The 47560-nt window shown below is 43.9% G+C and carries 33 protein-coding genes, 1 pseudogene and 1 riboswitch (1 of these 35 running past the window's edge); of the genes and pseudogenes, 7 read left to right on the top strand and 27 right to left on the bottom strand.

Features of this window, described 5'->3' with window-relative positions:
* The 3 genes from ACPW7N_RS15785 to ACPW7N_RS15775 all read right to left on the bottom strand — a co-directional run.
* The coding region (locus ACPW7N_RS15785; protein WP_425652060.1) for a GerAB/ArcD/ProY family transporter at positions 1-340 on the bottom strand (340 nt) is incomplete at its 3' end.
* A gap of 8 nt (positions 341-348) precedes the next feature.
* Positions 349-1548 carry a Ger(x)C family spore germination protein gene (locus tag ACPW7N_RS15780; protein WP_425652059.1) on the bottom strand — a complete coding sequence of 400 codons (1200 nt, stop codon included), beginning with the start codon at positions 1546-1548 and terminating at the stop codon, positions 349-351.
* The gene (locus ACPW7N_RS15775) at positions 1538-3154 is read right to left on the bottom strand and encodes a spore germination protein (protein ID WP_425652058.1); all 1617 of its coding nucleotides are present in this window, start codon (positions 3152-3154) and stop codon (positions 1538-1540) included. Before ACPW7N_RS15775 ends, ACPW7N_RS15780 begins: the two co-directional genes overlap by 11 nt.
* Positions 3155-3290: 136 nt before the next feature.
* Here ACPW7N_RS15775 and ACPW7N_RS15770 point away from each other — a divergent pair, with 136 nt between their 5' ends.
* A complete protein-coding gene (locus ACPW7N_RS15770) occupies positions 3291-3443 on the top strand; it encodes a hypothetical protein (protein WP_425652057.1) in 153 nt (50 codons plus the stop codon).
* Between the two features lie 15 nt (positions 3444-3458).
* On the opposite strand, the gene ACPW7N_RS15765 is transcribed toward ACPW7N_RS15770, so the two are convergent.
* From ACPW7N_RS15765 to ACPW7N_RS15690, 16 genes are all read right to left on the bottom strand, one after another.
* Complete coding sequence (locus ACPW7N_RS15765) at positions 3459-4211, bottom strand: MBL fold metallo-hydrolase (RefSeq protein ID WP_425652056.1); 753 nt, start codon at positions 4209-4211, stop codon at positions 3459-3461.
* Positions 4212-4288: 77 nt separating this feature from the next.
* Positions 4289-5212 carry a helix-turn-helix transcriptional regulator gene (locus ACPW7N_RS15760; RefSeq protein WP_425652055.1) on the bottom strand — a complete coding sequence of 308 codons (924 nt, stop codon included), beginning with the start codon at positions 5210-5212 and terminating at the stop codon, positions 4289-4291.
* Positions 5203-5748 (bottom strand): P-loop nucleotide/nucleoside kinase family protein, encoded by a 546-nt coding sequence (locus ACPW7N_RS15755; RefSeq protein WP_425652054.1) that lies wholly within the window; start codon positions 5746-5748, stop codon positions 5203-5205. The genes ACPW7N_RS15760 and ACPW7N_RS15755 overlap by 10 nt, the downstream gene beginning before the upstream one ends.
* An 85-nt stretch (positions 5749-5833) precedes the next feature.
* Entirely contained in the window at positions 5834-6553 is a 720-nt protein-coding gene (locus ACPW7N_RS15750; protein ID WP_425652053.1) for a YebC/PmpR family DNA-binding transcriptional regulator, read from the bottom strand.
* Positions 6554-6682: 129 nt separating this feature from the next.
* Entirely contained in the window at positions 6683-6877 is a 195-nt protein-coding gene (locus ACPW7N_RS15745; RefSeq protein WP_425652067.1) for a TrmO family methyltransferase domain-containing protein, read from the bottom strand.
* A gap of 116 nt (positions 6878-6993) precedes the next feature.
* The gene (locus ACPW7N_RS15740; protein ID WP_425652052.1) at positions 6994-7491 is read right to left on the bottom strand and encodes a GNAT family N-acetyltransferase; all 498 of its coding nucleotides are present in this window, start codon (positions 7489-7491) and stop codon (positions 6994-6996) included.
* 179 nt (positions 7492-7670) lie between these two features.
* Complete coding sequence (locus tag ACPW7N_RS15735; protein WP_425652051.1) at positions 7671-10922, bottom strand: sensor domain-containing diguanylate cyclase; 3252 nt, start codon at positions 10920-10922, stop codon at positions 7671-7673.
* Between the two features lie 50 nt (positions 10923-10972).
* A riboswitch (cyclic di-GMP riboswitch) is annotated at positions 10973-11055 on the bottom strand.
* Between the two features lie 166 nt (positions 11056-11221).
* The gene (locus ACPW7N_RS15730) at positions 11222-11821 is read right to left on the bottom strand and encodes a short chain dehydrogenase (protein ID WP_425652050.1); all 600 of its coding nucleotides are present in this window, start codon (positions 11819-11821) and stop codon (positions 11222-11224) included.
* 141 nt (positions 11822-11962) lie between these two features.
* A complete protein-coding gene (locus tag ACPW7N_RS15725) occupies positions 11963-13024 on the bottom strand; it encodes a cyanophycinase (protein WP_425652049.1) in 1062 nt (353 codons plus the stop codon).
* A gap of 64 nt (positions 13025-13088) precedes the next feature.
* Positions 13089-14321, bottom strand: a complete 1233-nt coding sequence (locus tag ACPW7N_RS15720; protein WP_425652048.1) for a cyanophycinase — start codon at positions 14319-14321, stop codon at positions 13089-13091.
* Between the two features lie 12 nt (positions 14322-14333).
* Positions 14334-15362 (bottom strand): asparaginase, encoded by a 1029-nt coding sequence (locus ACPW7N_RS15715; protein WP_425652047.1) that lies wholly within the window; start codon positions 15360-15362, stop codon positions 14334-14336.
* A 14-nt stretch (positions 15363-15376) separates the two neighbouring features.
* Entirely contained in the window at positions 15377-16345 is a 969-nt protein-coding gene (locus ACPW7N_RS15710; RefSeq protein ID WP_425652046.1) for an ABC transporter ATP-binding protein, read from the bottom strand.
* Complete coding sequence (locus tag ACPW7N_RS15705) at positions 16342-17328, bottom strand: ABC transporter ATP-binding protein (protein ID WP_425652045.1); 987 nt, start codon at positions 17326-17328, stop codon at positions 16342-16344. Before ACPW7N_RS15705 ends, ACPW7N_RS15710 begins: the two co-directional genes overlap by 4 nt.
* Before the next feature lie 13 nt (positions 17329-17341).
* Positions 17342-18901: an ABC transporter permease gene (locus ACPW7N_RS15700; protein ID WP_425652044.1), complete on the bottom strand. Its 1560-nt coding sequence runs from the start codon at positions 18899-18901 to the stop codon at positions 17342-17344.
* 22 nt (positions 18902-18923) lie between these two features.
* A complete protein-coding gene (gene nikB / locus ACPW7N_RS15695; protein WP_425652043.1) occupies positions 18924-19847 on the bottom strand; it encodes a nickel ABC transporter permease in 924 nt (307 codons plus the stop codon).
* A gap of 77 nt (positions 19848-19924) precedes the next feature.
* Positions 19925-21553 (bottom strand): glutathione ABC transporter substrate-binding protein, encoded by a 1629-nt coding sequence (locus ACPW7N_RS15690; RefSeq protein WP_425652042.1) that lies wholly within the window; start codon positions 21551-21553, stop codon positions 19925-19927.
* 280 nt (positions 21554-21833) lie between these two features.
* On the opposite strand from ACPW7N_RS15690, the gene ACPW7N_RS15685 reads away from it, so the two are divergent.
* Both ACPW7N_RS15685 and ACPW7N_RS15680 read left to right on the top strand, forming a co-directional pair.
* The gene (locus tag ACPW7N_RS15685; RefSeq protein ID WP_425652066.1) at positions 21834-23879 is read left to right on the top strand and encodes a sigma 54-interacting transcriptional regulator; all 2046 of its coding nucleotides are present in this window, start codon (positions 21834-21836) and stop codon (positions 23877-23879) included.
* A gap of 20 nt (positions 23880-23899) precedes the next feature.
* On the top strand, positions 23900-24784 hold the full coding sequence (locus ACPW7N_RS15680; protein WP_425652041.1) for a succinylglutamate desuccinylase/aspartoacylase family protein: 885 nt from the start codon (positions 23900-23902) through the stop codon (positions 24782-24784).
* 167 nt (positions 24785-24951) lie between these two features.
* Here the strand turns inward: ACPW7N_RS15680 and ACPW7N_RS15675 are convergent.
* The 4 genes and pseudogenes from ACPW7N_RS15675 to ACPW7N_RS15660 all read right to left on the bottom strand — a co-directional run.
* Positions 24952-25125 (bottom strand): annotated as a pseudogene (locus tag ACPW7N_RS15675) (transposase); the annotation flags it as partial.
* Positions 25126-25192: 67 nt separating this feature from the next.
* Positions 25193-26275 (bottom strand): GerAB/ArcD/ProY family transporter, encoded by a 1083-nt coding sequence (locus ACPW7N_RS15670; protein ID WP_425652065.1) that lies wholly within the window; start codon positions 26273-26275, stop codon positions 25193-25195.
* 25 nt (positions 26276-26300) lie between these two features.
* Positions 26301-27386, bottom strand: a complete 1086-nt coding sequence (locus tag ACPW7N_RS15665; RefSeq protein WP_425652040.1) for a Ger(x)C family spore germination protein — start codon at positions 27384-27386, stop codon at positions 26301-26303.
* 17 nt (positions 27387-27403) lie between these two features.
* A complete protein-coding gene (locus tag ACPW7N_RS15660; protein ID WP_425652039.1) occupies positions 27404-28936 on the bottom strand; it encodes a spore germination protein in 1533 nt (510 codons plus the stop codon).
* A 401-nt stretch (positions 28937-29337) separates the two neighbouring features.
* Here ACPW7N_RS15660 and ACPW7N_RS15655 point away from each other — a divergent pair, with 401 nt between their 5' ends.
* Positions 29338-29889, top strand: coding sequence for a CBO0543 family protein (locus tag ACPW7N_RS15655; protein WP_425652038.1), 552 nt, complete (start codon positions 29338-29340; stop codon positions 29887-29889).
* A gap of 446 nt (positions 29890-30335) precedes the next feature.
* Here ACPW7N_RS15655 and ACPW7N_RS15650 read toward each other — a convergent pair whose 3' ends face one another.
* From ACPW7N_RS15650 to ACPW7N_RS15640, 3 genes are all read right to left on the bottom strand, one after another.
* Positions 30336-35015: an AAA family ATPase gene (locus ACPW7N_RS15650; protein ID WP_425652037.1), complete on the bottom strand. Its 4680-nt coding sequence runs from the start codon at positions 35013-35015 to the stop codon at positions 30336-30338.
* A 136-nt stretch (positions 35016-35151) separates the two neighbouring features.
* Complete coding sequence (locus ACPW7N_RS15645; protein ID WP_425652036.1) at positions 35152-41028, bottom strand: cadherin-like beta sandwich domain-containing protein; 5877 nt, start codon at positions 41026-41028, stop codon at positions 35152-35154.
* 132 nt (positions 41029-41160) lie between these two features.
* Positions 41161-42534, bottom strand: coding sequence for a glycoside hydrolase family 18 protein (locus tag ACPW7N_RS15640; RefSeq protein WP_425652035.1), 1374 nt, complete (start codon positions 42532-42534; stop codon positions 41161-41163).
* 161 nt (positions 42535-42695) lie between these two features.
* Between ACPW7N_RS15640 and ACPW7N_RS15635 the strand changes: the two genes are divergently transcribed.
* From ACPW7N_RS15635 to ACPW7N_RS15625, 3 genes are read left to right on the top strand one after another with little or no spacing between them, the layout of a single operon-like run.
* On the top strand, positions 42696-43481 hold the full coding sequence (locus ACPW7N_RS15635; protein ID WP_425652034.1) for a DUF6492 family protein: 786 nt from the start codon (positions 42696-42698) through the stop codon (positions 43479-43481).
* 35 nt (positions 43482-43516) lie between these two features.
* Positions 43517-44680 (top strand): glycosyltransferase family 4 protein, encoded by a 1164-nt coding sequence (locus tag ACPW7N_RS15630; RefSeq protein ID WP_425652033.1) that lies wholly within the window; start codon positions 43517-43519, stop codon positions 44678-44680.
* An 11-nt stretch (positions 44681-44691) separates the two neighbouring features.
* Entirely contained in the window at positions 44692-46434 is a 1743-nt protein-coding gene (locus ACPW7N_RS15625; protein WP_425652032.1) for a phospho-sugar mutase, read from the top strand.
* A 60-nt stretch (positions 46435-46494) separates the two neighbouring features.
* Here the strand turns inward: ACPW7N_RS15625 and ACPW7N_RS15620 are convergent, their stop codons facing one another.
* Positions 46495-47560 carry the 3' portion of a sugar phosphate nucleotidyltransferase gene (locus tag ACPW7N_RS15620; protein WP_425652031.1) on the bottom strand. Its footprint extends 308 nt past the window's final position, so the window shows 1066 of its 1374 coding nt (coding positions 309-1374); its start codon lies off the right edge, out of view; the stop codon is at positions 46495-46497.

Below are 47560 nucleotides of genomic sequence, written 5' to 3'. Positions count from 1 at the left end.
CTGGCATGAAATAATCCATCATATGATAGACGAAGGTGATCATGACAGAACCAAATGCACCAAGGAAAAACAGAAAAATCAGCAGGCTGACAATTTTTCCTCCCCATTTACCTAGTAGAATTTCACTCTGATCAAAAATATTTTTGTCAGGTGTTCTTTTGATTAGCCAAACGACCATGAGAATGGCGAGCACGCCCTGGATCGTGGCAAAAACTGTAGATAACCAAAAATCGCCATCCACTTCCCTTGCCATAATGCCTTGTGTGACCCCTACTGCTTTGGGATAAACCATGTTTATGATCAGCGCAATGAACATGCCATTGGATATCTGAATTTTCATCGATTTCCTCATTTCCCAGATCGTAATTGCTGTTCCAGTAAAACGGGGCTATTGATTTCAGCCTTGACTACTATATCGAATTTCGCCTGAACAAGCTCTTCATCCCAACTGTCCTTTAACACTTTCCATTCTTGAGGATAACGATTCTGGAATACCTTGCCGAGTTCCATAAAGTCTGATTTGTATTTTTTTTGAGCCAACCGTACCACTTCCTCAATTTCCTTTTTCAATACGGTCTCTAATTCTCTTTCCATCTCTTTCATCAATTTCTGTTGATCTTCAGTAACTGTACAACCTACTTCAACCATATCTCCATAAGTCGTCAAGTTGGCCGTAAAAGATACGTTCCCCTCTTCAAAGTGAGGAGTCAGGTCAAAGGATTGATCTTTTAATTCAAAGGTTATCGAGCTTTTCGGATCCTCCGGACAAGGCAAGGTCACGATTGATGATTTGACATTTTCAACAAACCATAATAAGCCCCTCGTCTGATTGGGGTTTAACACGCCTATCAGCTTGTCATCATGAAAAACGCCAGTCCCCGATAATTCAACCTGCTTGATCGATCCGAATTCTTCTGGTTTTTTGTTGGATATCCCTCGCTCTTTCAAGACAACCCGTGCCAGAATGGGATGAGTGGTATGGCTGAGATAAGCTGCCTGCAAGGTCATCAAATCGGTTTTGGGGGCTTCTGCCACAATCTCGCTGTAACGAAACAGCTTGTCCATCGATTGTCCAGGAATTACGTCCATACCGGTAATCGTGGAAACCACTTCACCTGCTTTCTCAGGAGTAACTACAACCCAGGTTCTCATCCGCAGCTCATGATTGCGACTGAAAAAGTCAATAATCTCGTGTATCCCTTGTCTGGCGAGATCCTCGTTAATGACGATGATAAAATTATGCGCCCAAAAGATCCTGCGAGAAGTAAATCGGGCCAAATTGCGGATGGCCTCAAAGATACTCTTACCCTCTGCGACAACCGAGTAGATCGGTTCCCCTGTTTGTCCCGTCGGTGCCCCTGTTGACCCCCTTGCATCACCAGGTCTCGCAATTTCAGCCGTGATTTTGAACATGCCCGGCTTCTCTCCTTTATCAAGCCCTACCGCCATGACCATAGCCATATCATTTATCTCCATTTTTCCTAAACAGCCTGCCAGAAGAGAGCAACACAGAAGGAAGGTGATGAGACGAAATAATTTATTTGTCATCCTCTGAATTCTCCTTATGACGTTTCAATTTGGACCGCAAATTCCCCCAGGAAGAAGTATCGGTATTGTTATTGTTATTCTGTTGTGATGGTGGTTTCGGCATTTGATTGTCACCCATTCGCTGTTCATCACCTTCTGCCATTTGCGGTAATTTTGTGAGACTCCACCAGGGCAGTCGCAATAAAATGTCTTTCTGATCACTCGGGCGAAAAGGTGTTGCTGGTGCCAGGTAGGACTCTCCAAAAGAGCGTATGGACAACGCATGTAAAATGATAATGGAAAACACGGATCCAAACCCGACCAGTCCCATGGTTCCTGACGCAAGTAATAAGGGGAAGCGTAGAATTCGAATGGAAAATGATGCAGCGTAGTTTGGGATTGCGAATGAAGCAATCGCCGTAATAGCGACGATAATCAGGATGGTAGGTCCTACAATACCAGCTTGCACGGCTGCTTGCCCGATTACCAGAGAACCGACAATACTGATGGCAGAACCGATTTGTTTGGGCATTCGCAATCCCGCTTCTCTCATTAATTCAAAGACAAGCTCCATAACAACCGCCTCAAATAAGGCTGGAAACGGAACAACCTCGCGACCTGAGGCGATCGTCAGGGCAAGGGTGGTAGGAATCATTTCCTGATGAAAGGTAGCTAGCAGTACATAGATAGAAGGCAACGTCAGGCTGATTGCCAGTGCGAAATAGCGAATCAGCCGAAAAAACGATCCAACCCAGTACCGTGAATAATAATCATCGGTAGCTTGAATGTACTGCCAGAAAGACGTTGGAACAATCAAGACAAATGGCGTATTGTCAACAAATATCGCCACTCTTCCTTCAAGCAAGGCAGCAGCTACTTTATCGGGTCTCTCTGTGCTTTGAATCGTAGGCAATGGTGAGAGCGGAGCGTCTTCGATCAATTCCTCAATATAACCGCTTTCGAGGACGGCATCTATTTTTATCCGCTGCAATCTGTTTGTGACTTCGTCTACCAGACCTTCTTTCACAGTCCCTTTTATATAGGCAATATTGATGTCCGTTCTCGATTTTTTGCCCACCTTCATACTCTCAATGCGCAGGGCAGGATCCTTGATACGTCTGCGTACCAGTGAAGTGTTCACTCTGATATTTTCTGTAAATCCGTCCCTTGGCCCACGGATCACTGTCTCAGAAGGCGGCTCTTCTACCCCTCTTTTTTCCCACTGACGGCTGGAAAAAAGTAAACCCTTCTCGCACCCATCCAGCAAAATCAGCGTATCTCCAGACAGGATTGCTTCAATGGCTTCTTTAAATGAGCGGACTGTCATTGCAGAAGGTTTTGTCAAAATGTGCAAACGGATCGCTTCCAAATCAGCTTCTTCGTGCACATGTTGATCCAATTCTTCGGCATAGAGCACCAACGATTTTAAGGCGGTATCAATCTGCTTGCTGTCTACCAGCCCGTCAACAAACAAGCATATTCCTGGGACATCTGATTTTCCGTGAAACACAAACTCTCGTTTTACCAAATCAGCACTTTCATTCAGTATTTCTCGCAACGTTTCTTTATTCTTTTGTAATTCGGGGTCAAAATCCCGATGCAGGAGTTCGATGATATTGTTTTGCATAGATAACCTCTTTTATCTGCTTTATCCCTTTTATTTCCTATGCCGTTAGAAATTATTCCCATTAAACGACTGGTAGCACACTGAAATGGATATGATGGGTAGAAACGACGTGGATGAGGCAGAAGGGTGGGTTTTCATGGATTTCTATCATTCGTGGTTTTATATCAATGTCCTAAATACAAAATGGTTGATCTGGTCGTTCGTCACCTTTGTTTTTGCAGCCAACCTGCTGTCTCCGGTCATTTTTTGGTTTCTGATTGGTGGGAAAACGAAGAAAATAAAGTATTAACTTGAAGTTTTTTCCCTACCGATATGCATTTTTGAACCACTCCGGATGTAGAAATTCACAATCGCATTGGGCTGTAGCCTCTTCATAGGTGAGTTGTCTAGTACTAGACTCAATGGCTTGCAAATAGACGAGCCTGTTAGTAATCTCTCTTTCTATCGTTTCCTTTCCTTGAAATACTCTTCCATGAGCTGGAATCATCGTCAAATAACTGTATGCCTGTAATTTCTCCAATGACTCCCGGTGGCGTGCAACGGAACTACGGAAATCAACCGATGGAAGCAGCGGTTCTCCGTCATTTGAAAACATGATTTCATCCGCAATGTGCAGGTATTCTTGGTTTATTTGGATCAGCATGGTACATTCCGAATGGCCGGGGAATACCGAGAGAAGCAGATGATGCTTTCCAAAGTTGATTTCTGCTGTTCCTTCAACAAGCGTCTTGGGAATAAATTGACCTTGTTCTTCTGGTGGTGTCCATAAATCAAGTGTTGTCCTGTAACGACTGCTTCCTGTCACTGACACATCAGGCAACACCTTCAATCCAAACATATGGTCATTATGAAAATGCGACAAGACTACTTCCTCGATGACGACTCCCTGGTTTTGGAGATCTTGAAGCACTTGAATTGCGTGCCGTTCATAGCCCGTATCGATCAAAAGGGCTCTCTTTTCGTCGATGAGAGCAATGATATTGTAGCCGAAATGTCTTCCCGGATCTGGTTCGAATGTATAGAGGATCATTCCCTCTGCTAGTTCCTGTTTTTGCACGACTGCATCTCTCCTTACTGATACCCTTCACGGTTGTTATAAGGAGATTCTAAAACAAATAGACTGACACCATTGTGTCAGTCATTGTATTTGCGTACTAATTCTTCTAAATAGTTCTGGGTTGCCTCTCGCAAATAGAGTGGCTCCAGTACTTCACATTCTTTGCCGAAGCTCAAAATGAACTTGATCAGGCCATCATCATAGGGAAACTGATCAACGACAAGGAACGCATCATCCTCAGTTTGAGTAATACAGTCTCTGCTAAAATGTTCAATCAAATGCTCACCGATCTGTTTGGAAAACTTTAAGGTGACCAAAATACTTCCCCTGAGATAGCTTTCCCGATAGATTTGGTTTATTTCTGCTTGCGTAAGTGCCCTCTTGTTGAATTCAGTGCCTATCCGAGGATTGCGAACCCGCACCAGCTTGAATCTTCGATAGTCATTTCGGTTCCTGCAAAAAGCAGACAGATACCAATGACCACTGGAAAAGGAGAGTTGGATCGGTTCCACCGTTCTCTCTTCATACTCCATCTTTCGATTCCAGTACTCAAAAATCATGAGCCTGCTTTCCTCTATACAATGATCCATCAAGGAAAGATACTCCTTTAGTTCATTTTCCATATGAAAATGAGACATATTGATCGTCAGCTTATCGGTGTTTTTTCCTTTTTGCTTATACGTGTTCTCGAACTTCATAATGATGTCATTAAAGACCGTATTTTTTCCAAACAAAAAATTCAGGTTTCCCATGACGGACAAGAAGGTTTGAGCTTCCTTTTTATTAAGAAACAAATTATCGATACTATAGTTTTCCATGATGTAGTAGCCCCCTCCCTTTCCACCAAGGGAGGCAATCGGGATGCCGGCTTCACTTATTTTTTCAATATCACGATAAATCGTTCGGACGGATACTTCAAAATGTTCGGAAAGCTCTTTGCCGGTAACCAGTCGTTTCTTTGAGATGATCAGTAGCATGGACAGCAATCGGTTTACTCGCAATGTTTCCTCCCATTCGTAAGATTTGCTACAATTGTATCAACAACCTCGTCAGCATTCACATGATCTACAGGAATTCGCTCATCAAAGCATGGTTCGGTAAAAGCCTCTACACACCTCTTTGTCTGCTGAAAACACCAATTTCCTTCTGCCTCACCCCGCTTTCGCAGACGTTCATGGATCGTTTGCTCACTCGCAATCAGGCAAAAATGAAATGTTTGTTCATCAATTTCCTGAAATCCTTTGCGTATGTACTCGAAATACGCCTGATTGCAGATCGTCATCGGGACAATCAGATTTTTGTTGTAGTGCCTGACGAGCGATTTCGCAACGTCCACCGTCAGTTCTCGCCAGAGTGTCAGATCCTGAAAGTCCTCGGTCTTTTCTTCTGGTTTTTTCACATCTTCGGTTATGATGGCCCGAAGCATAAACCCGACGATTTCCGGATCGTACAGCATGCTATTTTCCAGACGAGTTAACAGCTTCTGTGCAACCGTCGTCTTCCCAACACCAAACGCCCCATTGATCATTATGATCATGATTTCTCCCTCCCCTATATCGAGATTCTACTATAAAAAAGAAAAGCAGACGCTTGTCTCAAAACAAAGGTCTGCTTCCTAGCGATTATTCGCCTAAATCAACGTTATGATACACCTGCTGCACATCGTCCAAATCTTCCAGGGCATCAATCAGTTTTTCAAATTGTGCTTGAACGTCTTCTGAAAGTGTTACTTCGTTTTGTGCAAGCATGGAAAGTTCAGCAACGCTAAATTCCGTAACACCAGCATTCTTGAATGCCTCTTGCACCGCATGGAACTGATCAGGTTCCGCATAAACGATAACCGAATTATCTTCTTCGAGAATGTCACGCACGTCTACATCTGCTTCCATCAGAATTTCAAGCGCTTCTTCTCCTGTTTTTCCATCTACACCGATTACAGCGGTAGCATCAAACATATAGGCAACTGATCCACTTACGCCCATGTTTCCACCGTTTTTATTGAATGCCGCACGTACTTCTGGTGCTGTGCGGTTCACGTTATTTGTCAAAGCATCGACAATTACCATGGAGCCATTTGGTCCGAAGCCTTCATAACGAAGTTCCACATAGGTCTCATCTGAATTGCCTTTTGCTTTTTCAATGGCGCGGTCAATAATGGCTTTGGGAACATTATAGGTTTTCGCACGCTCTAGAACTACCTTTAATGCACGGTTGGATTCCGGGTTTGGTTCACCTTGCTTCGCTGCTACATAAATTTCTTTTCCAAACTTAGCGTATATACGACTTGTGCCTGCATCTTTTGATGCTTTTTTTTCTTTAATATTGTTCCACTTACGACCCATACTGTTCCACTCTCTTTCAATGCTCAAAATAGGTATAACTGCCTTCCTTCACAAGAAACTATTATACCTCAATTGTTTTATTTTTTATAATCGAAATCGTAAAAATGACAATTAATCGGTTGATTCTGCTCAATTTTCGTCCAAATAATAATTTCGCATCAGCTCATGTGACCATGCAGGCTGCTTGACTTCCCCAATTGGCCCGAATTCTGCTAGATATGGTTTTATATCCAGGACCGGGGAATCTTTAACCGCATCCAGGGCTTGTACAGTTATTTTCAGTCCGTCAACCTTGATGATTTTGCAGCGGGACAGCCCAAGCAGGTTTGGTCGCGCTTTCCCCAGAAGTCATCCTTCACTTCAGAGCGCCCCTCGACAACATAACCAATCGGTTCTAAAGCAATCGTCTGATTTGTCATCATAAGCTCACCTCGATTCGATCATGCTTTATTCTGCAGTTGATAAGCGGAATTAACCAAATCCCAGTTAAGCGGGCGTGCCAACCTGTTTTCCGGCTTATCCAAAGCAGCAAACCCGAATTTATTGTACAGGGTATGGGCATCGGCTGTTCCCAGATTAAACGAGGTTCCCTTCAAATACGGGTGCTCCACAATCACGCCAACCAGCCATTTTCCCAGTTCGAGTCCACGATATTCTGGAAGGACAAAAACATCTCCCAACCAGGAAAAGCGAACGAAATCTGATACGACCCGGGCGAACCCTACCTGTTTCGCTTGCGGATCCTCTGCGGGATTTCCCTGATAAATTCCATAGCATACTGCCGAGTTTTCAATGCATTTCTCAACCAACTCTCTGGCAATTCCTTTTGCCCAGTACGAATGTTCACTTAAAAAGTTGTGGATCAAACTGCGATCCAGGTACTGTTTTTCCATCGAAATAAAAAATCCGTCTTCTCTTGTCCAAATCTCCTGAGCCATGTTTTTTCCCCTTCCTCCATTTGGTTCCACTGTTTTTTTCCCTTTGTTTAATCGCATTGTCTAGTCGACTACCGTAATGCAATTGCGTCCATTTTTCTTGGAATCGTAGAGTGCTTGATCAGCCTCGCTGTAGCTGACCTGGAATGAATCTGTTAGCATGGCCTCAAATATTGACTCGTTCATCTTCTATTTTGATTATCTTGGGATTCATCATGAAAAGTACTTTCGTAGGAACGCACCTGATTTCTACCTCTCTGTTTAGCATGGTAGAGTGCCTTGTCAGCTGCTTCTACTAGATCAGAAGGCTGAGCGTTAATAATTGGTACCATCGTAGCAGTACCTAGACTCAAGGTAACATAGCTGGCTATTTTGGAACCAATGTGCGGGATCTCTAACGCTTCAATGGCCGCCCTGATATTTTCAGCGACCTGCTTTGCTCCTGGTTCATCCGTATCTGGCAGGATCGCCACGAACTCTTCTCCTCCATAACGGCAGACGATATCCGCAGATCGTTCAACTGAATTTTTTATTGTGGAAGCTACGATTTTCAAACATTCATCTCCGCCTTGATGGCCGTAAGTATCGTTATACGCCTTGAAAAAATCAATGTCCATCATAATCAAGGACAAAGGAGATGAGTGTCTCAAGGAGCGATTCCATTCAATAGTGATCTTCTCATCAAAGGTACGCCGATTGGAAACACCTGTCAACCCATCAATAGTAGACAGTTGCTGCAACAATTCATTTGCCTCTTGCAATTTTCGTTCTGCCAGCTTGCGTTCATGAATATTTCGATTGACCGAAATATACTGTATATCCTGTTGATCATCTTTGTTCCACAATTTGATAGACGATTCAATCCAGACATATTCTCCGTCGTTTCGCTTTACCCGATAGGTAAGGACGCTGTAATCATCCCGAACCATCTTGTTGGCATGTTCCCTTACCATTTCATAATCATCGGGATGGATATACTTTTCCAGATCATCCCCGACAACGGTTTCTGCCTTATACTGCAGAATTTCTTCACAAGCAGGAGAGGCATAGAGTATTTTTCCTTTACCATCAATCAAGGTAATCAGATCACTCGAATACTCCGTTAACAAACGGAAACGCTCCTCACTTCTCCGTATCTCATCCTCAGCCTCTTTGCGTTGGGTCACGTCATTGAGTGTGCCCGATGTACCAATCACTTGGCCTAGTTCATCCCGTGTCAGACGGGCAAAAACCTCGATCCACCGGAATCCTCCCTGTCTCGTCAGGAGGCGAATTTCCTGTCGGCAGTAATCCTGTTTCTTTTCAATCAATGGCAGGAATAACTGTTGATTGCGTTCCCTGTCGTCAGGATGCAAATAGGCAAGGAGGGAAGTACCTAAGCTTTCTGCAATGGGAAACCCGGAGATCTCCTCCCAGGCAGGATTTAAAAACGTCCAGTGTCCTTGTTCATCGGTTTGGAAGATTACTTCCTTCACGTGTTCCACAACGGAACGGTACTGCTCCTGAACTTTGTGCAACGCTTCTTCTGCTTTCTTCTTCTCCGAGATGTCTCGAAAGATTGTCTGCATGACAGGCTTGCCTTCATAAATAAATGGAGTTGACATGACCTCTACATCAATAACTGTTCCATCCATACGAATGAACTTCTCTTCGCTCCAATCCAAAGCCTTTGCTTCTTTCTGTAACAGTTCCAACCGCTCTTGTGAGAATTTTCGATAGTTTGGATGAATTCGCTCCATGATCGGCTGTCCGATCAATTCATCATGGAAGGATGCGCCCAAGATCGTTACACATGCAGGATTCACAAAGAGAAAACTTTCCCCATCGTGAACGACAATGGCATTCGGTGAATAATCGACAAGCGTACGATACCTTTCTTCACTGTCTCTTAACTGTTTTTGCATCTCTTTTTGTTCTGTAATATCTACAACGAGCCCGATGATATAATCTTCTGTTTGATCTTCAGAAGGAAACAGGGAGACGGTAAGAATTCCCAAGACAACTTGTCCGTCCGGGCGATAATATAATTTTTCAACTTGATAGGAATCTCTTTTCCCACTAATTAATTCTTCATAAAGCTCATCTTCCGGCTGCACAGGTTCTGAGATAGCGGAGATCGGTAGATGTTTTAGTTGCTCGCGAGTAAATCCAGTTATTTTCTCCAACGCCGGGTTGATTTCAATGACTTCTCCTGACTTCTTGCGCAATCCAATTCCGATTCCGGCCTTTTCAAATATTTTTCGGAATCGCTCTTCACTTTTTTGCAGGGCCTGCTGCATGTTTTTCTTTTCCGTAATATCTCTAGCAATCACCTGGATTGCAGAATGATCGTTATATTTGATGGGTATTGAAGCAATTTCAACGTAACGAATCTGATTATCCAATGTAAGCAGCTTGACTTCTTGCAGTGGCTGAGTTTCCCCGGTATCGTAAATGACTTTGATTCTTTGGAGAATGATCTCTTTATCATCAGGATGGATAATATCCAGGACATCTTTCCCGAGTACTTGATCTTCCGTTTCTGCTCCGATCAGTTGCAGTCCTTTCTCATTCACAAACAGAAACTTTCCATTATGAACCATGATGGCATCAGGTGATACATCTATCAATCCTCGGTATTGTTTCAACAAATGGCGGTAACGTTGTTGACTTTCCATGATCTGATAGCCATTGAGTCTGTGCATAAATGCCATCCAATACGACCCGATCAATAATATTAGCGGAACACTCAAGAAGTACATGTGAAGCAACTGGGCATGAGCAATCCGCACTTTCCACTCATTGTAATCAAAATCGATCCCCAGTACGGATTCTACGTTACCAGAGGAATCATAAATTGGTGCAAATGAACTGATCCATGTACCCCATTTATCTGTATACGGTGTCTCTTGTAACGTTCTCTCCCCTTTGAATGCCAGCTCCAATTCAGCAAGCTGATTGGGATATGTCTCACCAATCGGTACAGCAAGTTCCAATCTCGAGTCAATTTTGCCATTATCGTTGAGGTCAGCTTCCGGACAAACAACCAAGACATTCGTTCCATCGGGCAGCTTGCGAATCGTGTAGACACTTTCAATAAATGGGTACAGCTTCATCCATTCGATCATTTGGTCAGACATTCGCTGATACAGGGCGTCGGAAGGGAGCGTATCCAACTGTATACGAGCATGTCCTTCATCCTGCAGAATCTTGGAGAAAACAGGGGCCAATCCTTCAAGCGGTGTCTTGATTTTTGCCACTTCATCCTCTTCTGCCTGATTGACAAAAAACCAGCCAAAGAGAAGAACGAGAGCAAGCAAGCCCCAGATGAACGATTGGGATCGACCCATAATCTGTTTTTGTTCATAACCTCTTGCCTTCAGGATGCGCTTCAACCATACAGTTAAGCAAACGTATGAAGTAATGACAATCGTAACAAAAACAGCGTAATCCATGATGAACTCATCTCCTTGATTGAAACCTGCTTGAGAAAAAAAAGACCTACAAAACTGTAGGTCGGTTGCGCTACTCGCTCCCAGATATCTAAGCGCCCAAGTAAAGATATCTGTTCTTCGCTTCCTCTATGTAATTAGACCTAGTTATTTAGAACTACACTCTTTTTATACTACTTCGATTTTAAAAATACAATTCATTTTAAGTAATTGTTAAAAATCTGATACTTTTGTTCGTTCACTGCCCCAGTTACAGATCGGCTGCCTGTTTCGTCAATCCAACCGGAAGCAGGAGATGCCATTCAGTATACTTTATAGGTCTGTCCTGTCTGAGCTCCTTCCACGCTTTTTCGGTAAGCCAAGGCTACTCTGCTGGCAGGTACAGGTTCGAAACCGGGAAAATACGGACGATACTTTTCAAATGACTCCACCAAGACATTGGGGCTCACATTGTTAATCCGAATACCCCGTGGCATTTCGATTGCTGCAGCCTGGACAAAAGCTCGAATTGCTCCACAGGCCATGGCTGCTGATGCTCCGCCTTTGATCGGATCATCCATGGTAATTCCGGTCGTCAACGTAAAGCTCCCCCCATCGTTCACATGGTCCATTCCCAGTAAAACAAGATTAACTTGTCCTTTCAGTTTGCTTTGGATTGCGATCTCGTTGTTTTCAGGCGTTAACTCCGAAAGCGGTCCGAAAAAAACTTGACCCGGTGTGCTAATCACGGCATCGACTTTGCCAACGGTTTGATACATCGCTTTAATGCTTTCTGGTGACGTTATATCAACTGCAATATCGGCCCCGCTTCTTCCTGCTGAGATGATTTCATTATTGGATTGGAGTTCGTTTTGAATCGCACTCCCAATCGTCCCGTTTGCACCAAGTAACAGAATTTTCATAGTTTGCCTCCTAGTTGAGATTTTTTGTTTTGATAATACTATACCCCTGTATGCTATGTAAAGAGATTTTACAGTCTATTCCACATATAAAAAAGCCGCCCCGTCATTATTTCAGACAAGGCGACCAGTCATTACCTGCAGCTATTCTGTTCCATATATATTGCCCGTTGACGAAGTTACTACACCATTGTTCACGTTCACACTGTAAGACAATCCACCAGACCCGGTCCAAGTATTTAGATTGAAGCTATCTCCTTCTGTCAGCTTGTAAATCGAAATATTGGTAAAGGTTAGCGGTGTGCCATTTTGGCATACGGATGGAGCCTGGTTGCTTTGAGCCATGTACACTCCCGGGTTAGTAGCCCCAGGCTGCACAACTACCGTTGCTGTTCCGTCCTGTTCCACGAGAAGGGCTGTCATTTCGTTCACCGCCATGCCTTTTGCCTGGTCAGCGGCTTCGAAGCCGTCTTGAATATTTCTGGCGAGGAAGGTAAGGAAGCGCCCCATTCGATCACGCTGTTCGAAGTGACTGTCTGTGATGAGGTGCCCATTGACCGGTGTCTCAATTAAGCCATGGGTCAGGGAAATCAGTGAATTGTATGGATTATTCAAGGCAGTAGGAGAATCAAGGGTCTTGCTCTTGGTGGCAATTGCATCATAGCTATGTTCTCCTTGAATAGCCAGCCCGGCACTCGTGCCACCAAACGGAATGCCTTGGGCAATTCGATTATTGAGGGCGTCTAATGCTGGAGTACCTTTCAGGAAATTTACGTAATCCGCTTGATTGCCACCAGCAAAGAAAATGGCTTCCGCATGATTGATTTTATCGATGACAAAAGAATGGGAACCCGCTATTGCCAAATCATTTACGATCAAAGTATTTACTGAATTCAAAGGTGTTCCGGCTGTTTGTGCAAGGTCATAAATGTAAGGGTTGTAGGCATCTGTCCCCGAAGCACGGAGAATGAGAAAGTCACCTCCGTTTGCCTTTTCACTCATCCAAACAAATGCTTCATCTACATCAGTGCTTCCCCCCATGAACACCTCTCCGAACGAAGTTGCTGTAGAGACGTCTGTTGCGTTGCCGTGGGTGTAATACGAGTAAGGAGCTGGCGCTGCTGTTACCGTTCCCAGGCTAAGAAGATGACCTGCCGAGAGAACCGTGCTGATTACCATTTTGGAGACAGACCATTTTGTTCGCAAGTAAATCACTCCTCCACTCAAATGGTAGACTACTCATACAATGCAAGCATTTCGTCTATTACACCTATTTCAATTCTTTTACCTTGACTTCAATCGGAAGGATATCCATTCTGACATGAAGGGCAGATGAGGCGTATTCAGTTGCATCGTAATATCCCTCTGTATTGGCGGTTTTGCTGAATACCACAGTTACTCCCTTCCCCTTGTTTTCCTTGTCGAGACTAAACGCCATCCCGCGGAATTCCGCTGCCGTATTATCGACTAAATCGTCCAGCAGGGCAAACTTGGCAGCGTCCGAACCAAAGATATTCGTGTTCAGCGCATTCCCTTCGTAATACTCACTCCCTTTTGGGATCAGTGTTTTTGATTTATCGAGGGTGAACTTCTTGGTGGCAAAGTTGTACTTATCACCCTTTTCAATGTAAGATACATCCACGTTTGTATAGGCGCCGCTCTTGGTTGTGCTTACTTTGGATACATCAACCAGGAACATGCCGCTTGCACCGATGACTTGAATTTCGCTGCCTTTTACCACCATCGCTGAATTTTCATCTATGCCAAAGCCGTAGTTTATTTTTTCATGAACAAGCGCAACCACGAGACGACCAATGCGGCCTCGCTTGCTGAAGTGCTGATCGACGATCCCACCTTCAAAGAAACCAAGACCTTTAGTCACCCATAACCCAGGCTTTTCCCCATCGTAGGTCACACCCAATTCGAACGCTTCCAGTGACGTGGCATTCAGGATCATCGGATTCGACATAATCGCTGCTCCTGCCGATGTTCCCCCAATCATGCCACCCGATTTGTAAACCTCCCAAACCGCATCGAGCACCTTCGTATTTGTCCCGTCCTCATTGTAAAATGCCTTGGTAATCCGCGACTGATCTCCGCCTACGAAAAAGAGTCCTGTGCATTCGGAAACAGCTTTTGCCACCTCTGCGTTGTTTACCTTATCTGGGTAGTTCTTTTCGGTAATATCAATGATGCGGACACGATCAGAAGGGATGCCGTACGCTTCAAAATCTTGCTTCATGCTTTCCGAAGAAGTCATGGAGCCACTGGCAGTGGGAAATATCCCGATAATCGCCCTTTCCTTGCCTCCAGCCAATTCGATCATCTGGTTGTAGACTTCTGCATTGTTGGTTTCCAGATTGCCGCCAATAATCACAAGTGTTCCTTTGGCCGCTGACGTACTCTCGTTTGCGTACCCTTCCTGCATAGAAGCAGCCATGATCAAAACAAACGCCAGAAAAACAGTTAACAGCCTTGATACGTTACCTTTCACAAACGACATCGTATTTCCCCCTTACTGTATGATGTTTGTGTTTCCTGCCCTCAATTGGAAGACCGGCTCAATGCTGCCGACCGCCTCTCCTTTTCTGCTTGTGATTACAGGTAAATGAAAGGATTGCAATGCTCTTTCCTGCTGAGGTGTCAGCTCTCCCAACTGCTTTAGCACTTCAACCGCCACAGGTGTAGCGGACCTCCAGTTTCCATCTTCCACCTTGATGGCAATCCCGATCCCTTTCTCTATTAGCCCTAGGCAATAAACCCCTTCTGCGCCGCCCTTGGCGAGAACCCTTCTGTCTCCCACCTTGATTAACTCCGTGCAAAAGTCGTTGGTCCCGCTGATCATTTCGGGATGCTGTACCATGGCATGGGTAAGGCGCTTGATCGTTTGCCTGAGCGAATGGTGCTGCACATTTTCTGGATTAGCAAATTTAGCAAAAACGAGAGCCAATTTGTCTAATGGAATACCAAAATTGGGAACACCGCAGCCATCGATGCCAATCATCATCTGATCCTCCGGGAACTCCGCCAGCTCTGCCAATGCTTCAACAACCTTCCGCTGCACAGGGTGCTCCAGATGATGATACGTGTCAATATCACTTTCCAAATGCACGGCTAGCGCCAGCATGCCTGCATGTTTTCCTGAACAATTATTATGAATGGCGCTTGGCTCCACCTGTTTTCTCACCATTTCCAAATAGTGAGTATGGTTATATGGGGGATGGGCACCGCATTGCAGATTACCCTCTTGCAGTCCAATGCGAAACAGCATGGAGTTGACTACCTGCGTATGCTGTTCTTCTCCGTTGTGAGAGCCGCAACAAATGGCGATTTCCTTATCCGTCATCAGAAAACGCTCAGCGGCTCCCGATTGTAGAACGGGGATTGCCTGAACCGGTTTCAATGCAGAGCGGGTAAAGGTCATCCGCGTGATGTCTCCTAGCCCATACAGGAGATTGCCATGCCTATCCACGACGGCGATGCTCCCAGCGTGTGTGCTTTCGATATGATTGCCGCGTTTGACTACTACCATTGTTTCTTTCATATGTGTCTCCTCTCTTAGCTAAAGAGATGACAAGCGACCAAATGATCGTCTTCCACCTTACTGACAAGAGGTCTCTCTTGCCTGCAGATGTCCATTGCTTTTGGACACCTCGTCACGAACGCACAACCCTTCGGCGGATTGGCTGGTGACGGCACTTCACCATGCAGCATTATCCGCTCCCTTTTTTGCCTCGGATCTGCGGTGGGGATGGCTGACAAAAGGGACTTCGTATACGGATGCTGCGGGTTCGAGTAAATACGATCCGCTGTGCCGATTTCTGCCATTCTGCCTAAATACATGACGCCAACCTTGTCGCATAAATGCCTTACTACTGCCAGATCATGCGAGATAAACAAGTAGGTGAGCTGGAATTCTTCCTGCAAATCCTGTAGCAGATTGAGGATTTGTGATTGAATTGAAACATCAAGTGCAGAGACTGGTTCATCTGCCACGACGAGTTGTGGCTTTAGGATCAATGCCCGGGCGATGCAAATCCGCTGCCGCTGTCCTCCCGAAAACTCATGTGGATACCGTTTGAGTAACGCAGGATTCAATCCGCAAACTTCCATCATTCGTGCAATGGTCATCTTTCGCTCTGCTGCATCCCCCACCTGATGGGCCGAAAGCGGCTCATTCAAAATTTGCTCGATGGTCAGACGTGGATTGAGCGATGCGTAAGGGTCCTGAAATACCATTTGCAGATCCTTGCGCTTTAGAAGCATTTGCCTCTCGGACAATTGAGCCAAGTCTTCCCCTGCAAAGAGAACCCGCCCAGCGCTCGGCTTGATCAGATTCATGACAGCCCTGCCAGTTGTGGACTTGCCGCAACCCGATTCGCCAACCAGCCCAAATGTCTCGCCTCTGGCGATGGCAAAGGATATGTCATCAACCGCTTTGACAAACCCTTGTGTCCTTTGAAAAAAACCTTTCTTGATCGGGAAGTGTACTTGCAGCTTTTGTACGTCTAATAGCACATCTGTCATGTTCGGCCTCCCTGTTCTGCATAGAGCCAACAGCGGCATTTATGCCCCTTTGCTAGTGAAAACAACGCAGGGTCGTCGATTTCACATCGCTCAAAGGCAAAACTGCACCGCTCTCTGAATCGACAGCCGCTCCGGATTGAGCCAGCGGCTGGCACCTGTCCGCCGATCGAAAACAGGCGGTGCTTCTTCTCCTTCATATTGGGGATTGACTCCAGCAAGCCACGGGTATAAGGATGCTTCGGATGGTGAAATAACGTATCGACATCAGCTTCTTCTACGATTTCTCCCGCATACATGACAATCACCCGGTCGCACATTTCAGCTACCACTCCCATATCGTGCGTGATGAACAAGATGGCTGTGTTCATTTTCTGCTTCAGTTCCCGCATCAAATCCAGGATTTGCGCCTGAATCGTCACATCGAGCGCTGTCGTCGGTTCGTCGGCAATCAATAATTGTGGTGCACAGGCGAGCCCAATGGCAATCATCACCCGTTGGCGCATCCCCCCGGACAATTCATGCGGGTAGCTCGCATAGATCTGTTCTGCACGAGGAATTCCCACCAGCTTCAGCATGTCAATTGATTTCGCTTTTGCTGCTTTTCGTGACAAATCGGTATGAAGCAAAATCACCTCATCCAACTGGCGGCCAATAGTGAATACAGGTGTGAGCGAAGTCATCGGCTCCTGAAAAATCATCGAAATCTCATTGCCCCGTATCGCATTCATCTCTTTTTCTTTCAAGGTGAGAAGATCCGTGCCCTTGTAGCGGATTTCTCCAGAGGCGATATGCCCGGGCGGCGTCGGTACCAGCCTCATGATGGACAGGGAAGTAATACTTTTCCCGCAGCCCGACTCCCCGACAAGCCCTACAGTTTCTCCCTTTTTTACGTGAAAGGAGATGCCATTTACTACTGTGTATTCGTCTTCCTCATTGCGAAAATTGACGGTCAGGTTATTTACTTCCAGCATGATTTCTTGCATGAGTGTCCACCTCCTAGTCCTTTAATTTCGGATCCAGCGCATCTCGCAATCCATCGCCAAGCAAGTTAAAGCAAAGCACGGTGATGACAATCGAGAGACCTGGAAAAAAGGTGGGGTGGAACAAATTGCGACTGTTATCCTTCGCAGCACTGAGCATCGCCCCCCATTCAGGAGCCGTTATATCACCGCCCAGTCCAAGGAAGCTGAGCGATGCCCCGATGAGAATGGCTGTACCAATCCGCATGGTCAGATAAACCATCACCACCGACATCGTCCCGGGGAAAATATGCCGCATGACAATGACTGAATCCCGGACACCGATGGACTTGGCCGCCTCCACATAGGTCATTTCCTTCAGTGCCAGTGTGCTGCCTCGTACTATCCGTATAAAGATCGGGATCGTAAAGACGGAAACAGCAAAGATAATATTGGTAATGCCAGGTCCCAGCAGGGCGATCACTGCGATGGCAAGCAAGATTCCCGGGAAGGCAAGCAGTACATCCGTAAACCGGGTAATCAGGCCATCGATCCACCTTCCATAGTAGCCAGCGATTAGGCCAAGAACCGTCCCGATGACAGCGCCGATGGAGACCGAGACGAAACCGATCAGCAACGTTTCTCTCGTCCCCCAGAGAACACGGGAGAAAATATCACGGTTCTGGTGATCAGTACCAAACCAGTGGAGAGATGACGGCGGTTGGTGTTTATACGCATTGATCAGGTTGACCAACAGGCTGCCTGGCTCAAGCCGTACCGGTATATCCTGTGAGAGCGACTGTTCCACCGCAACCGGAATCAGTGTGGATACTCCGTCACTAGACACCTTGATAGCTCCATCCCCTTTTCCGACTGCGGTGATCACGCCGTCTTGACTCACCTCCACTACTGATGGAGTAAGCGATTGAAAGGAAAGAGCCTTGCTTTCCTGCGTGACTTCTGTCGAGTTGGAAAAGCCATCATTCGTTGTTGGTGCTATAACCTCAACCGCCCTGTTTTGTTCCACAAAGGCCAATATGTCTGACATTCCTGTCAATTGAGCACCATCCGTCAGAATGGCTCTCACTTCTGCTTTCAGCGTTGCCCCTATCCGTAAGGGTTCCTTTGGCACGGTTGCCACCAACTGGGATAGATAATTTTGTCCGTTATCCTGACTGGAGACGACTACCTTCAACCGGGAGGCAATCTCTCCGTTTGAAACGAGTATGGAAGTCGTGCCATCCCCATTTGCGTACACAAACACTCCGTTCGCCGTTTTTCTGGCAGCAGCAATTTGCCCATCCTCACTTTCCAGTGAAATTCGGTACCCACCACTGTCCTGCTCCTTGCTTTCATCACTCTTCCAAATGGCAATAGGCACCTGCACATTTGTCAGTTGGCTGACCTCAACACCTTTTTCCTGGTATTGATCGGTGACGGGCCGATGCGGATCATAGGGAACGAGCAATGGGGCGAACAGGCCAGCAAATACGATGCCTATGACGACGAACAAAGACAAAAATGCCACTCTCTGTTTGCGGAACTTTTTGAGAAACGCCCAAAAAGGCGATGGAGATTCGTACATCTTTGTCTGCATTTTTGAGTCTCCTTCTCCTTGGTTATTCGTAGCGGATTTGCGGATTCAATAATCCGTAGCTGACATCGACAAGCAGGTTAACAACCAAAAATTGTACAGAAAAGAGCAGAATCAGTGCCTGGATCACCGGATAATCACGAGTCAGAATAGAATCAATCAGGTAGGAGCCGAGACCGGGCCATGCAAATACCTGCTCTACGACTACTGCCCCACCAAGAAGGAAACCAAATTGCAATCCAGTCATTGTCACGACAGGGATCAAAGCACTTCGCAGTACATGCGTCAAGACGATGACCCATTCACGCTGCCCTTTGGCCCTCGCTGTACGTACATAGTCCTCTCGCAACACTTCCAGGATGCTGGATCTCGTAAATCGGGCGATAATGGCTGCCACCCCAAGCCCCAGTGTCAGCGAAGGCAAAATCAAATGTGAGATGGTCCCACTGCCGCTTGTTGGAAACCAGCCAAGCTGCACTGAAAAAATCTGCATAAGCATCAGGCCAAACCAGAATTCAGGAATGCTCAGTGCCGTGATGGCTGACACCATGCCTACCCGATCCAGAAGCGAGTTTCGTTTGACTGCAGAAAGGATTCCGACCAAGAGCCCGATCACCACGGCCCAGACCATACTGGCAAGCGTCAGCAAAAGTGTGTAAGAAAAGCGACGCAGGATTTCCTCAGACACATTCGACTTCGTGCGATAGGAGATACCAAAATCCCCCTGGGTGATGATCTTGCCAACATATCGGCCGTATTGCTGATAAAGTGGGTCGTTCAGACCCTCCTTTTCCTTGAGCTGCTGGTAGGTCTGTGCATCAATTTCATTTCCGTACAGCACACGGATCGGGTCTCCTGGCGTCAAATGAACAAACAAAAATGAAATAATGGAAACAACGATCAGCATAGGCACCATTGCAGCCGTCCGCCTCAAAATAAATGAAATCAAGCACTTCACCTCTTCAGAAAATCGTTGCGAGCGCTAGTCAAAACAATACGTAACGTACGCCCGCAACGATGATGTCGTTATTTCTTTTCGGCGGTGTTTACAATCACTGTATCGCTCGGCAGCACCATCACGTCAGAGACAGCGCTGGTCTTTGCCACAATAAGATCTGGCACATGAAGGAATACCCAAGGCGCATCGTCATAAATGATTTTTTGCACCTCAGCATACTTTTTCATCGCTTCCTCACTGTTGGCAGTCATGATCGCTTCGTCCAAAAGCTTATCGACCTGTGGATTGCTGTAGAAGCCGGAGTTATTGTTGTCAGGGGCAAAGCTCTTCGTATGAAAGTTCGGACGAATACCGTAATCAACTTCCCCTGTCCCCGGTGACCAGCGACCGATCCATAAGTCCGTTCCTTTTTCGTGGTCGAGCATGTCAAACAAGGTACCACTCTCGTAAGCCTGCACTTTTGCCTTGATTCCCACTTTCCCTAATTGCATGGCGACATTTTCCGCAATGGCAATAAATTCACTGGAGTTACGGGTCCACAGCGTGGCTTCAAAACCGTCTTTCATCCCTGCTTCAGCCAGCATTTTCTTTGCCTGATCCAGGTTGTACTCGTAAACCTTTTGTTGTGAATAGCCGAAGGTATTAGGTGCTATTGCAGAATCAGCCACCGAGCCGTAGCCGTCCAGTACGCCTGCGATCAACTCATCCTTGTTCACAGCGTAGTTCATGGCTTGCCTTACTTTCTTGTCCTGATATTTTTTTAGCTTCAGGTTCATCCCGACGTAATAGACGTTCAGGGAAGGAGCCTTGTAGACGTTGAATTTGGAATCGGCGGCGATCTCCTTGGCATTGAGAGTAGGCAGTTTGGTAATGATGTCCGTTTCTCCCGCTTTCAGCATATTGATCCGTGTGCCAGCTTCCACGACTGGCTTATACACGATGCTGTCTGCCTTGGCTGCCTTCTCCTTGTTCCAGTAGTTCGCAAATGGAGCAACCTTCACATGTTGATTCTCTTTCCACTCCACAAACTGATAAGGACCAGTTCCTACCGGATTGCGATCCAGATTAAAGTTAGGGTCACTTTGCTTCTTTTTCAGAGCCTCCAATGATTTCATCGATGATGCGGGATGAGCTAGATAAGAGGTCATTGCTGAATTTGGTGTATTGGCAACAATGGTTACATGTGTCGGGTCGACCACGATGACTTCCTTGATGAACGAGAAGAAACTTCTCCTGGCCATGCCATTCTTCTCATCCCGGACGAAATCGAGGTTCGCTTTTACCACCTCAGCATTGAAAGGGGAGCCATCGTGGAAGGTTACTCCTTCACGCAAAGTGAACGTAATTTCCGTAGCATTCTCGTTGAGCTTGTAATCCGTTGCGAGAACTGGTACTGGCTGCATCTTGTCGGTAAACGTCAACAGCCCTTCAAACATGGCCCTTTGTACCGTGATGGAGTTTCCATCCGTCACATTCTGCGGGTCAAGCGAGACTGGCTCAGCCTCCACTGCTAACGTAATGGTTTTATCCTCTGCTTTTTTCTCTGTCTGTACAGGCGGTGTAGCCGTGCTATTCGCTGGTGTCGCTGTGTTTCCCGTGTTGGTCTTTGTCTGTTCGGCTGGTGTGGAGCAAGCGGTGAGCATCCCGGCCACGAGCATACAGCAAAGTCCCCATGCAAAACCTCTCTTCTTTTTCAACGAAAATCCCCTCCTTAATGTCCAGAGCAGTAACAAGTTGATTGAACCTGTCTGAAATCTTATTAAGCAAAGAATGTGCCAACATGATGAACGGACAGTGGGGCAGAAATTTATTTTTGAATTTTCAGTATTTTGTGTACAAAAGTACGAGGCTCCTTCTATAATGGGTGAAAATACCAATTGCAATTCCAAACAATAAAACCCATTAAACACCACTTTGGTGGCTTGAACGGAGGGCTGATCTGTGTTCGACAAAGAACTTTTTTTGTTAACCGGAACCATGGAAACTCAAAAAACGCTTGTCCGACAGCTTCAAGACGTGATCGGAGACTTCGTCCGGATTCATGCTTACTCTTATGAAGAAGGAATCCCTCAAGTCTTTCACAACAAGCTGATCATCCTCTCCACTTCTGCCATCGTAGAAGAGACAGCTCCCTACATCGGAAGTGGCTGCAAGGTCGTGGTTGCCAAGCGGACGGTTAATTTTGAGCACATCGATAAGCTGTTGTTTCTACCAGAACAAACAAACGTCCTGTATGTAAACGATGCACCGGAAACGGTCTATGAATCGATCGAAACCCTGCTGCAGTTAGGAATCAATCACATCAACTACATCCCGTTCTACCCCGGCAAAAAGAACATTCCCGAGGTGGATATCGCCGTCACCCCGGGTGAAGTTAAGCTTGTCCCTCCCTTTATCAAGAAAATTGTCAATATTGGCCCACGGTTGATTGATATCATTACTGTCATGACAATTCTCCAGCATATCGGTTTGCTCGGAAAAAAGGGCGATATCGTCTCGGAGAAGTACATACGAAAAATTATCGAGCTCAGCAAGAACCTGTCTAAAACCAGCAAGGAATCAGATCGGCTCAACAAGCACCTCAAGCAGGTATTGGACGGGGTAAATGACGGGATATTAGCGGTTAACAGCAAGGGTGTCATTACTGTGTTTAATGAAAACCTGCAAAGCATGCTCGGCATGTTTCCATCGAAAGCCATCGGCAGACACCTGCAAGAGGTGTTTCACAACTCCGAGTTGGTGTCCTTCGTCTTAAATCACTCACAAGAGGAATCCGGCTGGTTTTCTGTCCTGCATACCGATGTGATCGTCCACCGCTTCCATTTGGAGAATGAGGGTGCCATCGTCGCTACCTTTAAAAATGCGCATGAAACGATTGAGATGGAAAAAACGTTTCGCCGCGAACTGGTAAAGAAGGGGTACATCGCGAAATATACGTTTTCCGATATCCGAGGGTTCAGCCCGGCCATCGAGAAATGCACACAGATCGCAACCAAAATTGCTAAAACCAATCTGACTATTTTGATTGAGGGTGAAAGCGGAACGGGAAAAGAGCTGTACGCCAGCGCCATTCACAACGAATCGATGCGTCGGGACGGGCCTTTCCTTGCTGTCAATTTCAGCGCATTGCCCGATGAGCTGGTCGAAAGCGAATTGTTCGGCTACGAGGAAGGAGCGTTTACTGGAGCGAAAAAAGGCGGGAAAATCGGACTTTTTGAACAAGCGAACGGGGGAACCATTTTTCTCGATGAAATCGGCGATATTTCTTTGAAGGTGCAAGCTCGACTACTGCGAGTGTTGCAGGAAAAAGAGATCATGCGTGTGGGTGGCAACAAGATTATCCCCATCGATGTACGGGTCATTGCCGCAACCAACCGCAATCTGCTGCACATGATCGAAAAAGGAACGTTTCGGGAAGACCTCTACCACCGGTTGAAAATCTTGTACATCCATCTTCCTGAGGTGCGCAACCGCAAAGAAGATATCCCTATTCTGGTGAGACATTTCCTCTCCCAAAGCGGCAGGAGCCATATCCAGATTGTTCCTGAGGTAATGGCACGATTGATGCAATATCACTGGTACGGGAATGTGCGGGAGCTGAAAAATACGATCGACTACATGCTCGCCGTTTGTGACGGGACCACCATCACCATGGACGATATCCCCAATGAAAGCTTTTTTCTGCGAAAGTACCAGGATGAGTCTTTGCGCCCGGTAAGCAGTATCTCGACAAATGTCACTTCCTCCCCATCACAAGAAGAAGAATTGCCTGTGGATCAAGAAGAATACCTTTTTATTTTGAAAGTAATTCATTTGTACAACAAAAAAGGAGAATCCATTGGCAGAAAAAAAATTGCCGAGAAGACGCAAGAATGGCACAAGGATTTATCGGAGCAGCAAATTCGCAACCGCTTGAAAGCTCTGGAGCAGAAGGGATTTGTCGTGACGACCAGAGGCAGGGCTGGCATCAAGCTGACTCGACCAGGGGTGGACTATCTAAACGTTCCATCTGAGAATCATTGATGAAAAAGGAGGATTCCCACTTGCGTGAAGTCACTTTTGAACAAACCAGTGTTACGAGTTTTTCCGTTTATGAATTCGGAAATGGCAAAGGGCCTCGCATTGCCGTGACAGCCGCCGTTCATGGAGATGAACAGACGGCTATCCATGCTGCGATGCTGCTGATCAAGCAGTTGGAAAACCAGACGATCAACGGCTTTGTAAAAATTATTCCGATCTGTAATCCAGCCTCCTTTCGAAACCGAACTCGGGTCTCCCCTTTTGATCGGATTGATATGAATCGCATTTTCCCCGGTAGCGCCGAGGGCAGCCCTACCATGCAACTGGCGCACGCAATCTGGCAGGAGACACGTGATGTGGATTATCTGGTTGACTTGCATTGTATTGGTGCAGGAGGCACTTCGTATACGTTGGCTCTTTACAGAGAGTATCCTGAGCTGCGAGAGCTTGCCCATGCGCTGTCCCTACCGATTGTCATCCAATCGAGCGGTGTCAGAGGGCAATTGTTCGTAGAATCTTGCCGATCCGATCAAAAAGCACTGATTATCGAATTGCCTGCTGGCCAGCCCGGTGGAACCATCGATGTCCCTGCCGCCGAGGAATGCTGTCAAGCCATCCTCCGCTACCTGAAACATCTTGGTTTGCTGGCTTCCGATTTCCCAGTTTCCCCTGACTCACCCGTTACTTTTTATGCTGAAATTACCTCGCTTACTGCCCCTCGTCCCGGATTATTCCTTCCTATAGCATCTGCTGGCTCATCATGTGCAGAAGGTGAGCTTCTCGGGACTTTTGATGGCAGTGCGGTTACCGCCCCCTTCGCTGGAGTCATCACATCTGTAAGTCCCCCCCGTTATTGTTTTGCCGGAGAGAATTTGGCAGACGTGGCACCCGTAGAGCGGATCGAGTAAAAAAAGCCGACTTGTTTATGACAAGACGGCTTGTAGACGGTAGATAAACCACCTTTTTCTATTAGTTCAATAGGACAATACGACAATAACAGTACGGAATATCGTTTCAAAGAAAAAAAGATAGCTCTTTTCCTTAGCTTATCTTGGTTAAGTGGAGAGCTATCTGTTGCGGTCATTAGTGCCTGTTCCAAGACTTTAGCTTTTCCTCTGAAACGGCAGTAGCGAAGACAATGGAGCTCTTTAGCATCCGCGAAGCTTCGCTCAATTGTTTCTTTTCTTTTTTGATAAAGGAGCTTACCTGACTTAGATATTCTATTTTCTCTTACCCAATCTTTACTGTCTCTCACTTAACTTAGAAGAGGTTATTGTTTTAACTGCATTAACTTTTTTAACAAAGATTGCACAAGATTAGACTTTCACAAATTTACCTCTAAACCACGTCATAATAAATAAGATGGGAATATACCCGTAAATCAGATAGAAACCAATATTGGAATAGATTTCAGATAAATAATTCATCAAGATACGATCCTCTATAAACATCAATAAGATAAAAAAGTACACTAGACAGGCACATAAGCTGATCTGCATTTTTATGTTTAGCCATTGTTTTACTCCTCGGCATGCCGCCCACAAGTATAATGAAATAGATTTAATTACAACAAGTAGACATAGAGACACAACAATATATTCAAACCTTTCGATCAGTGGGATTTCAACAATCTTCACCATGTTCAAGGTAGGCCAAATGATGTGCTTCAGTTGACCTTCACTATAAAAAAGAAAAGTGAAGATGGTGATAAATACATATATAAGTGTGGTAAATAAATTACCGAAATGAGCCCATCTTTGTGATTTTTCAGGTGTTTTAATAAATGGATAGTATAATAAAAGGGCTTCAAATCCAATAAACTGAAACATCATGAACTTCGCTGAAGATAGTATTGAATCCATGGAGTGGTTTAAAATCGGGAGCAGGTTATTTGGATGAAAATAACCTAAAGACCCAAGATGTATGGGTATCATGATGAAAAAGGGAATAACAGATCCCCAGAAGCAGGCACCAGTAATCAATCTAAATCCACCTGAAACAATATAATAAATCAATGGGATCAAAATCCAACTTATCTGTACGCTACTCATTAAAGGGAACATCCAAACCTGAACAACCTCAATATAAAGCCTCAATACTAAGAAAGCTCCGAAAAAGAAATAGAGAATAATGAATAAATTAAGAACGCCACCTATCATTTTTCCAAAATAGCGCTTATGAATTCCGATAATATCCTGATTATTCGCCACCAATACCCGATAAATCATCCAAATGATTAAATGAATACTCAATCCAGCCACGAGAACAGAAATCCATCCATCATAGCCAGCATCTTTTATGAGGTCTCGCTGAAATCCCAGAATGCCCACTCCAAGTTCACTTCCATGGATCACAAAAAAAACTAAAAAAGGAGATATGAGAAATCTTTCTCGAACCACGCTATTCAAGCTGTAACCTCCCTGATCATTCTGCCACTCCAGTTTGAACAACTTTAACGAGAACTTCCACATCTGTCTTCATCTGCGGATAAATTTTTTGAAAATCTCGATAGCCCCAGTCTCGAGTTTTACCTCGAACCATGTCACCAAAACCTATGGGATCTACTTGATGACGTTGGCAAAAAGAAATTATTTTTTGTGTCTCCTCTTCAAAGTATTTTTCAATCATTTTTTCCACTTTATGTATTTCGCTGCTTTTAGTTAAATCAACGTATGTGGGTACATCTTTCATTTTAGCTTGTATTTTAATATTGATCGAAATGGATGGAATGGGCTGTGTTACGTTGACCGAATATTGGACCTTGGAACGAATACTACTTAATAAAATAAAATCAATGAGATCTCTATTTGAGCCGGGGATTTTGATTTGATAATTAGCGTTTTTTGTATTTTCCATTAATAATTTCAGAATAAACGATTCCCTTATTCCGATATGGGCAACAAATTTCTCCTTTTTAAACAAAGCTAAACCGTTAATTTTAATCTTATTCTGTTCCATAATGAAATAGGGTAAATAAGGATCACGTCCCTCCCCGTAAAAATTAAATAAGAATACTTGAAGATTCATTCTTGGCAAATTACCATTACTGATATTTTGATTAACCATATTGAATAATTGAAAGGGAACGTTAGCGTCCTTGGCTTGTTTCAATATTTTCGAGGCTTCTTGTTCTGCAACCCCTAATTGCGCTCGGGTTCCAATTTTCGGGTCGCGACAGAGACTATGAACTATCGGTTGAATTCCTTTCGCAGCAAGAGACTTGCTGAATACCACCATACGGAGCTGTCCTTGCTCGATAGGAAAAGTGGTTTTAGTGCTCAATCTCGGTAAAATATCATAATAGGAATTGGATATTGTATCCAGCAGATTAATTTTGGTAAGTCCTTTTTCTTCAAAAGTAGGATAGAGTATGGTACCTCTAATCGTATTTTCATCCTTATTCCAGTCAAAACCAATTGTTTGCACTAGTTGAGTTTTGTTTACGACTCGTTGGCTGGAACAACCCGAAATTATGCAAGAAATCATCAGAAGGATATAAGAGATTTTCATTACAAGAACCATCCTTGTTATTCATCATGATCATTTTTTTGCTTTTGGTGCTTTGGATGATATCGAAACAACGATTGGGGACGCAAAAAACTTGGTCTAGTGTTGGTCATTTCATAGGATGATCGTAAAAAACTATCTTGGAAATCTCGGCGCCTGAATGGATATAACGGTACGGTGTAGGGAGTACCTAGGGATTCTAAACGGGTTACATGCATCAATAAAAAACAAATCCCCACCATGATACCCATTCCTCCCCATATCGCTGCACTAATAATTATTGGAAAACGCAAAAAACGAATCGTATTCGACATTTTATATATGGGAGTTGTAAATGAAGCCAAGGCAGATAATGCAACAATTATAAGTAAGACATTACTGGTTAACGCCGCTTCTACGGCAGCTTGTCCGATCACAATCCCCCCAACAATGCCTAGCGTCTGACCCACCTTAGAAGGCAATCTTGCTCCTGCTTCACGAAGGAATTCAATAGTCATTTCTAAAAATAGCACCTCCACCACTGGAGGGAACGGAACATTAATTCTTGAAAAGATAAGGGGAGCTAGTAAGTCTCTTGGAATCATCTCATAATGAAACGTAACAACTGCAATGTAAACTGAGGTAGAAAACATAGAAAATAAAACTCCAAGGATACGGATTAACCGAAAAAATGAGCCTAGCAACCATGGTAAATAATAATCTTCCGGCGAAATAAAAAAGTCAAATAGGGTTGATGGTCCTGTTATGACATAAGGAGAACCATTGCTCATGATCGCAACTTGACCATTAATTAGTGCGTACACCACTCTGTCTATTCGTTCTGTGGAGATGAATAAAGGGAATGGAGTGGTTGAGTTATCGGATATTAACTGATCAAGTTGTGAAGAATCGAACACGATGTCAAAGTCAACATCTTTTAATCGTTGGCGCACGGTTTGGATATGTTGGTTATTTGTAATTCCTTCAATATAAGCGATGACAACCTTGGTCTTTGATATCGTGCCAATTGTTATATCTTGAACGATAAAGTTAGGTATATTAATTTGTCGCCTAAGTAGATTGATATTGATATCCACATTTTCTACAAAACCTACTTTCGGACCCACCACACTGAATTCATTTTCGGTATTATTCTTATCTCGCAAGCCGATTTTTTGATCGGAAATATTAATAAGAGCACATTTTTGATCATGTTGATCAAGCTGTAACATCACATGTCCTTTGAGCAAATTTAATGCGATAAGTTCTATTTGATCGGTGATCTGAATATTGTCAATCGGAATCAATACTTGGATGTCCTCAATACTTTTTAATTCTGAGAGTACGTTCGGGTCTTGCAAAATAGCGAGTATATTACACTGTAGCAATTGATTGTCAATCAGAGTTTTATAATAGGAAATGAATAATTTCTTATCATTCTTTAGAATTGGGTATTGGGTGATAAAATCAGAGGATTGTTTCGTTTGACTTAATAAATCAGATATCATTCTGGAGCTTAGGTTTGACTGAATTTTATCATCTTTTTCTTTAAACCAAGATTTGAATTTGAACATGATTTGAACCTCACATGTAATTTCACCTTTTACCTACTTCCTTTGAACAACTACCGTACAAAAATAAGCTGAAACGACAAAAGGGAGGAAAGAGTAGGGCTTTTTTCTTCCTCCTGCATCACGATAGTCATCCCACATACCAAATGGGGTATACACAAAAAATATCAGCCATTGAAAATTTGTCTGTTTAATAGCTTATTCATGTCTGTGTCCTAATGTAGTATTTGTTAAGTTATTACAAAGAATACATTTTGACTTTAAAAGAAGTGGTATTGCATTTACATAGCACATGTTTATTTTCCCATCTCACTATTTTCTGTTAATGGTCTTAAACTTGGGAAAGCTATAACTATCCAACTTACATTAACTACAATCTAGAAAAAAGGATGCGTGCTATCTTAATGGAAAGAATGTTACTAAGAGCTTTGTTCCTCGTATGTATGGGTTCGATTCCCTTTTTGTTTCGCAAACCAAAGTTAAATGTCTGGCTTACTGTCTTCTTTATGAAGGGAGTTTTGGCAAGCATCATAGACAATATCGTTGTAAATTCTGGACGGGTTAAATATCCTGTTCGTCCACTTTCTAAAACTTTTGATATCAACATTTTGTTCGATTACCTATTATTCCCATTACTTAGCGTACTTTGGGTAAGAATGAGTTACAATGTCAAACCATTGACTATGGTAATACAAAGTTTATGTTTCAGTGTACCTATGTCGATTGGGCAATGGGTGCTTGAAAAAAAGACAAAATTATTTCACTGGAACAACTGGACACCTCTACACACGTTTGCCTCAGTCAATCTCACTTTGTGGACTGTTCGCGGATTTGTAGCCATACTTAAAAAACTTGAGCCAAAAGCGATTATAATAAACAGGGAAAAGAAAGAAGAAGACATTTTTACCTATTCTGATTCAAGCGATGAACAGGTGGAAGAATCTTATATTAACTAGTAAATTTTTCGATTTTACTCTTGAAATAAAAAACCAGCTTATGTCTGATTTTCAGACTTTAGATAAACCACCTTTTTCTATTCGTTCAATAGGACAATATGACAATAACAGTACGAATATTGTTCGAAGAAAAAATAAGATAGCTCTTTTCCTTAGCTTATCTTGGCTAAGTGGAGAGCTATCTTTTTTATGTTTTGTACTGTTGCGGTCATTAGTGTCTGTTCCAAGACTTTAGCTTTTCCTCTGGAACAAGTTCTTCAAGGCAAACAAACTCATATGAAGTTTGGGTTTCTTTATTTGAATGTAGCATAGGCCAGCGCCTCCTAAATATATAGTAATATTAATAATGTTATCAATATTAACGCGGTGATTTGTAAAAGTAATTGCATATAAAAAAGGTTGCCGAGACTTTCTCGGCAACCTGAAACCCATCTTGTAATTCCCTGCTATGAAAGCAAATGATGTTTTTTGGCTTCTAAAATAGCTTTTGTACGACGATTTACGCCTAATTTGGTAAATATATTATTCACGTGAAATTTAACCGTGCCGATGGTAATCACTAACTGCTCAGCTATCTCTTTGTTTGTGAATCCGTCAGCCATAAGTCGGAGTACTTCCAGTTCCCGCTCCGTAAGTGGTTCAATTAACTCTGCTTCTTCCGACTTCATTTTTGTCTCCGCTCCAGCAGCCACATGTCTATAAGCTGAGAGCATCTTTTTCACATAACTCAGTTGGGTCGAAAGCAATTTCAGCACCTCAAGCCTTTCTTGAGAGAAAGCGCTTGTCGTTAGCTCATTCTCTAAATAAAGAATACTGGTCAGTTCTCCCTGGATGAAAATAGGTAAACACAAGATTGATTTCACTTGATGACGCTTCACATACGAATCTGAATGAAATAGCCCAATTTTCGCCGCATCATCCAGAATAACAATTTCTTGCGTTCTTGTAACATATCGGAGGATTGCTTCTGATGCAAAGTCCATTTCTTTGAGTGGAACAGAACAGATGACCACTCCCGGATCGGATTGAGTACTCGATGCGATTTCAACAACAAAGGCACCGTCCTTTTCCACAATCAGATACCCTTTTTGTGCACCAGCGTTTTCAACGATCAGTTTCATCAATCTGCTTACTACCTGTTCCACTTCTATTTCTTCTGCTACTGTCTGTGAGGCTTTCAAAAGAGTACTTCGATCCAGTACATTCAGTTCTGTTACCGGATCATGGCTTCCAACAGGTTTGTCTATTGCTTGGCTTTTGCCGTGTCTTGCGTGAGAGTCAACGAGTGATTTATAGCGTGGGAAATTCTCCAGCAACTGGTTTGCTTTCGCTGTGCCACCCCACGCCAGATAGTTTTTATATGCCTTGGCTGCATAGGAATTGACAACCGTTTCTATTCCCTTCGCCTGGAAATAAATTGCTGCGCACTCGCCAGCAATGGCAGCACTTAAAATATATCCATTTTCAATCGATGAGTTGATCGCCTTCTCGTATTGTTCCAACATTTTTGCTTCATCATGAGATAATCGAGAAATCTCCGCATTGATTAGCAACAATTTATGTTGGAAATTATCAGGTGAATACCTTGACCATTTTTCATAGCAAGTCCGAATCTGCTTCAAGCGATTCCACATTTTTGTGCGTATCGATGCAGGAAAATCAGGATACTTTGCTGCAATGGCAAGTGATTCATAGAAATAGCATTCAGCCAGATGCGGCAAATGAGTGGCATAGGGTGTAAATGCCCTAGCTGCGTTTGCACATTTTATTGCTTCATCATACTTTCCAAACAAATAGTTCAGTTGTGTTTTGTATGTGTAATATTGAAACAGCGTGGTATTTTTGAATTCTTTTTGCTGGATCGATTTCAAAAACTCATCTTCATGAAACGTCTCCGTATCAAACGAAATTGGGTTTTTCGTTGAACCTTGCAGAGCAAGAATCCACTGTTGGTAAAGATAGAAATTGTCTATGACAAACTCATCTTTGGTCTCAGTCAGGATTTCCAGGTAGTTGGCAATCCACCGATTCAACTCGGTAAGATTTTTCCTTCCATAAAAGGAATTGATATGAGCCCCCATTGCATAGCTGGCAAAAACATAATCACCTGACTCAAGCCCAAACTGTAATGCCTGTTCGAGATATTCTTCGGCTTCGCTCGCATGTTTGATAAATCGAGATATGACAGCCCCAAACATCACATAGGTCTTGCTTTTGATTGATGGAATATTGTAGTTATCTGCTATTTCCAAAGCAATTTTACCTAGGCGGTACCCCGTTTCGTAGTCCTCCAACCCAAGAGTCAGGATCATGCCGAATGCAGCAAATGCACTTGTGGAAGCGGGAGAGATTCCATATTTCAAAGACAGCCTGACTGATCGGGACATGAGGACAGTATAGAGCTCTTTGTTAGAAAAGAAGGAAGGCGCCGTTATCGTAAACATCAAATCCATTACCACTTTAAACTTTTCATCCGTCATTTTTGGCAATTGGTTAATCTGATTGATTCGATTTCTAAGCTGCCATTTGGCAATCAGCATTTCTTTTGCAACGACGTAAGGTTTTGGCTTGATCTTGAGATGAATGTCAAACTCTGCCAATACTTTCAAGCCTAATGAAATGGCTTCAGAATATTTGCCAAGATTGACATACTGTGTAGCGATCACTCTGCAAATAAGCGCTCGATCCATTCGGTCCCGCGAACGCCTGTTCAGCTCATCATACAACTCTTCTGCCTGCTCATAGCATCCACACAAATACTCGCATTCCATCCGTTCCAACAACAGATCAAAACACAGTTGATAATGGTTTTGCCAATGCTGCTCATCCACAAGCGAAGTACCCACTCTCAAAAAAAGAGCAGCCGCTTCATATGCAGAGGATGACATTGCTTTTCTTCCGGCTGCAAGGTTTCGCTCCATCACTTGAACGATCTCATGACCTTCCGAAATATAAGAAATTCCCAGATTGGAGTGATTGGCAAATTCGATAATGTCCACTGAACTATTTTCACTTGAGAAATGATCTTGCAGATAGGTTGCCATCTTCCAATGAAAATGTCTCCGCTCGGACTCTTCTTGTAGCGAATATGCCGCCTGCAGCACTCGATCGTGCAGAAAACTGTACAAGAACTGACCTTCTACTGGAATGATCAATCCTTCTCGAATGGCTACCCACAGATCAGCCGCTAGTTGTTCAATTGATGTCTGCTCTACGTCCGCAAGCATTTTCAAATCAAATCGACTGCCCAAACATGCAGCTAATGACAGAACCTTTCTCGTTCTCTCTGGAAGCCGATTTAGTTTTCCAACAACAAACTGGTACAGATCATCAGAGGTTTGTTTCCTCTCGATTCCAGCGTCATCCCATTCCCAGATCCCCAGCCCCTGATTATACCAAAGCAATTTTTCATCGTACAACGTTTGGAACAACTGCTTGAAGAAGAATGGGTTTCCTGCTGTCTTTCTGTAGATGGCTTTTGATACACCCATTGTTCGAACACCGTCATCGCCAAGTGTATCTGCAACCAACTGATTGAATTCAGATAATGGAAGTGGGTCCAACGAGAGCGTATGGATATCTGCTCCTGCCTGTTTCCACTTGTCCATTTTCAAAGAGAAGGGATGGAGATTGCTAACCTCGCTATCACGGTAAGAACCAATGAATAGCAAACATTCGCCATCCGGGTCTGTAATGAAGGATTGGATCATCTGCAATGAGTCCGTATCAGCCCATTGGAGATCATCAAGAAAAATGACCAGCGGATGGCCGCCTTTGGTAAAAATATGTAAAAAATCACGAAAAGTCGATTGAAATCTGTGATTGGTTTCAACTGTTGACAACTGTTCAACGGGAGGCACTTCATCAATAAGCAGTTTCATTTCCGGAATTACCTCAGCAACAATGGAAGCATTCGCTCCCAAAGCTGATCGGAGTTGTTTCTTCCAGCGTTCAACCCGATCCTGACTTTCGATGATGATTTGGAGAATTAGACCGCGAAACGCCTCAATTAGTGGAGTATACGGAACATCTCGATGAAATTGCTCAAATTTTCCGGTAAGAAAATATCCATTTTCTCTGCCCAATCGATTCTGTATCTCTTTCACCAACGCTGTTTTCCCGATACCCGAAGGTCCCGAGATGAGCAACATCTTGGTTGTTCCTTGACAGGTCTCTTCGTATATTTCTTGCACGATTGCAAGTTCTTTTTCTCTTCCATACAAATGAGGTGCGATCAGAAAAAAACGGGAAGTATCTCTTTGCCCAAGCACAAAATCACTCACTGTGCCTGATTCTTTCCACTTGGCAAGACAATGCTCCAGATCATCTTTCAAACCGAAAGCACTCTGGTACCTGTTGTCCGGATCTTTATGTAAAAGTTTCATAATCATTTCAGATAGCACATCAGGAATTTGTGGTGCCAACTTCTTTGCAGGAACAGGTACTTTAGCCAAATGAGCATGCACCCACTCGAGCGGATCACTCGCTTCAAAAGGAAGCTGTCCGGTTATCATTTCATATAAAGTGATGCCCAATGAGTAAAGATCTGCCCGATAATCTGCAATCCGCTTTAATCGTCCCGTCATTTCAGGAGAAATATAGGGCAAGGTGCCACGCAATTCAGGTCCATCTACCTGCTGATCTTGTGATACAACCAAGGCCGCTTTTCCAAAGCCAATGATTCTAACCTGCATCGTTTCTGGGTCTACGATGATATTGTCTGGGTTCAAATCATTGTGAATGCACTGTGCCTGGTGTAGTTGTCCTACAATGTCAGCTACCTGTATGCTGATTCGTAAAAAATCGGTCAGTGAATGTTGGCATTTCCCCATGCATTCACGAAAGGAAACTCCTTGAACATCCTCCTGAACTAGCATATATGTTGAGCCATTTCTCTCCAGTGAAAGCGGTTTGACGATACCATCTACGTTTAATTCACGAGTAATTTCATATTCCTTAACGATAGTGGCGATTTCATTCAAGGAATGGATTTCCCCGCTGACAATCTTTAGGACAACAGAGCAATTATCACTTTCTCTGAAAGCGCGACCGATGATCATACCAGCTTCTTCAAAAAGAACCTGGTAGATTCTATAACCAGCAATGGTATTCTCACTGAATTGCAAATCAATTTCTCCTTTTTTCTGTATATTCACTTGTCGAAATTTACTAATTAATATAATTTTAGCAAATAATGCTAAGTATCGGTAGAGAAGCAAATGAAAAAAAACCCGATCCTCCATGAGAAGATCGGGTAGTGATTTATTCTGTCACCGTGACTCGGATGGTCAGCTTGCGTTCTCTGTACTTGACCGTCACCGTAGTGACTCCTTTGCCAATGGCTGTAATCTTGCCATCTTCTACAGTTGCTATGGATTCATCTGCGCTGCTCCACTCTGCTTTTTCGGTAACAACTTGTTTGCTTCCGTCCTTATAGTATACCGTCAATGTGATTGCTTGTGTTTTTTCCACTGCCATTTTTACAGCTTGTTTATTAACCGAAATTCGTTTTATATTCCTTGGTTCTTTCACTTTGACCAGAAGTTCGACTGATTTGCCTCCATAATAGGCAGTTACTTTTGCTGTTCCTGCCTCTTTTGCCACCAGTTTGCCATTCTCGATTACAACCACTTCTGGTGTGTCCGATTTCCATTGTACCTGATTTGTTACTTCGTCTTGTGAGTCATCTAACCATTTGGCAGTTACTTGAGGTCGTATGTCCTCCCCAATCTCCATTTCTATCTGCTCGAAGGGAATGAGAAGTTCTTCCAAACTAACCTTGGAAATGGTAACAGGAATTTGTAGAACCTGGTCTTCGTAGCTGATAGTGATGGTTACTTCTCCTTCTTTTTTCCCAGCTTTGATTACCCCTTTTGTCACTGTTGCCCCAGTATCCGAGCTGCTTTGAAAGCTGGTCTTTTTGTCTCTAGTGATATCCTTTTCCTTACCGTCTGAATAAACAGCAAATACTTTAATTGAAGAAGATTTTCCTGGTTTTAGCAAGAGACTTGGTTTCGAGGCTTTCAGCACCTCTACTTTTACTTCTGGCTCGGGCTTTTGCTCTGGCTCCACCTTCACAATCGATTCAGCAGTAAAATGACCGTCAACCGTTGTCACAGTAATGATTGTTTCCCCTTCTTTATGTGGGGTGACGACACCATTCTGGTCAACAGATGCTACTTCAGGAACTCTTGAACTCCAATTAACGCTTTGATTGGTAGCGTAGGAAGGAGTGATTATTGCCTGCAAGGCTGCCGTTTTTCCTCCTGCTTTTAACGTCAACTTGGTTTCATCTAGACTCACGCTAGTCACCGGGTAGAAAGGAGGGATTTCGGACTGTCTTCTCACTTGGATCGTATAGGACTTCTTCGAACTGTCCTGTGCCGTTACAGTGACGTCGATTGTATTGTTGCCAACATTCAGTTTGATGTCGCTGCTTACTTGACCGCTGGTTACACCTACTTGATTGACTTCCACACTTGCCGTTGAATCAGCAGTAGTAGGGGTGACTGTCAGGCTTGTGACGCTATACTCTACACTTGCCTTGTAACTGGTCGTGTCAGAATCGAACGACGGACTTAAATTGCCAGTTGACAGTGTCAGAGAACTCAAGTTTGAATTGCTGCTGGCTGCACGTACAACCGTGATCATGTAGTTCTTTGTAATTGTTGTGTCCTCTGCTATTACACTCACCGTGACGGTGTTATCGCCTACATGGAGGTTGTTCTCACCTGTCACACTTACGCTTGCATTCTGATCTTCGGCTGTTCCTGCTACCGAGACTGATGTTGTCGCATTCGGTACTGTTACTGTATACGTCAAAGTGGCAGGATCAAAGTCTGTTACACTTGTTCCGTCTACTGTCAGGGCACTTAAATCAGCATTGCCCGATTGTCTATGAACCGTGATTGTGTACTCCTTTGTGATGACTGTGTCCTCTGCTGTTACTCTTACCGTGACGGTGTTGTCGCCCGCATCGAGACTAGTGCCTCCCATCACGTTCACGGTTGCGTTCGTATCCACTGCTGTACCTGCTACTGTTACAGCAGTTGTTGAATTTGGTACAATTACGTTATAGGCCAAGGTACCTGAATCGAATCCCGCTACACTTGTGCCATCCATTGTCAGGTCACTTAGATCCGCATTCCCCGACTGTCTGTGTACTATGATCGTGTAGTTCTTTGTAATAGTTGTGTCCTCTGCTATTACACTCACCGTGACGGTGTTATCGCCTACATGGAGGTTGTTCTCACCTGTCACACTTACGCTTGCATTCTGATCTTCGGCTGTTCCTGCTACCGAGACTGATGTTGTCGCATTCGGTACTGTTACTGTATACGTCAAAGTGGCAGGATCAAAGTCTGTTACACTTGTTCCGTCTACTGTCAGTGCACTTAAATCAGCATTGCCCGATTGTCTATGAACCGTGATTGTGTACTCCTTTGTGATGACTGTGTCCTCTGCTGTTACTCTTACCGTGACGGTGTTGTCGCCCGCATCGAGACTAGTGCCTCCCATCACGTTCACGGTTGCGTTCGTATCCACTGCTGTACCTGCTACTGTTACAGCAGTTGTTGAATTTGGTACAATTACGTTATAGGCCAAGGTACCTGAATCGAATCCCGCTACACTTGTGCCATCCATTGTCAGGTCACTTAGATCCGCATTCCCCGACTGTCTGTGTACTATGATCGTGTACTCCTTTGTGATCGATGTGTCCTCCGCTGTCACCCTTACTGTGACGGTGTTATCACCTACATTAAGGGCACCGCCTCCTGTCACACTCACATTTGCGTTCGCATCTGCTGCCGTACCTGCTACCGTGACTAATGTTGTTGCATTCGGTACAGTCACTGCATAAGTCAACGTTACGGGATCAAATCCCTCTACACTTGTACCGTCCACTGTTAGAGTACTTAAATCAGCATTGCTGGACTGCCTGCGAACGGTAATCGTATAGTCCATTGTAATCGTGGTGTCTTCCGCAGTTACCTTCAACGTTACGGTGTTGTCACCTACATTAAGGGCACCGCCTCCTGTCACGCTCACATTTGCGTTTGCATCTGCTGCTGTACCTGCTACCGTGACTGATGTTGTTGCATTCGGTACGTTGATGGTATAAGTCAATGTCCCGGGATCGAATCCTGCTACACTGGTTCCGTCTACAGTCAGGTCACTTAGATCCGTATTGCCCGACTGCCTGTGTATCGAGATCGTGTATTCATTTGTGACCGATGTGTCCTCCGCTGTCACCCTTACTGTGACGGTGTTATCACCTACATTAAGGGCACCGCCTCCTGTCACACTCACATTTGCGTTCGCATCTGCTGCCGTACCTGCTACCGTGACTAATGTTGTTGCATTCGGTACAGTCACTGCATAAGTCAACGTTCCAGGATCGAATCCTGCTACACTTGTACCGTCCACTGTTAGAGTACTTAAATCAGCATTGCTGGACTGCCTGCGAACGGTAATCGTATAGTCCATTGTAATCGTGGTGTCTTCCGCAGTTACCTTCAACGTTACGGTGTTGTCACCTACATTAAGGGCACCGCCTCCTGTCACGCTCACATTTGCGTTTGCATCTGCTGCTGTACCTGCTACCGTGACTGATGTTGTTGCATTCGGTACGTTGATGGTATAAGTCAATGTCCCGGGATCGAATCCTGCTACACTGGTTCCGTCTACAGTCAGGTCACTTAGATCCGCATTGCCCGACTGCCTTTTTACTGAAATCGTGTAGTCCTTTGGCGTACCATCCTGTGCCGTTACACGTACCGTAATCGTGTTGCTTCCCGTATTCAGACTGATCGGTGTGCTAGCTTGTCCGCTCGTTGTATCTGCTCCGTTCACTTGCACAGTTGATGCCCCATCCGCCACTGTTGGTGTAACAGTAAAACTAGTCACATTGTTTGCAACAGTTGCCGAATAACTAGTAACGGCTGGGTCAAATCCCGGATTAATCGTCCCATTGGACAGACTTAACGCACTCAAATTGTTGATGCTGCTGACTGCACGCGTTACTGTGATCGTGTAGTTTTTTTGCGTGCCATCCTGTGCTGTTACACGGACCGTTATCGTGTTGCTTCCCACATTCAGACTGATTGGTGCACTGGCTTGGCCGTTTGTTGCGCTTGCACCGTTTATTTCTAAAGTTGCCGCTCCATCCGCCACTGTCGGTGTGACCGTCACAGTAGTGACATTGTTTGCTACACTCGCTGTGTAACTGGTAACGGCTGAGTCAAATCCTGGATTTAGCGTGCCTGACAAGAGACTTAACCCACTTAAATTGTTGTTGCTGCTGGATATACGAGTCACTGTGATTGTGTAATTTTTTTGTGAGCCATCTTGCGCCCTTACACGTACTGTAATGGTGTTTTCTCCCACATTCAGGCCGATCGGTGTGCTGGCTTGACCGCTTATTGCACTTTCTCCGTTAACTTCCACCATTGCTGTCTTATCCGCTACTGTCGGTGTGAGAGCTATACTTGTGACGTTGTTTGCTACACTCGTCGAATAACTGATAACGCCTGGGTCAAAGGCTGGACTTAACGAGCCAGAAGACAGACTCAGCGCACTTAAATTGTTGTTGGAGCTGGGTACACGCCTCACTGTGAGTGTGTAATCTTTTGGCGTGCCATCCTGTGCCATTACTCGTACCGTAATCGTGTTGTTTCCCACATACAGATTAATAGGCGTACTGGCTTGGCCGCTTGCTAAACTTGCTCCGTTTACTTGCAGCGTTGCAGTCACATCCTCCACTGTCGGCGTGACCGTGATACTGGTGACGTTGTTTCCCACATTCGTTGAATAAATGGTAACGGCTGGATCAAAGGCTGGGCCTAACGTGCCTGACGAGAGGCTCAACCCACTTAAATTGTTGTTGGCGTTGGCTGTTCGAGTCACTGTGACGGTGTAATTTTTTTGTGTGCCATCCTGCGCCTTTACTTGTACCGTAATCGTGTTGCCTCCCGGATTCAGGCTGATCGGTGCGCTGGATTGTCCGCTTGTAGTACTTGCTCCATTTACTTCCACCGTTGCAGCCGCATCTGCCACTGTGGGTGTGACAATAATACTTGTGACATTGTTTGTTACACTCGCCGAATAACTGGTAATGGCTGGATCAAATCCCGGACTTAGCTCTCCGGTTGAAAGACTTAACCCGCCGAGGTCCTTATTGCTGCTTCCAATAATAAAGGTTGTGGTAACTTCCTGATACTTTTTCCCGCCTCCGTCTTCATTCCATACTCGTAACGTATAGGTTCCTTTGGGGAAAGTATGATCAACGGTTATATCCTTCCGAAACTCCTGATTTGTTCCATTGGCTACAAACGTTTGAATCGTTTGATTCGTATGTGCCGAAAGCCCATCAATGGTGTATTTAACTGTGTTCGTAACCCCTGCATCTGCTACTGTTGTGCCGTTTATGGCGAGGAATTTTTTATCATCAGCTTCTGAAAATACCTGGTTTGGATAAGGTGCAACAATCTTGGAGGAAATACTACCATAAATGTTCGTTATCTGACCATCTGATGTAACATAGAGTCCTGGTTTCAAGTACACAGTAGGACGCACAGCAAAATAAGTATTATAAGCACCTACTACGTCCGAGCCTGCGCCGAATTGTGATGCAGCATAAACGAGGTCCGATCTAGCGGAGCCCGGGGTTCTTGTCCAGAACGAACGGGAGGGTACTGGGATGTATCCAAATTGAGTCTGGTAAAGAGTCAATTCTTCCCGACTGATCAGTCCGACATTCGCCCAAACAGAATTTGCACTTTCGTTCTTTTCATTACCAATTGTCCAATTTTTATATTCAATCCACTCTTTATTGGAAAGCGAGTTATAAAAATCATTGTTAAGATAGTAAGCCAAATTATCTGAATCAGTGGGGTCGTATAACTGTGTGTACATTGGATCAAATTCCCGAGTGATTTCATGATCCTTTAAAATCATATACCCTGAGCTCGGGTTTAAAAGAATCCACTGCTTCCCTCCAAAGCTAATGATGTCTTTTCCAGAAGCCAATGACAGCGGCTTGTTACCTTCTGCATTTGCCAGCTGTGGTGTCAATTGGAACATAGAAATCAGCAGCGCAAATGCCAATAGCCATTTGAAACGTTGAATAAACGTTTTCATTTCATTTCCTCCCTGCTATAACCGACCTAGCCATTTTTGAAATGTAAACTAGTGGGATTACATCAATTTGTTTGAATTCTAGCAAAATCAACAAAAAAAGAACCCTACCTTTAGTAGAGTTCTTTCCATTTTTTACTCTCTTTTCGCAACGTTAAAGTTTTCCGTAAGCAAAAGCCAATTTTGTGGAAAGTCGAGCCCTAACTTCCAGTAGCTTATTCCTTTCAGTCCTAATTCTTTGATTAAATCATACTTGGCTTGAATGCTTCTGGCATCTTCAAACCAAACCATATGATTTTTTCCTGCGTCATCTACATAAGAAAAATACGGAGCCTGTGCTTTCCAATCATATTGAATTGATACATTTTCCCTTTTGGCCAAATCAATGGCTTCTTGCGGACTAAGCGCTTTTGCATACTTTCCTCCCGGTTTAAAGGGAAGCGTCCAATCGTATCCATAAAGGTTTTGACCCATCATAATTTTGGCTGCAGGGATCTCTGTTCGTGCATACTCCAATACTTTTCGAACCTCTGGAAGGGGACTTACTGGCATCGGCGGTCCTCCTGAAAAACCCCACTCATATGTCATAATGACAACAAAATCGGCCAATTGCCCATGCTTCCTGTAATCATGAGAGGTATACCAAGCACCTTTTTGCGAAGCACTGGTTTTGGGTGCCAAAGCAGTTGAGAACAGAAACCCGGAGGACTTAATTCTTCGGGCAGACTTTTCTAGAAACCGGTTAAATGCATCTCGATCTTCGGGTTTGATGTGTTCGATGTCAAAGTGGATATCCTTAAAGCCTAACTGTTTGGCTGTCCGAATAATATTATCGAGTACCTTGTTGGAAAATTGTTCATTTCGTACAATCAGGCTTCCCAATTCCGGACTGAATTGATCATTTTCCAGGTTCGTCACGACCATCATACTAATCGCATGATTTTGCCTGGCAATGACAGGCATGTTTGCCAAGGGTGGATGGGCAAGTGTTCCATCTCTTTTGATTTGAAAATTAAAGGGGGCCAGGTACGTCAAATAAGGCGATATTTCCCGGATTGTTTGTGTCTGCCTTGGAGTAACATGCCCACGTGGTTCAATATAGGCATTCACATCAATTTGGTACCCGGCCCTTTTGGCTCTTGTTTGGACCGTTTGATGTCCAGGTTCAATGGCTGCTGCTCTCATGCCTCTGTTGCTCGGAATAACAATAGTCTGTCCTACAACAAGTCGGGTCGGTGAAGTCAATTTATTTACAGCAGCAATTGACTTCGTTGAAAGCCCGTATTGTTTCGCAATTTTATATAAGGATTGGCCTGGCTGTACTACATGGATTCTTGCTGACGAGCGGGTTGCAGCTATCCGTGCTCCATCACTGCCTTGTATTGAGTGTTGTGGCGCTGAATGGTTAGTTGAAGAATTCATTTTTGGATTTCCGTCGGTTTTTCCCATACTGCAGGCTGAAGCCAATAGTGCAGCTACCAGCACATTACACCATACTTTTTTGTTCATGAAATCACCTCACTGGTAGGTTGCCACAAAATGATGATTTCATGAAAAAGTATTGATCATCCCACCAACATAGCGGTGATGCTTGCTGTGCTCCGCTCCTGAACAGGCATTATCTCTTGTTCTACATATGATAGTCTAAATGCACCGAAGGAGATGGTGAGATGTCCCATCCGAAAAATGAAAAAATTGATATTTTTATTCCTGCTATCGAAAAAGATTTGAATACCTTGCCGCATGTAATTGATGCCATCAGAAAATTCGTCAAGCATCCGATCGGAAAAATCATGATCGTAGCTCCTCCGTCCCCTAGGATCATCAGTTTGTGTAACCAAAAAAAATGTACATTTATCAACGAAAATTTTGTCCTGCCAATCAAAAAAAGTGATATTGATTATAAAAGCGCAAAATGGGAGCGATCCGGATGGCTATTTCAGCAATTGTTGAAACTGAATTGTGATAAGTTTGCGTCCCAACAGTTTATTTTGGTTATCGATGCTGACACGGTGTTTATACGTCCACATGTTTTCAGAAAGAAGAAGAAAACGGTGTATTTTTGCAGATACTGGAGTCATCAAGAGTACTTTCGAGCCTATAAAAGATTGCTTGGCAAAAAAGCAAAATCACCGCACTCTTTTGTAACCCACTATATGCTTTTCGAGAAATCGAAACTTGCCCGTTTCAAAAAAAAGATAGAATCCAAACAGAAACGAAAATGGTATTCGGCTATTATCAAATGCACAAACAAAGCAAGTAAGGTTGGCTTTTCCGAATTTGAATCATATGGCAATTTTATTTATTCCAAGTATCCCGGCAGTTTTGTTATCAAAAAGGCTTCTAATAAAAGCTTGTATACGAATGCTTCCTCCGTTTCCAGTTCACAAAGAGAGGAATTCGCCAAACGTTTCCGATCACTCTCTTTTCATAAACGAAGTGCGTATAATCGATGAACTTCACAGATACCATTCCCTAAGTAGGTGAATCTATGGCCAATTATCAAGTCATATGGAAAGGTCCAGTCGATAGAGCTAGTGGTTTAGGGTTAGCTAGTCGAGAATATGCATTGGCACTAGCTCGACAAGGGGTAGATATTAAAATTGAAACTACTAGTAAACGGTCACCGATGATTTTAAAAAACCCGACGTTGGCTTTCTTGATCAGAAAGCCCTATGCTCGAAACAAACGAAAAATCTTAATTTATCACCATTCTCCCAATACAATTAACATGACAAAAGCGAGAAAAAGATTTCATTATATGATTTTAAATATCGTATGGGAAACAACGAAAATACCGAAACAATGGATGTCCAATATTAACAAGTTTGATGCGATATGCGTTCCCTCTTGGCAGAATCGAAGGGCACTCCTCAGCAGTGGAGTAAAAGTTCCGATTTTTATCGTTCCCCATGGGGTACAATGGAATGCTTTTGTACCATGGAACAAGAAATTATCAGTGAGAGGCACCTATGGCAAGTTTAATTTTGTATCAGTTTTTGGATTTCAGCATCGCAAGAATCCGGAAACCCTGTTAAGAGCCTTTTGGGAAGAGTTTTCTCAAAAAGATAAGGTAGCACTCGTTATTAGAACAAAAGGATACCAATCTTATGAAACCGTCAATTGGATTCGCCAAAAAATCCTAAACTATCGCAAAAAGCTAAAAGTAAAACCAAATAGAGCACCGGTAATTGTCCTACCCAAATATATGAGTACGGGTCAATTGAAAGGACTCTACAGACTCGGAAACGCCTTTGTTCTTCCTACACGCGGAGAAGGAGTCTGCTTACCGTTTCTGGAAGCTTTGTCAAGTGGTGTTCCAGTAATCGCCACTGCATGGGGTGGTCACATGGACTTTCTAAAGGCCAGAAATTCGTTTTTAGTTAAATATCAGTTAAGAAATCCTGCAATCAGTATGAATAGCAAGCACGCCATTGCACGCCCCTTCCGCTACTTGTTTGCACAAAAAGGACAATTATGGGCTGAACCAGATATCAAGAGCTTGAAAAGAGAGATGAGAAAAGCCTACAACTCCCCAGCTCTATGCAGAATAAAAGGTGCTCAAGGTAGAAGAGATGTGCAACGATTCAATTGGAATCGGGCAGGTATCCTATTTAAGCATGTGATCTATAAAGTCATCAAAGGTTCTAAATAGGGGTGAACCAGATGTCATCTAGTAGCTGGAAACCATGCTATGATCATTGGATGAACTACGATCAATTAGAGCATGAACTCCGTCGTCTTCTCGTACAGTTGCAAAATGATGAAAAAACACTTGAAGACTGTTTCTATAAAAATATCGAATTCGGGACGGGAGGAATACGAGGTGAGATGGGACCTGGGACCAATCGTATCAATATCTATACAATACGTAAGGTCTCAGAAGGCTTGGCTCGGTATTTGATAGAACACGGGGAAGAAGCAAAGCAAAACGGAGTCGTGATTGCGTATGATTCCCGACATAACTCTGCAACCTTTGCCATGGAAGCAGCCAAAGTCCTTGGACAAAATGGCATTCGGATTTTTTTATTCAATCAACTCTCCCCTACTCCACTTCTCTCGTTTGCTGTACGGTATGTTGGTGCATTCGCTGGTATTGTGATTACTGCCAGTCACAATCCACCCAAAGATAACGGATATAAGGTATATAATCATTCGGGCGGGCAAATTACATTGGAAGCCGCAAATCAAATCATGTCACACATACAGAAAGTGGAAGATGAATTACAGATACCATTTGCTGAAGTAGGTGATCTAATTCAAAAGGGTCTCCTCCTTATGCTTGGAAATGAAATCCGTGATACGTATTTGGAGCAGATTAGAAATCGCCGCATCGTTCCACAAGGCATGCTACCGGCTATGAATCAAGTGAAGATCGTTTTTACTCCATTTCACGGAACATCATACGAAACAGTCCTGCAAGGATTAAAAATGTTCGGGTATGAAAACGTTTCTGTCGTCAAGGAGCAGGCATATCCAGACCCCGACTTTACGAACGTTGTATCACCCAATCCTGAAGATCATCGTGCATTCGAGTTAGCGATCCAGTATGGAATAAGAGAAAATGCTGACCTTGTGATGGGCACCGATCCTGATGCAGATCGTCTCGGAGTGGCAGTAAAAAATGAGGTGGGCGAATTTACTGTACTGACGGGCAATCAAATTGGGGCTCTTTTGCTATATTACCTCTTAACGATCAAACAAGACTTAGGATTACTCGCTTCCTCTGGTGCAGTAGTAAAAACAGTGGTGACATCCGAAATGGGGCGTGCCATTGCCTCCGATTTTGGACAGCAAACCATTGATACGCTCACAGGATTTAAGTATATCGGAGAAAAGATCAATGAATTTGAACGAACTGGTGAGTATGTATTCCAATTTGGATACGAAGAAAGTAATGGCTACTTGCTTTTTGATCTTGTCCGAGATAAGGATGCGATCCAGGCAGCAATTGTCATGGCAGATTTATGCGCCTATTACAAAGCACAAGGAAAAAGCGTATATGATGTACTGCTTCACATGTATCAAAAATACGGTTACTACTTGGAAGATCTAGTTTCCTTTCATACGCAAGGGGCGGATCGAGAAAAGAAAAGCGAAGCGATTCTTGCTCACTTTCGAAGCCTTCCATTTACGCATATCATCGATAAAAAAATCCTGGCAATTGAAGATTATGTAACAGGAGAACGAAAAGACCTGCGAACAGGTGAAACGCTTGTCCTTTCACTCCCCAAAAGCAATGCGATCAAAATTCAACTGGAACAGGACATCTGGTTCTGCATTCGGCCTTCAGGTACTGAATCAAAGATCAAGCTATATTTCGGTGTTAAGGGAGCAACCTGGAATGAAAGCAAGAAAATGCTGGAGCAATTGAAGGAAGCGGTAGTTAAGGAAATCGAACGTTTATAAATAAACATGATGAAGCCTCCAGTGAATGGTAGAGATCCTGGAGGCTTTTATTAGGGATATTTAGGTTTTCTTTATTTCTTCCCAATCGAAAGAAAGACGAACGATATCTTCTTCCTCTAGTTTGCTTCCCAATTGAACTTCAATCATCTCAAGATCTTGAATGGCTTTGATTCCGTGTTTGGCTCCCACTGGAATATCTATCACATCTCCAGCTTTTATAATAGACAGAACCCCATCAAGGATAAACTCCCCTTCACCCGCAACTATTACCCAGACTTCTCTACGGTTATGATGGTATTGATAGCTTACGTTTTTACCTGCATAAATGCACAATCGCTTGGTTAACACTTCTCTTCCTGCGCTTTGTACCTTATACTCCAATACTCGATACCAACCCCAGCGCTTTTCCTCAAACATGGGCCGCTGTTGATCGTCTTTCATAATTTCTTTGATATGATGACTAGTAGATTTGTCAGAAATCAGTATCCCTTCGGAACTCGCTGCCACTACAGTATTGGAAATCCCAACTACAACTACAGGGATATCTAATTCATTGATAATATGTGTGTTCGTGCAATCCAGACTCCTATAACATTTTCCAACCAGCGAATTTTGCATCGTTTCCGTTAGCGTATTCCAGGTTCCGATGTCTTTCCATTCGCCATCAAACGGCAGTACAACCGTTTGATCTTCCTTCTCGACGATTTCATAATCAAAGCTAATCACTGGCAATTTGTCATACATCGCAATCAATTCATCATACTTAGTAGGGAATCCCCGCTTCTCCATCTGCTTTAACAGATACCCCAATGAAAAAGCAAAAATGCCACAGTTCCACAGTGCTTTCTGTTCAAGCAATTGCTGTGCAACCATTTCCGTTGGTTTTTCCACGAATTTTTCCACCAGATGATAGGTTCTGGCATCTTGTTTGTCTTCATCCTGTTTTGGAATGATATACCCATAGTTGGTGGAGGCGTAGGTAGGAGATACACCTATTAAAGCAATGTTCTTACCTGAGTGGTGAATCACATTTTCCAACTCTCTTACGATACGAAAAAAATCGATGTCCACATAAAGATCGACAGGCATCACAATGATTACTTCATCGGAATCAATACCTACTTGT

Origin of the sequence: Brevibacillus nigriterrae, from assembly GCF_049846925.1 — a bacterium.
In the GTDB taxonomy this organism is placed as follows: Bacteria; Bacillota; Bacilli; order Brevibacillales; family Brevibacillaceae; genus Brevibacillus_H.
Note: the sequence above shows the minus strand (reverse complement) of the source record. Positions and strands in the feature narration are given on the sequence as shown.

What these genes read in the sequence shown, in the direction of transcription:
- ACPW7N_RS15660 (WP_425652039.1), bottom strand. Translation starts at nt 28,936, where the DNA reads ATGTTCAAATTCAAATCTTGGTTTAAAGAAAAAGATGATAAAATTCAG.
- ACPW7N_RS15755 (WP_425652054.1), bottom strand. Translation starts at nt 5,748, where the DNA reads ATGATCATAATGATCAATGGGGCGTTTGGTGTTGGGAAGACGACGGTT.
- ACPW7N_RS15720 (WP_425652048.1), bottom strand. Translation starts at nt 14,321, where the DNA reads ATGTCGTTTGTGAAAGGTAACGTATCAAGGCTGTTAACTGTTTTTCTG.
- ACPW7N_RS15715 (WP_425652047.1), bottom strand. Translation starts at nt 15,362, where the DNA reads ATGAAAGAAACAATGGTAGTAGTCAAACGCGGCAATCATATCGAAAGC.
- ACPW7N_RS15730 (WP_425652050.1), bottom strand. Translation starts at nt 11,821, where the DNA reads ATGAAAATTCTGTTACTTGGTGCAAACGGGACGATTGGGAGTGCGATT.
- ACPW7N_RS15625 (WP_425652032.1), top strand. Translation starts at nt 44,692, where the DNA reads ATGTCATCTAGTAGCTGGAAACCATGCTATGATCATTGGATGAACTAC.
- ACPW7N_RS15645 (WP_425652036.1), bottom strand. Translation starts at nt 41,028, where the DNA reads ATGAAAACGTTTATTCAACGTTTCAAATGGCTATTGGCATTTGCGCTG.
- ACPW7N_RS15685 (WP_425652066.1), top strand. Translation starts at nt 21,834, where the DNA reads ATGGAAACTCAAAAAACGCTTGTCCGACAGCTTCAAGACGTGATCGGA.
- ACPW7N_RS15705 (WP_425652045.1), bottom strand. Translation starts at nt 17,328, where the DNA reads ATGCAAGAAATCATGCTGGAAGTAAATAACCTGACCGTCAATTTTCGC.
- ACPW7N_RS15665 (WP_425652040.1), bottom strand. Translation starts at nt 27,386, where the DNA reads ATGAAAATCTCTTATATCCTTCTGATGATTTCTTGCATAATTTCGGGT.
- ACPW7N_RS15700 (WP_425652044.1), bottom strand. Translation starts at nt 18,901, where the DNA reads ATGCAGACAAAGATGTACGAATCTCCATCGCCTTTTTGGGCGTTTCTC.
- ACPW7N_RS15750 (WP_425652053.1), bottom strand. Translation starts at nt 6,553, where the DNA reads ATGGGTCGTAAGTGGAACAATATTAAAGAAAAAAAAGCATCAAAAGAT.
- ACPW7N_RS15775 (WP_425652058.1), bottom strand. Translation starts at nt 3,154, where the DNA reads ATGCAAAACAATATCATCGAACTCCTGCATCGGGATTTTGACCCCGAA.
- ACPW7N_RS15655 (WP_425652038.1), top strand. Translation starts at nt 29,338, where the DNA reads ATGGAAAGAATGTTACTAAGAGCTTTGTTCCTCGTATGTATGGGTTCG.
- ACPW7N_RS15780 (WP_425652059.1), bottom strand. Translation starts at nt 1,548, where the DNA reads ATGACAAATAAATTATTTCGTCTCATCACCTTCCTTCTGTGTTGCTCT.
- ACPW7N_RS15630 (WP_425652033.1), top strand. Translation starts at nt 43,517, where the DNA reads ATGGCCAATTATCAAGTCATATGGAAAGGTCCAGTCGATAGAGCTAGT.
- ACPW7N_RS15640 (WP_425652035.1), bottom strand. Translation starts at nt 42,534, where the DNA reads ATGAACAAAAAAGTATGGTGTAATGTGCTGGTAGCTGCACTATTGGCT.
- ACPW7N_RS15740 (WP_425652052.1), bottom strand. Translation starts at nt 7,491, where the DNA reads ATGGCTCAGGAGATTTGGACAAGAGAAGACGGATTTTTTATTTCGATG.
- ACPW7N_RS15710 (WP_425652046.1), bottom strand. Translation starts at nt 16,345, where the DNA reads ATGACAGATGTGCTATTAGACGTACAAAAGCTGCAAGTACACTTCCCG.
- ACPW7N_RS15635 (WP_425652034.1), top strand. Translation starts at nt 42,696, where the DNA reads ATGTCCCATCCGAAAAATGAAAAAATTGATATTTTTATTCCTGCTATC.
- ACPW7N_RS15770 (WP_425652057.1), top strand. Translation starts at nt 3,291, where the DNA reads ATGGATTTCTATCATTCGTGGTTTTATATCAATGTCCTAAATACAAAA.
- ACPW7N_RS15735 (WP_425652051.1), bottom strand. Translation starts at nt 10,922, where the DNA reads ATGGATTACGCTGTTTTTGTTACGATTGTCATTACTTCATACGTTTGC.